Source organism: Paraeggerthella hominis, assembly GCF_021044775.1.
Lineage (GTDB): Bacteria > Actinomycetota > Coriobacteriia > Coriobacteriales > Eggerthellaceae > Paraeggerthella > Paraeggerthella hominis.
The window spans coordinates 57,672-115,342 of sequence record NZ_JAJNOQ010000008.1 but is presented as its reverse complement, the minus strand read 5'-3'; the positions used below and the strand labels follow the sequence as shown (position 1 = coordinate 115,342).

The 57,671-nt window shown below is 61.9% G+C and carries 46 protein-coding genes (2 of these 46 cut by a window edge); 8 read left to right on the top strand and 38 right to left on the bottom strand.

Annotated features, from left to right (window positions below; translation table 11 throughout):
- From LQE90_RS09575 to LQE90_RS09545, 7 genes are all read right to left on the bottom strand, one after another.
- Window positions 1-343 carry the beginning of a YhgE/Pip domain-containing protein gene (locus tag LQE90_RS09575; protein ID WP_216529557.1) on the bottom strand. The gene continues 1,844 nt to the left of window position 1, outside the view, so 343 of the gene's 2,187 nt are visible here — the first part of the coding sequence; it begins with the start codon at window positions 341-343; the stop codon falls past the left edge of the window.
- Window positions 336-2,927, bottom strand: a complete 2,592-nt coding sequence (locus tag LQE90_RS09570) for a YhgE/Pip domain-containing protein (RefSeq protein WP_216529556.1) — start codon at window positions 2,925-2,927, stop codon at window positions 336-338. Before LQE90_RS09570 ends, LQE90_RS09575 begins: the two co-directional genes overlap by 8 nt.
- A gap of 204 nt (window positions 2,928-3,131) precedes the next feature.
- The gene (locus tag LQE90_RS09565) at window positions 3,132-4,334 is read right to left on the bottom strand and encodes an NADP-dependent isocitrate dehydrogenase (protein ID WP_216529555.1); all 1,203 of its coding nucleotides are present in this window, start codon (window positions 4,332-4,334) and stop codon (window positions 3,132-3,134) included.
- A 516-nt stretch (window positions 4,335-4,850) separates the two neighbouring features.
- On the bottom strand, window positions 4,851-6,638 hold the full coding sequence (locus LQE90_RS09560) for an ABC transporter ATP-binding protein (RefSeq protein ID WP_216529554.1): 1,788 nt from the start codon (window positions 6,636-6,638) through the stop codon (window positions 4,851-4,853).
- 147 nt (window positions 6,639-6,785) lie between these two features.
- On the bottom strand, window positions 6,786-9,401 hold the full coding sequence (locus tag LQE90_RS09555; protein WP_216529553.1) for a DEAD/DEAH box helicase: 2,616 nt from the start codon (window positions 9,399-9,401) through the stop codon (window positions 6,786-6,788).
- A 453-nt stretch (window positions 9,402-9,854) separates the two neighbouring features.
- Window positions 9,855-11,123, bottom strand: a complete 1,269-nt coding sequence (locus LQE90_RS09550; protein ID WP_216529552.1) for an ABC transporter permease — start codon at window positions 11,121-11,123, stop codon at window positions 9,855-9,857.
- Window positions 11,116-11,907, bottom strand: a complete 792-nt coding sequence (locus LQE90_RS09545) for an ABC transporter ATP-binding protein (RefSeq protein ID WP_231088278.1) — start codon at window positions 11,905-11,907, stop codon at window positions 11,116-11,118. The genes LQE90_RS09550 and LQE90_RS09545 overlap by 8 nt, the downstream gene beginning before the upstream one ends.
- A gap of 196 nt (window positions 11,908-12,103) precedes the next feature.
- On the opposite strand from LQE90_RS09545, the gene LQE90_RS09540 reads away from it, so the two are divergent.
- Window positions 12,104-12,745: a TetR/AcrR family transcriptional regulator gene (locus LQE90_RS09540; RefSeq protein ID WP_216529550.1), complete on the top strand. Its 642-nt coding sequence runs from the start codon at window positions 12,104-12,106 to the stop codon at window positions 12,743-12,745.
- Window positions 12,746-12,904: 159 nt separating this feature from the next.
- Here the strand turns inward: LQE90_RS09540 and brnQ are convergent, their stop codons facing one another.
- The 10 genes from brnQ to LQE90_RS09490 all read right to left on the bottom strand — a co-directional run bounded on the left by brnQ (window position 12,905) and on the right by LQE90_RS09490 (window position 24,706).
- Window positions 12,905-14,056: a branched-chain amino acid transport system II carrier protein gene (brnQ, locus tag LQE90_RS09535; RefSeq protein ID WP_231088277.1), complete on the bottom strand. Its 1,152-nt coding sequence runs from the start codon at window positions 14,054-14,056 to the stop codon at window positions 12,905-12,907.
- A gap of 622 nt (window positions 14,057-14,678) precedes the next feature.
- Window positions 14,679-16,124 carry an RsmB/NOP family class I SAM-dependent RNA methyltransferase gene (locus tag LQE90_RS09530; protein WP_216529549.1) on the bottom strand — a complete coding sequence of 482 codons (1,446 nt, stop codon included), beginning with the start codon at window positions 16,122-16,124 and terminating at the stop codon, window positions 14,679-14,681.
- A complete protein-coding gene (gene fmt / locus LQE90_RS09525) occupies window positions 16,117-17,076 on the bottom strand; it encodes a methionyl-tRNA formyltransferase (protein ID WP_216529548.1) in 960 nt (319 codons plus the stop codon). Before fmt ends, LQE90_RS09530 begins: the two co-directional genes overlap by 8 nt.
- Window positions 17,077-17,078: 2 nt before the next feature.
- Window positions 17,079-17,627 carry a peptide deformylase gene (gene def / locus LQE90_RS09520; RefSeq protein WP_114566116.1) on the bottom strand — a complete coding sequence of 183 codons (549 nt, stop codon included), beginning with the start codon at window positions 17,625-17,627 and terminating at the stop codon, window positions 17,079-17,081.
- Between the two features lie 254 nt (window positions 17,628-17,881).
- Window positions 17,882-18,820: an SPFH domain-containing protein gene (locus LQE90_RS09515; protein WP_114565964.1), complete on the bottom strand. Its 939-nt coding sequence runs from the start codon at window positions 18,818-18,820 to the stop codon at window positions 17,882-17,884.
- Window positions 18,817-19,245 (bottom strand): NfeD family protein, encoded by a 429-nt coding sequence (locus LQE90_RS09510; protein WP_114565963.1) that lies wholly within the window; start codon window positions 19,243-19,245, stop codon window positions 18,817-18,819. The genes LQE90_RS09515 and LQE90_RS09510 overlap by 4 nt, the downstream gene beginning before the upstream one ends.
- An 89-nt stretch (window positions 19,246-19,334) precedes the next feature.
- Entirely contained in the window at window positions 19,335-21,191 is a 1,857-nt protein-coding gene (dnaG, locus tag LQE90_RS09505; RefSeq protein ID WP_216529547.1) for a DNA primase, read from the bottom strand.
- Between the two features lie 9 nt (window positions 21,192-21,200).
- A complete protein-coding gene (locus LQE90_RS09500; RefSeq protein WP_114565961.1) occupies window positions 21,201-21,392 on the bottom strand; it encodes a hypothetical protein in 192 nt (63 codons plus the stop codon).
- Between the two features lie 503 nt (window positions 21,393-21,895).
- Entirely contained in the window at window positions 21,896-23,272 is a 1,377-nt protein-coding gene (rimI, locus tag LQE90_RS09495) for a ribosomal protein S18-alanine N-acetyltransferase (protein WP_216529546.1), read from the bottom strand.
- 117 nt (window positions 23,273-23,389) lie between these two features.
- Complete coding sequence (locus LQE90_RS09490) at window positions 23,390-24,706, bottom strand: trigger factor (protein WP_216529545.1); 1,317 nt, start codon at window positions 24,704-24,706, stop codon at window positions 23,390-23,392.
- A 184-nt stretch (window positions 24,707-24,890) separates the two neighbouring features.
- Here LQE90_RS09490 and LQE90_RS09485 point away from each other — a divergent pair, with 184 nt between their 5' ends.
- Entirely contained in the window at window positions 24,891-26,156 is a 1,266-nt protein-coding gene (locus tag LQE90_RS09485; RefSeq protein ID WP_216529544.1) for an MFS transporter, read from the top strand.
- 113 nt (window positions 26,157-26,269) lie between these two features.
- Window positions 26,270-26,620 (top strand): hypothetical protein, encoded by a 351-nt coding sequence (locus tag LQE90_RS09480; RefSeq protein ID WP_114567989.1) that lies wholly within the window; start codon window positions 26,270-26,272, stop codon window positions 26,618-26,620.
- Window positions 26,621-26,869: 249 nt separating this feature from the next.
- Here the strand turns inward: LQE90_RS09480 and LQE90_RS09475 are convergent, their stop codons facing one another.
- From LQE90_RS09475 to LQE90_RS09430, 10 genes are all read right to left on the bottom strand, one after another.
- The gene (locus tag LQE90_RS09475; protein ID WP_216529543.1) at window positions 26,870-27,112 is read right to left on the bottom strand and encodes a hypothetical protein; all 243 of its coding nucleotides are present in this window, start codon (window positions 27,110-27,112) and stop codon (window positions 26,870-26,872) included.
- Between the two features lie 268 nt (window positions 27,113-27,380).
- Window positions 27,381-28,781 carry an MFS transporter gene (locus LQE90_RS09470; protein WP_216529542.1) on the bottom strand — a complete coding sequence of 467 codons (1,401 nt, stop codon included), beginning with the start codon at window positions 28,779-28,781 and terminating at the stop codon, window positions 27,381-27,383.
- A gap of 286 nt (window positions 28,782-29,067) precedes the next feature.
- Window positions 29,068-29,298: a zinc finger protein gene (locus LQE90_RS09465; protein ID WP_114567992.1), complete on the bottom strand. Its 231-nt coding sequence runs from the start codon at window positions 29,296-29,298 to the stop codon at window positions 29,068-29,070.
- Between the two features lie 21 nt (window positions 29,299-29,319).
- Window positions 29,320-29,673 (bottom strand): 4Fe-4S dicluster domain-containing protein, encoded by a 354-nt coding sequence (locus tag LQE90_RS09460; RefSeq protein ID WP_114567993.1) that lies wholly within the window; start codon window positions 29,671-29,673, stop codon window positions 29,320-29,322.
- Window positions 29,645-32,011 carry a molybdopterin-dependent oxidoreductase gene (locus tag LQE90_RS09455; protein WP_114567994.1) on the bottom strand — a complete coding sequence of 789 codons (2,367 nt, stop codon included), beginning with the start codon at window positions 32,009-32,011 and terminating at the stop codon, window positions 29,645-29,647. Before LQE90_RS09455 ends, LQE90_RS09460 begins: the two co-directional genes overlap by 29 nt.
- Before the next feature lie 234 nt (window positions 32,012-32,245).
- Window positions 32,246-32,476 (bottom strand): hypothetical protein, encoded by a 231-nt coding sequence (locus tag LQE90_RS09450; RefSeq protein ID WP_181792633.1) that lies wholly within the window; start codon window positions 32,474-32,476, stop codon window positions 32,246-32,248.
- A gap of 409 nt (window positions 32,477-32,885) precedes the next feature.
- On the bottom strand, window positions 32,886-33,596 hold the full coding sequence (locus LQE90_RS09445) for a trigger factor (RefSeq protein WP_216529541.1): 711 nt from the start codon (window positions 33,594-33,596) through the stop codon (window positions 32,886-32,888).
- Between the two features lie 87 nt (window positions 33,597-33,683).
- A complete protein-coding gene (locus tag LQE90_RS09440; RefSeq protein WP_181792631.1) occupies window positions 33,684-35,375 on the bottom strand; it encodes a response regulator transcription factor in 1,692 nt (563 codons plus the stop codon).
- Window positions 35,376-36,161: 786 nt separating this feature from the next.
- The gene (locus tag LQE90_RS09435; RefSeq protein WP_114567998.1) at window positions 36,162-36,860 is read right to left on the bottom strand and encodes a hypothetical protein; all 699 of its coding nucleotides are present in this window, start codon (window positions 36,858-36,860) and stop codon (window positions 36,162-36,164) included.
- 134 nt (window positions 36,861-36,994) lie between these two features.
- A complete protein-coding gene (locus tag LQE90_RS09430) occupies window positions 36,995-37,765 on the bottom strand; it encodes a class I SAM-dependent methyltransferase (RefSeq protein ID WP_216529540.1) in 771 nt (256 codons plus the stop codon).
- A gap of 807 nt (window positions 37,766-38,572) precedes the next feature.
- On the opposite strand from LQE90_RS09430, the gene LQE90_RS09425 reads away from it, so the two are divergent.
- Both LQE90_RS09425 and yfcE read left to right on the top strand, forming a co-directional pair.
- Window positions 38,573-39,802 carry a deoxyguanosinetriphosphate triphosphohydrolase family protein gene (locus LQE90_RS09425; protein ID WP_216529539.1) on the top strand — a complete coding sequence of 410 codons (1,230 nt, stop codon included), beginning with the start codon at window positions 38,573-38,575 and terminating at the stop codon, window positions 39,800-39,802.
- A gap of 15 nt (window positions 39,803-39,817) precedes the next feature.
- On the top strand, window positions 39,818-40,363 hold the full coding sequence (yfcE, locus tag LQE90_RS09420) for a phosphodiesterase (RefSeq protein ID WP_114566878.1): 546 nt from the start codon (window positions 39,818-39,820) through the stop codon (window positions 40,361-40,363).
- A 90-nt stretch (window positions 40,364-40,453) separates the two neighbouring features.
- Here yfcE and cydC read toward each other — a convergent pair whose 3' ends face one another.
- From cydC to LQE90_RS09400, 4 genes are all read right to left on the bottom strand, one after another.
- A complete protein-coding gene (cydC, locus tag LQE90_RS09415) occupies window positions 40,454-43,963 on the bottom strand; it encodes a thiol reductant ABC exporter subunit CydC (protein ID WP_216529538.1) in 3,510 nt (1,169 codons plus the stop codon).
- Between the two features lie 6 nt (window positions 43,964-43,969).
- On the bottom strand, window positions 43,970-44,413 hold the full coding sequence (locus LQE90_RS09410; RefSeq protein WP_216529537.1) for a YbaN family protein: 444 nt from the start codon (window positions 44,411-44,413) through the stop codon (window positions 43,970-43,972).
- Window positions 44,414-44,744: 331 nt separating this feature from the next.
- On the bottom strand, window positions 44,745-46,064 hold the full coding sequence (locus tag LQE90_RS09405) for a Na+/H+ antiporter NhaC family protein (RefSeq protein WP_216529536.1): 1,320 nt from the start codon (window positions 46,062-46,064) through the stop codon (window positions 44,745-44,747).
- Between the two features lie 42 nt (window positions 46,065-46,106).
- Window positions 46,107-46,916 (bottom strand): type III pantothenate kinase, encoded by an 810-nt coding sequence (locus LQE90_RS09400; protein WP_216529535.1) that lies wholly within the window; start codon window positions 46,914-46,916, stop codon window positions 46,107-46,109.
- A 146-nt stretch (window positions 46,917-47,062) separates the two neighbouring features.
- Between LQE90_RS09400 and LQE90_RS09395 the strand changes: the two genes are divergently transcribed.
- Window positions 47,063-48,775, top strand: coding sequence for an OPT/YSL family transporter (locus tag LQE90_RS09395; RefSeq protein ID WP_216529534.1), 1,713 nt, complete (start codon window positions 47,063-47,065; stop codon window positions 48,773-48,775).
- 277 nt (window positions 48,776-49,052) lie between these two features.
- On the top strand, window positions 49,053-50,120 hold the full coding sequence (locus LQE90_RS09390; protein WP_216529533.1) for a type IV toxin-antitoxin system AbiEi family antitoxin domain-containing protein: 1,068 nt from the start codon (window positions 49,053-49,055) through the stop codon (window positions 50,118-50,120).
- Window positions 50,121-50,294: 174 nt separating this feature from the next.
- Here the strand turns inward: LQE90_RS09390 and LQE90_RS09385 are convergent, their stop codons facing one another.
- A complete protein-coding gene (locus tag LQE90_RS09385; protein ID WP_114566884.1) occupies window positions 50,295-51,317 on the bottom strand; it encodes a glycosyltransferase family 2 protein in 1,023 nt (340 codons plus the stop codon).
- 65 nt (window positions 51,318-51,382) lie between these two features.
- Entirely contained in the window at window positions 51,383-52,597 is a 1,215-nt protein-coding gene (gene glf / locus LQE90_RS09380) for a UDP-galactopyranose mutase (RefSeq protein WP_216529532.1), read from the bottom strand.
- Between the two features lie 223 nt (window positions 52,598-52,820).
- On the opposite strand from glf, the gene pta reads away from it, so the two are divergent.
- Window positions 52,821-53,822 carry a phosphate acetyltransferase gene (gene pta, locus LQE90_RS09375; RefSeq protein WP_216529531.1) on the top strand — a complete coding sequence of 334 codons (1,002 nt, stop codon included), beginning with the start codon at window positions 52,821-52,823 and terminating at the stop codon, window positions 53,820-53,822.
- A gap of 82 nt (window positions 53,823-53,904) precedes the next feature.
- On the opposite strand, the gene LQE90_RS09370 is transcribed toward pta, so the two are convergent.
- The 5 genes from LQE90_RS09370 to LQE90_RS09350 all read right to left on the bottom strand — a co-directional run.
- Window positions 53,905-55,119, bottom strand: coding sequence for an acetate/propionate family kinase (locus LQE90_RS09370; protein ID WP_114566887.1), 1,215 nt, complete (start codon window positions 55,117-55,119; stop codon window positions 53,905-53,907).
- Window positions 55,120-55,338: 219 nt separating this feature from the next.
- Complete coding sequence (locus LQE90_RS09365; RefSeq protein WP_114566888.1) at window positions 55,339-55,692, bottom strand: histidine triad nucleotide-binding protein; 354 nt, start codon at window positions 55,690-55,692, stop codon at window positions 55,339-55,341.
- A 159-nt stretch (window positions 55,693-55,851) separates the two neighbouring features.
- The gene (xseB, locus tag LQE90_RS09360; RefSeq protein ID WP_114566889.1) at window positions 55,852-56,109 is read right to left on the bottom strand and encodes an exodeoxyribonuclease VII small subunit; all 258 of its coding nucleotides are present in this window, start codon (window positions 56,107-56,109) and stop codon (window positions 55,852-55,854) included.
- Entirely contained in the window at window positions 56,106-57,476 is a 1,371-nt protein-coding gene (gene xseA / locus LQE90_RS09355) for an exodeoxyribonuclease VII large subunit (RefSeq protein WP_216529530.1), read from the bottom strand. The genes xseB and xseA overlap by 4 nt, the downstream gene beginning before the upstream one ends.
- 9 nt (window positions 57,477-57,485) lie before the next feature.
- A protein-coding gene (locus LQE90_RS09350) for a zinc metallopeptidase (protein WP_216529529.1) crosses the window boundary here: on the bottom strand, window positions 57,486-57,671 show its 3' end. It continues 477 nt past the right edge of the window; the window shows 186 of its 663 coding nt (coding positions 478-663); its start codon lies beyond the right edge, outside the window — the gene reads right to left on this strand; its stop codon occupies window positions 57,486-57,488.

The following is a 57,671-nucleotide window of genomic DNA, read 5'->3' as shown; positions in this document are numbered from 1 at the left end:
GAATGACCACCGCCGCGTAGTAGCGTCCCGATTTCGCGCCGTCCACGGCGTCCTCTTCGGACGTGAAGGTCCAATCGATCTGGTCGTTGGCGCGCAGCGCGGAAACCACCTGCTCGCCCACGTTGACGTGCAAGGGAACCAAATCGCTTTCGTACCCCTCGTCGACATTGGCCACCGCCACGGTAAGGCTGCCGGTGTTGTCGAACACGTTCCAGCACGCAATGACGTTGTACCAGGCGAAGATGGAAGGCATGACCACCAAGCCCACGGCGATGATGATGCTCATCGCGTTCGCGAACAGGCTTTTGAAGTCGCTGCGAAGGATGCGCCACAGGTTACTCATGACCGCCGCCTCCCTTCAAGCCGCGAAGGGCATCCGAGGTTCGCGCCATGCTGTTGCGCGACGCGCCCAGTTCCAGCAAGCCTTCTTCGGACATGCCGTCAAGCTTCAGCTGCCGTTCGAAGCTGTCGCGCAGGCTCTCCAGCACCACCAAGAACACGAACACGGTAACCATCCATATCAGCCACGCGGTCAGCAACCACACCTTCTCGGTGGGCGTGAGCGCGAATATCACGGTCAACGCCACGGGCACCGCCAGGCCCAGCGCCACGGATCCGCGGATAAGCCGAGGATACCAGCGGGCAAAGCGCTCGTAGCGAAGCTGCAGCTCTTCGCGGTACTCGTCCTTGTCCGCAAGCGCGCGGAACAGCTGCGCGAACCGGTACGGGCGCTCGGGAACCTCCACGTCCTCGCCGTTGAACAGGCCGCTTTGGCTCACCTGCCCCGCAACCATGCGGTTCACGTTCGCCATGAGGGGCCGAACGATGATCCCCAAAGCCATGAACAGCACGAAAAACAACACGAGCATGCCCACGGCGTCGGTGTAATGGGAACCGTAGAACCCGCAGATGGCCTCGCGCATGGCGCCGATGCCGTAGGTGAACGGGAAGAAGGGGTACACCGCCTGGAAAAAGCCCGAGGTCATCTCGATGGGGTACAAGCCCGTCGCGCCCGGAATCTGCGCGAACACCAGCACCACGCAGATGCCCTTGCCAATGTGCTGCAACGTAACCGAAAGCGCGTAGATGATGCTCAGGTAGGAAAGCGACGCCACCGCTGCCGCAAAGAACAGCGCCGGGGCGTTCACGGCCTGGACCCCTATGACCAAAACGCCGGCGCAGCAGATGACCGCCTGCAGAACCGCCATGACGGCCAGCAGCAAGAACCTGCCTAGATAGCGCTGCGTGACGGTCAGGTTCCGTATGCCCTCCCCATCCACCTCTTGCTTCATGATGACCAGCAGCATGAAAGCGCCGATCCAAAACGTCAGGTTCATGAACAGCGGAGCCATGGCCGACCCGTAGGCGTTAAGCGGATAAAGCTGCTCGGTGACAAGCTTGGTGGGAGATCCCATGAATTCAGCGATCTTCGTGGCGTCCAGCCCGTCTTCTCCGAACAGCTTCGTCAAAACTCCCGACTCGCCCAACGACAGCACATCGGTCCTCACCGTATCAAGGCTTTCGCTCAAGCTTGCCAGAATGGCGTCGGTTTGGCCGAGCGCTTCTTTCGCCGTGGCAAGCGTCGAGGAAAGCTGGTCCAGGACAAGCGACGTCTGGTCGATCAGCAGCCGCTGGCTGGCAACGGCCGCGCCCAGCGTGGCCGAGGTTGCGCTCACCTGCGACAAGCTCTGGTTGACCAGGGGAATCGTGGTTCCGAACAGCCCGTTCGAATACGTGTTCGCATCGTTGACGGCAAGCTGCACCGCAGCATTGAGCGAATCGCCCGCCTGCGACACCGACTGGGACAGCTTGCCCGCTTCCCCGTTGAGGCTCGCAAGGCCGTCCAAGGTTTGCTGCGCATCAGCCGCGCGGCGATCCAGCTCGTCCGCCATGGCCGCAAGAGGCTCCTTGCCGGGGTCGCCGGCGGGAAGCCCGTCCGCCATCGTGCGCAGGTAGGCGGCCAGCGCCTTGCTCTCTTGGACGATCGCCTGTCCCTGGGACAACGAGGAGCCTATGCCCGCCTGAGCCTCCCCCGCAGCCGTCGTCAAATCCCCTATCGCGCCGTTCGCCTTGGAAGACGCCTGGGAAACGGCAAGCAGGCTTTGGCTCACGGCGGGCGCTGCGGTGGTCGATACGCTTGCCAGCCCGCTTTGCATCTGCCCGGCAAGGTTCGACACGTTTTGCAGCGCGCTGCTGGCGCTTGCAATCTCGGTGCGCGCACGATCGAGCGTGCCGCGCGAATTCCCAACCTTATTCTGAGCCTCGTCGGTGGCCGCCGAAATAGCGCCGAGCGATGCGCGGGCGTCGCTTACCAGCTGCGCCGTTTCGGATATCTCGGAAACCGCGCGAGACCGCGATGCGTCGATCGATCCGCGCGCGTCGGACACCGCCTGGTCTATGGCTTCGGCAGCAACGTCGCTTACGGTCGAGACGAACGTGGAGTTGATGGTTTCATCAAGCGTCGTGGCGCCCGTATCGGTGATCTTAGGCGAAACCGGCCCAAGCTTTTCGTTGACGTAGTATTGGATTTCCGGCTGCGTGAAATCGCCGGTCGTCAAAGAGAGCAAGTGCTCGGTGAAGTCCTTCGGTATGACGAAGGCCGCGTAGCTCTTGCCCGATTGAAGTTCGGACAAAGCGGTATCGTGATCGGTGAAAACCCAGTCCAGCTGCTTGTTTTCATGCAGTTCCTCAACGATCATGTCGCCAACGTGAAGCTCGCCGGTCAAATCGCTTGAGCCGCCGACATCCTCGTTCACCACGCACACGCGCAGATTCCCCGTATTGTCGTACGGGTTCCAAAAGCCCACCACGTTGTACCAGGTGTAGACCGATGGCAGAACCAGTAAGGCGACGACCACCACCAAGGCGGGCGGCACCTTCAACAGGCGCAAAAGGTCACGCTTGAACACGCGAAAAACGTTTCCCATCTTGCCGCAACCCTCCTTCATGAAGCTCGCCGAACGCATCCGGCCTATGATACTCCTCTTGCATGAAGGCGCCATGCCCGATTGACGTTTGAATCCCAAACGTCAATCGGGCATGGTTGGATCACGGTACCTGGCCAAAAAAACGGCCTCGGAGCGCAATGCGATCCGAGGCCGTGAACGCTGCGTTGGGCGCAGAAGCCGACTCTACGCCGCCAGGCGCTTGGCAACCGCCAAGATGAAGTCGCGCGTGCTGAGCTTCACCGGGTTCGGCAGCGTAGTGATGAGCGCCAGGTCGCCCGTCATCTCGCCGGCTTCGATGGTGTCGAGCGTGGCCTTTTCCAAGCGATTCGCGAAGTCCACCAGGTCGTCCAAGCCGTCAAGCTCGCCGCGCTTGCGCAGCGCGCCCGACCACGCGAAGATGGTGGCCACCGAGTTCGTGGACGTTTCCTCGCCCTTAAGGTGCTTGTAGTAGTGGCGTTGCACGGTGCCGTGCGCGGCTTCGTACTCGTAGTAGCCCTGGGAGCTGACCAGCACCGACGTCATCATGGCAAGCGAGCCGAACGCGCTTGACACCATGTCGCTCATCACATCGCCGTCATAGTTCTTGCAGGCCCAGATAAACCCGCCGTCGGCCTTCATCACGCGCGCCACCGCGTCGTCGATCAGCGTGTAGAAGTACTCGATGCCGGCTTCCTCGAAGCGCGCGGCGTACTCGGCGTCGTAGACTTCCTGGAACACGTCCTTGAAGCGATGGTCGTACTTCTTCGAGATGGTGTCCTTCGTGGCGAACCAGATATCCTGCTTGATGTCGAGCGCGTACTCGAAGCAGCTGCGCGCGAAGCTCTCGATGGAAGCGTCCAGGTTGTGCATTCCCTGCGCCACGCCCGGACCGTCGTACTCGTGCACGAGCTCGCGCGTCTCGGTGCCGTCGGCGGCGGTGTAGACGAGCTCCACCTTGCCGGGACCGGGTACGCGAATCTCGGCGTTCTTGTACACGTCGCCGTAAGCATGACGCGCGATGGTGATGGGCTTGACCCAGTTGCGCACGCACGGCTCGATGCCCGCCACCGTGATGGGCGTGCGGAACACGGTGCCGTCGAGCATGGCGCGGATGGTGCCGTTAGGGCTCTTCCACATCTGCTTCAGGTCGTACTCGTCCATGCGCGCGGCGTTCGGCGTGATGGTGGCGCACTTCACGGCAACGCCCAGGCGGCGGGTCGCCTCGGCGGAGTCGACGGTCACGTGGTCGTCGGTGGCGTTGCGATGCTCCAGCCCCAGGTCGTAGTACTCGGTCTTCAAGTCGATGTGCGGCGCGAGCAGTTCGTCCTTGATCATCTGCCAGATGATGCGCGTCATCTCGTCGCCGTCCATTTCCACAAGCGGCGTGGTCATTGCAATTTTCGCCATAGCTAGCCTTTCGTTCCTGCGGGCCTGCGCCCGTCGCGCGCATCGGCGCGCTTGTTCGCGTGCATGAAACCATGATAGCGCGGAATGCGCGCGGGCGGCCTCAAATCCGAGCGATTCCGATTTCCGGAGCCGCGTTTCCCTTGAAAGCCGCTGGTTTCGCCCGTCCTGTCAAAACGGACGAGTTTTGCTGGTCCTCAAACAAGGATAAAGGATGCTTGCAGCTTGTGAACTGGGGTGATGCAAAACGCGTTCGAGAAGAGACTCCTCTGAGGGCGAAAAACCGCCGCAAAACTCGTCCGTTTTGACAGCGAGGGGATCTTGCCGCTCGGAAACGCGCGCAGCAGTGGCGTTGCCCTCGCGGAAGCGGGCCCCGCGGAAACGGACGCGGCAGCGGCGTTCGCCCTTGCGGGAGCGCGCTCCGCGGAAGCGGCGACGCACGCCATCGCCCGCGCGACACCCACGCGCCGCCGCCAGGCGCTCGCACTCCTGGCGCCGCCCCGCCGCGGCGCGCGCGGCCTACTCCAGATACGCGCCCGTCTGGCACTCCCACAGGCGCGCATACGCTCCACCCGCCTCGATCAACTGCGCATGCGGGCCGTCCTCGACCACGCGGCCTCCGTCAAGCACCACGATGCGGTCCAAGCTGGCCACCGTGGACAAGCGATGCGCCACCACGATGGCCGTACGCCCGTGCATGAGGGTGGCCAGCGCGTCCTGCACCAGGTGCTCGCTTTCGGAATCGAGCGCGCTGGTAGCCTCGTCCAGCACGAGCACCGGGCAATCAGCCAGAAGCGCACGCGCTATGGCGATGCGCTGGCGCTGGCCGCCCGACAGCTTGACGCCGCGCTCGCCCGTAACGGTATCGAAACCCTGCGGCAAGCGCTCGATGAACTCGAGCGCGTTCGCACGGCGCGCCGCTTCGCGGATCTCGTCCATGGACGCGTCGGGCCGTCCGTACGCGATGTTCTCCGCAATGCTGCGATGGAACAGCAGCGCCTCCTGCGGCACGTAGGCGATCTGGCGGCGAAGCGACTGCTGCGCGGCGTCGGCGACGTCCTGGCCGTCCACCAGGATGCGGCCCTCCTGAATGTCGGAAAGCCGCAGCAACAGCTTCGTGAGCGTGGTTTTGCCCGCACCGCTCGCACCCACCAAGCCAACCCTCTGGCCTGCGGGTATGTGAAAATCAAGCCCGTCGAACACCGTCGTGCGCACGTCTCCGTCGGTATACCAGAATCCAATTCCCTCGAAATCGATGGACCCTTCGCGCACCTCAAGCGGAGCGGCGTCGGGCGCGTCGGCTACCAGACGCGGCTCGTCGAGGATGATCGTCATACCGCTGGCGTCGCCGAACGCGCGGTTGAAGCGCTGCAACCCGTTGTTGATGAAGTTGAACTGGTTCGTCACCGTGTAGGTGTAGGTGAACATGACCACCAGCGTGCCCGGCGTGATGCCGTACCACGCGTTGCCGCCCGCGATGAACACCGCCACCACGCTCATGATGGCAACGGTGATGCACGCCGTCACGATGCCGCGCGTAAGCGATGCCCACATGCGCTTGGAATCGCGCGCCACCACCTCGCGGTTCGCCTGGTCGAACAAGCCGCGCTCGTAATCCTCGCGACCGTAGGTCTTCACGGCAAGAATGTTCGCCACCGAATCCGACAACTCGCCCGAAAGCTGGTTCTGCGCGCCCGCCGCCTTCTCGTTCAGGGCCAGGATGCGCTTGTACATGTAATACGAAACCCCCGCGTACACCGCCAGCAGCAGCATGAGGATGGCCACGTACACCGGAACGCGAGGAGCAAGGATGGCGCACGTGAACACCACCGAGCAGATCACCGGCAGAAACGGAAACGTGATGGTTTCCAGCAGCAGTTGGTAAGCGCTCATGAACTTGGTGGTTTGGCTGACCAGCGTACCGCCGAAACGGTTCGAATGAAACGACATGGACTGGTTGCACAGCGCGTCGAACGACATGGTGGCCAAATCGTACGAGGCTGCGATTTGCAGACGGTACATGGTGTAGTCCTGCACCTTGCTGGCAACCTGACCTGCTACGTTGATTCCGATGAGCGCCAGAATGTACGGCCCGAACACCGCGAACACCTCGTCCGGCGACACCGACCCCGCGCTCACACGGTCCACCACCAGGCTCATCACGTACGGGTTGCCGTACGAAAGCAGCGCCACGAACAGAAACGTCGACGCCATAAGGGCCGTGAACAGCCCGAAGTGTTTGCGAGTGACCAACCAGAAATAATGCAACGTGCGACGCGTTGTGGACGCAGCGGTTTGACGCGACATGAGGATCCCTTCTTTTTGCTTCGACACGATTATGCCACAAGCGCGTCGACTCATGCCGCGCCGAGCGCCGCCGCACGTTTGCTCCAGCGAAGCGGCGCCGGGAGCAAGGCCGCGGGACGGGTTGCCCGCCCCGGCCAAACCCATCGGCTATTCGATTCCCAGTTCTTCGAAGAAGCCCACGCGGAAGTTCTTGAACACGACCTCGCCCTCTTCCTGTGTGGCGTCCAAATCGACATCGGCGGCAATGCCGAAATCGTGATCGTCGTCAGGGTCGCTGAAAATCTGGTGCACGTGCCACACGCGGGCCGATTTCTCGTCGGACTCGTCGATCTCCAGATAGGCCATCGACCGCGCATCGCCGTCGATGCGCACCTCGTCGTGCGCTTCGTAGTACGAATCCAAGGCGCGCTGCCAACGCGGCTCCCCGCAGCCCCAATCCTGGTCCAAGCGGCCCAACTCCGCCGCGCGCTCCTGCGCAGCCAGCCGCACGCGCAAAAACAGCGCGTTGCGAACGAGCACCGTCACGCCGCGCCGATCCGTCACCACCTCGTCAGCGTCCACCGGCGCAGCCGCGTCCAAGGCCGACCCCGCGTTCTCCCATTCATCCATCAAGCTGGAGTCCACCGACCTCACCACGAAGCCCAGCCATGCGATGACGTCCTCTAGCCGATCGTTGCGCTTGTCCACCGGCACCGTGCGCGCGATCACCCGGTACGCGTCGGCCAGGTAGCGCAGCAGCAGCCCCTCCGACCGGGCGATGCCGTAACGCTGCACGTAGCCCTTGAAGTCGCTGGCGGTTTCCAGCATGTCGCGCAGGACCGACTTCGGCTCCAGCTGGAAATCGCGCGCCCACGGCACCTCCTGGCAATAGCGTTCGAACGCCGCACCCAGCAGATCCTCGAGCGGCTTGGGATACGTGATCTCGGCGATGCGCTCCAAGCGTTCCTCGTAGTCCACCCCGTCGGCCTTCATGTCGGCCATGGCCCGATCCTTCGCCTGCCGTTCCTGCGCGCGCAGCACCTGACGCGGGTTTTCCAGCGTGGCCTCGGCCATGGAGATGACGTCGTGGGCGTACGTGTCGCTTTCCGGGTCCAGCAGCTCCAGCGCAGCCAGCAAAAACGGCGAAAGCGGCTGATCAAGCGCAAAATCCTCGGGAAGATCGACGGTGGTGACGTATTCCGTGCTTCCATCTTCGGCCTGCACGCGCTCCACCACGTCGGCGTTCACGAGCGTGGCGAATATGTCGTCCGCGCGCACGACCAGGGCGGCCTTCTCCTCGTCGGTTTGAGCGGAATCGGCGATGAGCTTGCGCACGCGCGCGTACGCGTCGCCGCCCTGCACCACTTCCGACAGCACCATCGAATGCGTGATCTTCATGCGCGGCTTCAGCGTTTCGGGCGTTGCCTCGATCAGGCGCTCGAACGTCTGCTTGTTCCAGGTGACGAATCCCTCAGGCGGCTGCTTCTTCTTGATCTTGCGCAGCTTCTTCGGGTCGCCGCCGGCCTTCTGCACCAGCTTCACGTTCTCGATGTCGTGCTCGGGAGCTTCAGCCAGCACCACGCCTTCGGTGTCGAAGCCGCTGCGGCCCGCGCGGCCCGCGATCTGATGGAACTCGCGGGCGCGCAGACGGCGCATCTTGTAGCCGTCGAACTTCGTGAGCGCCGTCAAAAGCACGGTGTGAATGGGCACGTTGATGCCCACGCCCAGCGTGTCCGTACCGCAGATGACGGGAAGAATCCCCTGTTGAGCAAGCTTTTCCACCAGCAAGCGATACCGGGGCAGCATGCCGGCGTGATGCACGCCGACGCCGCTTGAAAGCAGGCGCTTGAGCGTTTTGCCGAACGCCGTGGTGAAGCGCGTGCCGGCCATGGCGCGCTTGATGTCCTCGCGCTGCTCCTTCGACGCCACGCCGAAGCTCGAAAGCGATTGCGCCGTGGCAAGCGCCGCATCCTGCGAGAAATGCACGATGTAGAGCGGAGCCTCGCCGTTGCGCAGCGCCAGCTCCACGGTGCCTTCGAGCGGCATTTCCACGTATTCGTACGACAGCGGAACGGGGCGCGGGGCGTCGGCCACCACGTCGACGTCGACGCCCGTACGCTCCTTGAGCGAGCTCGCGATGTTCGAGACGTCGCCCAACGTTGCGCTCATCAGCAAGAACTGCGTTTTCGGCAGCGTGAGCAAGGGAACCTGCCACGCCCATCCGCGGTCGGCGTCGCCGTAGAAATGGAACTCGTCCATGGCAACGCAGCCCACGTCGGCGCGCTCGCCCTCGCGCAGCGCTTCGTTCGCCAGGATCTCGGCCGTACAGCACACGACCGGCGCCTGCGCGTTGATGTGCGTGTCGCCCGTGATCATGCCCACGTTCTCGCGCCCCAGCACGTCCACTAAATCGAAGAACTTCTCGCTGACCAGAGCTTTGATGGGAGCTGTGTAGTACGCGCGTCGACCCGTGGCAAGCGCCATGAAGTGCAGGCCCAGCGCGACCATCGACTTGCCGGAACCCGTGGGCGTGCCCAGGATAACGTGATCGCCCATCATGAGCGCCATGAGCGCTTCTTCCTGATGGGGCCACAAGTCGATGCCGCGCGACGCCACCCAATCGAGGAAGCGGTCGAGCGCTTCGTCGGGCGTGAGCCACGGTTCGGGGGCAGGCTCCCCCTCTTCAGGCTCCCACCAGCTTGGCGCGAGCAGCCCCAGCGACCCGTGCGCGAACGCCGCCCCTTCGGGCTTCTCCGTTGTTTCCTCTGTTGCGCGTTCGACCATGCGGGACGACCTCCGAACATACCAGCGATACTTTGCAAAGCATTTATTTTACCCGTTACCGCGTGCGCGCGGACGAGCAAGCGGTAAAGTCCTCGCGTTCTGCGCGCCAAAACGCGCGTGATGCGGGGGCGGGGGCAGGCTGGCGTGACAACACGCGGACTGGAGCTCCCAAGCCGATACGATAATCCGCACCCGCAAAGCACAACCGGACCACATGCGCCCAGTCGTGCAGCCGAAGCGTCCATTCAGGTTGGCGGCACCGCGCAGGGCCGCGTTTGCCGCACGGTTTTGCCCCCAATGTCGCGTATCGCGAGTTCCTTGAGCGCCCCGCCCTCGGGGACTTGCGTCACGCGATCGTTTTGCCAGGTCGTGCGAAGGCGAGGCCGAAGCATGCCGAGTCAAGCGCAACATTGAGGGCAAAACCGTGCAGCGCAAGGACCCCAACCCCGTCCGCTACCGCACCCGGGCGCGCTTCTTGCGAAAGCCCAGCGCCGCCAGCACGAAGAACGCTGCCACGAATCCCCACAGAACCGCAAGATCGGGCCAGACCGCCGCGAAATCGGCACCGCGCAGCATCACCGCGCGCAGGGCGTCCACCCCGTACGTCACCGGCATGCACTGGCCCAGCGCCTGAAGCCAGCCCGGCGCGCTCGACAGGTCGAACAAGCCGCACAGCAGTATCTGCGGCACCACGAACAAGAGCATGAGCTGGATAACCTGAAACGCGTTGCTGGCCAGGCCCGACACCAAAAGCCCCAACGTCACCGACACCAGCGCCATCGACACCGCCGTCACCACGACCAAGCCCAGGTTGCCTTCGTTGGGAAAACCGATCAGCCCCAACGCCACCGCCAGGATCACGCCCGATTGCGCAAGCACCAGCGCGCCGAATCCAATGGAGTAGCCGCCCAAGATCTGCGTCGGCTTGACCGGCGTCGCCAGAAAGCGCGCCATGGTTCCCGCGCCGCGCTCGTTCACCAGCGACATGCCGCTTGTGATGAACGTGAACGCGAACAGGAACACCCCGATGAACACCGGCCCGTAGAAGTCGAACATCTTCCAATCCTCGCTACCGTGCAAATACGAGGTCTCCACCTCTTTCACCGGCATGTACGACGAAGGGTCAAGGGCGAAATCCTCAGCCGAAACGGTGCTCGCAAGCGATCCGTCCAACATGTCGCGCACCGACTCCGGCATCTTCGCCAAAGCGCTCGGCGGAAGCGAGAGCGCCACCTCTTCGATAGCGCTGCGCAGTTCGACCTGCTTGGATTCAGCGTCCTCCCGAGCCTGCTCGATTTCGTCCTTCTTCGCCTCGATGTCCGCTTCCATCTGATCCGCCGCGTCTTTTTGCACGTCGGCCATGGCAGACGACGCGCACGCCATCACGGCAGCGGTCTTGGTGGAATCGCTGCCTTCGGCCCATATCTCCAGCGTCGCGTCGCCTTTCATGCGCAATACCGCATCCACGTTATTGGAGCGCAGCAGACGCTCGGCTTCGTCGACCCCCACGTCCGACACGCGCGCATCCTGCGCCTCGAGCGCATGCTGATATGAAGACGGAAGCGAAACCGTGGCGATGCGCGGCTGGTAGGAGTCGGCGCCCAGCAGCACCGACAGCAGCCACAGCACCACGATGGGCGCCACGAACAGAAGCGCGATGGTGCGCTTATCGTGCATGAACTGCGAGAGGATGCGGCGAGCAACCGCGAGCGTCTTACGCATGATCGGCCTCCTTCCCTTCAGACGAGCCCTCTAGGATAAGGAACGCATCCTCCAGATTGTCGGCTCCCGTTTGCACAAGGATATCGGCAGGCGATGCGTTCGCGATGATGCGGCCGCCGTGCAGCATGGCTATCTGGTCGCACCGAACCGCTTCGTCCATGACGTGCGTCGTCACGATGATGGTGGCCCCTTCGCCCGCCATCGCGGAAAACGCATCCCAGATGCGACGCCTATGATCGGGATCAAGCCCCACCGTTGGCTCGTCGAGCACCAGCAGCTCAGGCTCGTGCAGCATCGCCACGCCCAGGCTTAGCCTTCGCTTCATGCCGCCCGAAAACGCCGACACCAGCTTCTTGCGATCGTCTTCCAAGCGACCGAACTTCAGCATCTCGCCGATGCGCGCGTCCAGCCGCGCACCCGAAAGCCCGTTCATCGCGCCGAAGAACCGCAGGTTCTCCTCGGCGGTGATGTCGTCGTAGAGCGCATCCTCCTGCGGCATGTAGCCCACGCGGGCGCGCGCCGTAGGGTACGGAGCGCGCTCGCCCATGACCAGCACCTCGCCCGCCGCCGGCACCGTCACGCCCATAATAAGGTTGACCATGGTGGTTTTGCCGCACCCCGAAGGCCCCAGCAGGCAGAGAATGCTGCCCCGGTCGACGCGCAGGTTCACCCGATCCAGTACGGTGCGCCTGCCGTCCGCCAAAGGCGTTTTCCTGCCGAACCTCTGAACCGCGCCTTTGAATTCGACCATAGGCCGCCCATTCGCACGCGTCTGCGTTTCCATGGCATCACGTCCCCTCCCCGCGCGCTTGAGCGCGGCTTGCTTCGAAGAGCCCGCATGCGGGAACCGCGGTGCTTGACGACCCTTCGCCATCTGTTCTAGGATGATTTTATTGGCCTATGCGTCCAATAAAAATATGCAAATCACGGGAAAACGACCAATTACAAATGAGCAAAGCGCTCATAGCAAGGAGGAAACCGTGCCGCGACCGAAAAAAGGGCAGGACGTCCCCGCCGTCGACCGCATGAGGGACGCATTCTGGACGCTGCTGGCCGAAAAGCCTTACGCGGCGCTTTCGGTGGCGGATATCCTACGATCGACGGGCCTCAACAAAAACGCGTTCTACTACCACTACGGCAACCTTGGCGAGCTAGCGAAAGACGCCGTCGAGCAAATGCTGCCAACCGATCTTATGGTTGCGGTGTTCAGGGAGATCATCGACCCGAAAAGCAACCTGGACGCCTTGCTGTGCGACCCCAAATACCACGTGCACCTTGATCGCCTCAGCCTGATAGCCGGAAAACACGGATCCCCGCAGTTGCAGGGAACGCTCAAGCGCGCCATGAAGCAAGCTTGGATCGGCATGCTTGGCATTGACGAGGCGAATCTAGGATTCAACTCGTCGCTTGCCATCGAGTTCGCGCTTGGCGGAGTGTTTTCCCTGCTGGCCTATCGCGCCGAGCACCTGCCCGACATGACAACCGAGCAGCTCTTCGGATCCCGTTTCGGCCAGCGCATGCGAAGGACCGTTCCGCCCATGCTGCTGGAAACGTTTCTCGACGAGGGCGTGATCAGCGAATCAGCCTTGCTGGCAACGCGATTCGCGCCGACGTCGAGCTAGCGACCATGCAGCGCCCACGGCGGCGCCCGCAAAGGCTATGAGCACCCATCCCAGGCCGAAGTCCGCAAACGGCAGCGCATCGAGCGGCAGCCATGCGCCGGGCGCAAACGCGTCGCGCAGACCCACAACCACGCTGTACACGGCCGTCGACAGCACCGCTCACGGCCACATGAGCGGCAGCTTGTCGCAACGAGCGTGCACGAGGCCCATGATTACCAGCACGATAGCCGGCGGGTACAACGCGCCCAGAAGCGGCGCGGAAAACGCCAGGATCGCGTCCAGCCCCAAAAGCGAAACGGCGCAGCTGAACACGGCGAACGCAGCCGCCCAGGCAATCAACGGCACGCGCGGGACGGCCTCGAAGAAGTACTCGGAGCAGCACGAGATCAAGCCCGTGCATACGTTCAGGCACGCGATCAGGAAGATCGCAGCCACGATAACGGCCCCAGCCTCGCCGAAGTGCATGCTGGCCGATGCTGCCAGAATGGCCGCGCCATTGGTCGCGTCGGGCAGCGCGCCGCCCATGGTGGCGCCCACGAACCCCAAGCCGCAGTAGATGACCATCATGAGCACGCCGGCCACGACGCCCGCACTCGAAATGGCGCCGGCAACCTGCTTCGGATCGCGCGCGCCCAGCTGCTTCACGTTCGCCGCAACCACGATGCCAAAGCACAGCGCAGCCAGCAGGTCCATGGTCTGGTAGCCCGTCAAAAAGCCGTGCGTCGCCGCGTTCGCGCTGTACGGAGCCTGCGGCTCGAGAACTTCTCCCCCGCCTCCGATCACCGATGCGCCCACCACCAAGACGATGAGCACGATAAGCGCAGGCGCAGAGAACTTGCCCAGCACGCGCGAAAGCAACCCAGGCCGCAGCGCCAAAACGAAAGCCACGGCGAAAAACGCAACCGAGAACACGACCGCCGCCACGTTCGGATCGATCACGTCAGGTCCCGGCAACAAAGGCCGCAGCATCTCGTACGCCGTAGAGGACGTGCGCGGAATAGCCAGAAACGGGCCGATGGTCAGGTACACGAGCGCAATGAACACCGATGCGAACAAAGGACTCACGCGCCCCGCCAGCTCGCGCACGCCGCCGCACAGGGCCACGGCCACAATGCCCAGCACGGGTAGGCCGATGCCCGCAAGCAGAAAGCCCGCCATAGCCGGGACGGCTTCGGTGCCCGCCTGCAAGCCCAAAAGCGGCGGCAGGATCAGGTTCCCCGCTCCAAAGAACATAGAGAACAGCATGCCGCCCACCATCAGCATCTGACTGGGGCGCAGCCCGCCGCGCGCGTTTTGTTGCTGCTCTTCCACGAGGTTCCTCCTGAGTTCCGTATCGTACTGCCACGCCCTTGCGCGCCGCGAAACGACGGCGCGAACGATCCGCAATGATAGCACTGCCCTCGTTCGATCGCTATTCCATATTGTTTCACTATGAAATCGACGCAAACGAGCAAGGCGAAGGGGCGAAGCCGATGGCCTGCTTCGCGCTGTTCGCCGGAGAACGGGCCATCGACCCGCCCCTCCCCCGCCCGTTCGCCCGCCTAACGCGGTCCTGCGCACGTCCATCGACCTGCCCGTTCGCCCGCCCAGCACGATCCTGCGCACGAGCCATCGACCCGCCCCTGTTCGCCCGCCCAGCACGATCCCGCGAACAGGCCATCGACCCGCCCGTTCTCCTGCCCAGCACGGTCCTGCGCACGAAAAACCGCGTTCGCTGGCAGGTTTTGACGGTTTGAGGTTGTTGCAGAGTCCCTTGCTTGCGACCACAACCAGATGGCCCAGCATTACACCAGGTCAAAAAATCATAGAAAATTACTGGAAGATCGGATGCGGTTTGCGACACGTCCACGACGACCGCAAACCGTCAAAACCTACCACGGAACGCCTTTGCGCGTGCGCTGGACGGAGAAAAACGCACGACCCTTCGCGTCCTCTACGAAACGCGCGCGAACCTTACGGCGAAATGCGCGTCCGACGACCCCGGCGCAAGCCGCGTAGCCAAGCACGAGCGACCGGCAATGGGAGCCAGCTGAAAGCGCTGCCCCTCTTCGCTCGCGAGGAATGCCTTCACCGTCTGGTTGTCTTCCTCGCAGGTCACCGTACACGTCGCGTACGCCAGCGTTCCGCCCGGCGCCACATGCCCGGCGGCGGCGCGCAGCATGCCCAGCTGCGTCTTCGCGAACGCGGCCACGTCCTCGGGCTGCAAGCGCCAGCGAATCTCGGGATGGCGTCGCAGCGTTCCCAGCCCCGAGCACGGCGCGTCGATGAACACCACGTCGAACAGGCGATCGCGAACCACGTTGCCCAACGCCAGGGCGTCGCCCGTCAGCGCCTCCGACACGCACGAGCCGTACCGCGCGGCGCGCTCGAGCAGCAGCTTCGTCTTGAACCCGTGATTGTCCAGCGTCACGTACGACTCGATCTGCGACCCCCACGTGCGCTGCGCCGCGCTTTGCAGCAAGATGGTCTTCGTTGCGCGACCGGCGCCCACTTCCAGCATGGACGCGGGCTTGTCCTGCGGCAGGACGGACGCAGCCACCAGCTGGGACGCGGCATCGGAAACAAGGATCTTTCCCTGCACGAACAATTGCTTGACCTCGGGCAGCAACAACGCGCGGTTGTCCTTCACGCGCAGGCAGCCGGGCACGGGCACGCCGTCGATCTCAACCGGCTGCGTCGATTCTCCCGCCTTCGCGAACGCGGCGGCCACGGCGGCTTCGTCCGTCTTCGCCGCATTCGCCGCCACGAACAGCGGCGCCGGCTCGTTCGAGGCGCGCATGAAGTCCAACGCCGCCTGGGGTCCCAGATCGAGCACCAGCTTGCGCGCCAGCCAAACGGGAAAAGCATGCAGGCGAGCCAGCGCTTCCACGTCGCGCGTCGGATCGCCGAACGGGAAGGACGCGCGTGAAGCAACCACCTTGCGCAGCACCGCGTTCGCAAGGCCAGCCGCCCTGGGCGCGAACGAGCGCACCAGCTCGACTCCCTGGTCAACCGCTGCATGCGGCGTCTTGTTCAGGAAGATGATCTCGTACACGCTCAAACGCAGGGCGTCGCGCACGTCGGGCTGCACGTCCGTCGGCTTGCTGAGCGCCCGATCGAGCACATCGTCGAGCGTGCCCACGGAGCTGACCACGCCCAATGCGAGCAGCGTCGCGAACGAGCGGTCCTCAGGCGAAAGCGAGGAGCCGTCGATGCGCTTGCCGATAACGTCCTGAGCGAACGCCTCGCGCTCGCGCACGGTGCGCACCACGTCGAGCGCGGCAAGCCGAGCCGAGCTGGCTTTCGATCGCGAGGCGCGGCTCTCTCGCGGCTTCTCCACAGGTCCGGCGTATCCCTTCGGCGCGCGTCGATCCTGCGAGCCCTTATTACGATCAGGCATGAAGCCCCTTCCAGATAAGGCCGCCGTCCTTGATCCCTTGGATCCCGGCGGCAAACGATTTCGCATCCATGGCCTGCTTGCCCGCCGGCTTCAGAATCAGAAGCTCCACCGCGCCGTCGGCCGCGCCCAAGAACAAGCGCTTCGCCGCATAGCGAACATCGCCCGCAGCCATGCCCGCAACAAGATCGCGCGCCTGGCTATCGGCCGCCACGGGAGCAAGCGACAGCACCGTAACCGCGCGCCCCGCCACCTCGGCGCGCGCAGGGTGCGCGGCGCTCGAAGCCTGCACCTTGCGAACCATGAGCGCAGCGGAATCGCCAACGGACAAGTCCAGCTCGCCCTTGGCGATCTTATCGGCGTAGGTCACGCGCGATTCGTCCTGCTCGGTCCAATCGCACACGCCCCGCTCCACGCGCACCAGCGCGGTCAACAGGGCGTGAGATCCCAGAATAGCCAGCTCGTCGGTCAGTTCTTCAGCGTTCAAATCCCCGACGCTCGCCGTGCGGCACACGCAGTACGCGCCTGTATCCAGGCCCTCTTCCATGCGCATGATGCATACGCCGGCCTCTTCGTCGCCCGCCAGGATAGCGCGCTCGATAGGAGCGGCGCCGCGCCAGCGAGGCAGAAGCGACGCGTGCACGTTCAGGCAGCCGTACCGGGGAAGATCCAACACGGCCTTCGGCAGAATGGCCCCGTAAGCGGCCACGCAAATGACGTCGGGGCGAAACGAGGCCAGTTCGCGCTGGACGTCCTCGTCGCGCAGGGTGCGCGGCGTGCGCACGGGAATGTTCCAGCGCTCAGCCGTCGCCTTCACCGGCGAAGGCTCCAACTGCTTCCCGCGGGCGCGCACGGCATCAGGGCGCGTGTAAACGGCAACCACCTCATGCTGCTGCACCAATTCATCGAGGATCGTAGCCGAGAACTCCGGCGTGCCCATGAACACGACGCGCATGGTTATCGAACCCGTGGATCAAGCGAGGTCTCTCCCGGCTTCGCGCCGGAAGCAACCGCCTGGTCGTAATCGCGAAGCGCCTGGATGCGCGCGAGGGGATCGCAGCGCTCGAACATGGTCACGCCGTCCAGGTGGTCCAGCTCATGCTGCAGGCAGCGGCCCAGAAGGCCGTCGCCTTCGATCTCCCATTCCTCGCCGTCCAGGTCGAAGAAGCGCACGCGCGCCCACGACGGCCGGGCGATGGGCACGGAGATGCCGGGGATGGACAGGCAGCCCTCCCCTTCGACGACGACCTCGCCCTTCGTCTCCACCAGCACCGGGTTCACCAGTACCATGGGGTTCTGCTCGTCGGACTCGTCGCAGTCGATGACCACCAGGCGCTTGGTCACGCCCACCTGCGGCGCGGCAAGGCCGCAGCCGGAATTCTTGTACATGGTCTTCACCATCTGCTTGGCCAAGCGCTTCAGGCTTTTGTCCCCAAGATCGCACGGCTCGCACGGCTGGTTCAAAATGGGATTGGGAGATTGCACGATAGTAATCACGGTCAGCACGTCCTTTTGGTATCCACGCGCGCGACGCTCGAGGCGCCGCGAAACAAAATTCTGGCAAGCATTGTCCGCAATCGCTTCGCCCTTGTCCAGCGGCTTGCCGAAAGATCCATAAAACGCGAGGTGAGAAGCGCAAGAGACCGAACTTGGCGACCGTTCACCGCACGCGGGAGGCAGCCGACGAAAAGCGCCGTTCGACACGCGCCGCATCGCAGCGCGCTCGAACGGCGCCTCAAGCACCTCGAGCGTTCGGGCCGCTACTCCGTACGAGCGGAATCCTCGCTGTCCACGACGATCTCTTTGAGCGACGCCGCCAACCCGGCAAGGCCCTGGATGTCGGAGGGGATGATGAGCTTCGTGGAGCGACCGTCCGCCACTTTCTTGAGCGCTTCGAAGGCTTGCAGGGTCAAAACGGCGTTGTCGGCGCCCGCTTCCCGCACTGCGCGGATGCCGTCGGCCGTCGCCTGCTGCACGTTCTTGATAGCCTCCGCTTCGCCCTCGGCCTCGCGGATCTGCTTCTCCTTCTCGGCCTCGGCAGCCAAGATGATGGTCTGCTTCTCGGCTTCGGCGGAAAGAATCTGCGCCTGCTTCTTTCCCTCGGCGATGGTGATGGCGGCCTGTTTCTCGCCCTCGGCCAAAAGCACCGCCTCGCGCTTCTCGCGCTCGGCCTTCATCTGCTTTTCCATAGCCTGCTGAATGGCTGCCGGCGGCGTGATGTTCTTGACCTCTACGCGGTTGACCTTGATGCCCCAGGCGTCGGTGGCCTCGTCAAGGATGGAGCGCATCTTCGCGTTGATGGTATCGCGCGAGGTGAGCGTGGTGTCCAGGTCAAGATCGCCGATGATGTTGCGCAGCGTGGTGGCCGACAGGTTCTCGATGGCCACGATGGGATTCTCCACGCCGTAACAGTACAGCTTCGGGTCCATGATCTTGAAGAACACCACGGTGTCGATGGACATGGTCACGTTATCCTTCGTGATGACGGGCTGCGGCGGGAAGTCGAACACCTGCTCTTTGAGCGACACGTAGGGACGCACGCGGTCGATGAAGGGAATCTTCACGTGCAGCCCGTTGTTCCAGGTGGTCAGATACGAGCCCAGGCGCTCCACGATGGCGGCTTCGGCCTGCGGCACGATTTTGATGCACGTGACCGAGAACAGAACCAGGATCACGACGAGCACGATAAGGAAGATCATGGGAGTTTCCTTTCAACGATGAGCTTGACGCTTTCTTGCCCGACCACGACGACGTTCTGGCCAACGGGCAGGGGCTCTCCGCTGGCAGAGCAGGCGGCCCAGGTCATGTGATCGGACGTTTCAACGCGCCCGACCAGGCGATCGTTGTCGATAGCCTCGCACACGACGGCAACCTGGCCGACCAGCGTCGGTTCCTTGGAATCACCGCGATTGCGGTACTTCATGAACACGGGGCGAAGGGCCACAAGGCACACGACGGAAACGACCAGAAAGACGATCACCTGCACGGCAGGATCGACGCCGAGCAGGTTCGCGGCGAACGCTACCAGCGCGCCGACAACGAACCACAGGGTGATGAGGCCCAGCGAAACGACCTCGACAAGGGCCATCGCCGCGGCGACGCCCAACCATACGAAGGGGCTCATACGGTAGCTCCTTTCTCCTTGTTCGAGTATACACTATCCGTCTGCACGACAGCATGACGCGCAGCGGACTCGAAACCGAACGGTTGCGCCTACACGTGCGCGGCGCGGCGGCGCGTCAGATCCTGCTGCATGGCGGCCACGGCTTCGAACAGCATCTCGTACTCGTCGGCCGGAAGACGCGACGGATCGGAAAGCTGGGCCTTGAGCGCTGCCACGGCATCTTCCGCGTCGCCTATGGACAGCTCTTCCACCAGGAAAGATGCCAAGCGGCCCTCGTCCTCCACAGCGCTTTCGGCACCGGCGGTCAACATGCCGGCCGCAGCGGGCAGCACGCGCGCGACCTCGCCGACCAGCCGCGCGGGCTGAGCTGCAGGGTCTTCGGCCAGCGTGTCCAGCATGCTCTGCGCGATCGTAGCGTGCGCGGGCTCGTGCCACTGCGTTTGCGCGAGCGCGTCAGCGTGCAGCAGGCCCAGGTCGGGTCGGGACGCGATCAGGGCGAGCAACTGGCGCTCGAAGCGGCGCCGGTTGACCTCCGATTGGGGAAGCCGCTCGCGCCGCGGCTGCGGAGCCCGCCGAGGCTCGTCGTCTGCCGCAGCGTCCGCTCCTTCGGCGTCCGCAGCGCGCGGCGGCTTCAGCTTGCCCAGCTGATCGAGCACGTCCTCCTCGCGCGCACGGCATCTGCTGGCGATCTGCACGGCGTAATCGCGCGCCAACATGGAGTCCTTGATGGGCGCGAGCACCGAGAGCGCATCGGCCAAGGCGGCCGAGCGGCCTTCGGCACGACTGAGGTCATGGCGCGCCAATCGACGATCGATACCGTACTTGAGCAGGGGCTGCGCATGTTCGACCAGCTCTTGCAGCGCCGCGCCCCCGCGATCCGACACGAAATCGGCCGGGTCCAGGTTGTCCGGCAGCGTGACGGCCGCCAGCTCGATCTTGGTGCGACCCGCCTCCGGCGTCATGCTGTCGTCGATGAACGCCAGCGCGCGGTCGGCCGCACGCTGCCCCGCTTCGTCGCCATCGAACAGGTACACGATGCGATGCTGCGCATGGCGCGCGAGCAGACGAATGTGGCGCATGGTGAGCGCCGTGCCCAAGGTGGCCACCGCGTTCTCGATCCCCGCTTCGTGCAGCGCGATCACGTCGGTGTAGCCCTCGCACACGATGGCGGTGCCCGTTGACGCCATGGACGCCTTCGCCTTCTCCATGCCGTACAGCACCTGCGACTTATGGAACAGCGGCGTTTCCTGGGAGTTCAGGTACTTCGGCTCGCCTTTGCCCACCACGCGCCCGCCGAAGGCGATGCACTCGCCCTGCGGGTCGTTGATGGGAAACATCACGCGGTTGTAGAACCGATCGCGCAGCCTGCCGCCGTCGCCCGAAAGCGCGACGTTGGCCTGCACCATCTCGTCGGGCTTGAACCCCTTTGCCGCCAGATGGCGCACCAGCTGCCCGCGACCCGGCGCGAAGCCCAACCGCCACGTTTTGGGAACGTCGCCGCCAAGCCCGCGCGCGCCCAGGTAGCTGCGCGCGGCGCTCGCCTCGGGGCCGGGATTGCGCATAAGCTGCGTATGGTAGAAGTCCGCCGTTTCCTCGCACACGGCCTTGAGTCGCGCTTTCTTGCTAGAACCAACGCTGCGCGGCCCGCCGGCGTCCGATATCTCGATATGCGCGCGCTCCGCCAAGCGGCGCACGGCCTCGGGAAAGTTCAAATCCTCGGTTTTCATGATGAAGGAGAACACGTCGCCGCCCTCGCCGCAGCCGAAGCAATGCCACAGCTGCGTGGCGGGATCGATCTTGAAAGAGGGGGTTTTCTCGTTGTGCAGCGGACAGCAGCACCAGAAATCGCGCCCGCGCTGCTTCACAGGCGTGCGCTCGCTGATAACGGCCACCAGGTCGTTCGCCTCGCGTACCTTCTGAATGTCTTCTTCGCTGATGCCGGCCATGCGCGAACCCTACCTCTGCTTGTTCTGTTTGGCCAGAACGACGTTCACCAAAAACAGCAGGCCAAGCGCAAGGGACGGACCCAGGTCCAGCAAACCGACCTCGCCCTCGCCCGCGTTCATGTACGTCATCACCAAGCTGCCCGTCATCAAGACGAAGCTCAGCACCGCGATGCCTGCGTAGATTCGCTCCCGATTCCTCATGCGCCGCCCTTCCGAGTTTTGTTTCGGACAGTATAGCGCAAGCGTGCAACCGCCGCGCGCCAGCACCTGGCACGGAGCCGGTGTTCTCGCAGGACCGGGACGCTTGCGGGACCGGGGGGCCTTGCGGAACCGGGGGGCCTTGCGGGACCGGCGACCTTGCGGGACCAGTACCCTTCTGTCAAAACGGACGAGTTTTGCGGCGGTTTTTCGCCTTGTCGGGGCTATGCCGCTACAAGTGTTTTGCATCACACCTGATCAGAGGACTGTCACCTTGCATTATCCTAGTTTGAGGACCAGCAAAACTCGCCCGTTTTGACACGGGCGCGCAAGGACGTACGGGGGGTCGGCACTACCGGCAACAGCGGGCGCGCGAGAACGTGTGGGCGGCTCGGCGCGAGCACACGCGAAGGTGCGCGGCGAAAGCAGGAAAACCCACCGAGCACGCGAGCAACGCAGCCAGCGCAAACCCGCCGGACGCGCGAACCCGCCGCGCAGCGCGAAGCCTACGACTCAAGCTCCTTCGCCATCACCACTGCGTCGTCAGCCGGGAAATCGTAGAACCCCTCCCGAACGAAAACGTCCCTGAATCCAAGCCGCCGGTAAAACGCGCGCGCGGATTCGTTGGAAGCACGCACCTCCAACTGCATGGAACGGCACCCCCGCGCCGCCGCCTGCTGGCACGCGCGCTTCACCAACTTCGTCCCGCATCCGCCCCGTCGGGCGCAAGGATCTACCGCCACCCTTACGATCGCTGCAGTATCGCCCGCCTCCCACCAGCCAAGATACCCCGTCACATCGCAAGCGACAGGAGAACCGCCCCCCGACAAGGCGCACACCACCTCGTAATGCGCACAGGGATTGTGCCGAAGCTCAAGAGCGTAGGCAAGCGGCGTCCACGGATCTTGGAAAGCCTTCGCCTCGATGGCCATGACGCCCGCAAGATCGTCTTCCACCATGGGGCGAATCAGCAGCGCATCGCCCTCCGCGTCCATCGTCCCCTGCAACTCCGAGAATTGCGCGCACCCGGCACGACCGTCGCCGAACGCATCGCCAGCGAACGTCCAAGGCCGCCGGTCGACGTCGGGCTTTTGTCCAATAGCCACGAACGACTCCGACGAAAAGTAGTACTCGTCGCTCTCGAAAAGAGCCTTCCATTCGTCAAGAAGCGCGTGGATCTCGTTCGCTATCGCCGTATCGACGCAGCTCGGCACGTTTCGCCTGAAGTACGCGAAACGCTCGAACAGCTCAAGACGCTCCTCGCGCGCTTTCCCAACCGTGTCTACGGAAAACGTTTTCACCCGTATCGGCGAAAAACCCGCGCGAACCAGGTAGGTGTAACATTTCTGCCCATTGCAACGGTCGGTGCACGCCGTCCAGGCCGTATTCGGTCGCACATGCTCGTCGTACAGCGCGAAAAGCCTTTTCATCGATTGGCTCGGGTCGGGATACGACAGCTTCACCGAGTCGTCCGTGGTCTTCACGACGACGAACCCTCCCGGCGCCAGCAACCGATAAGCCTTGGCCAAAGCCGCCTGCGGGTCCCGCACATGCTGCAACACATGGGAGAAGTACACCACGTCGAAAGCCGCGCCGTCTTCGGGTTCGAAGTCTTCAAAGGCGGCATGCACGAATAGAAAGCGAGCGTCATCCGTCTGCGCAACGGCACGCGCGATATCGTCAGCCGACGGGTCGATGCCCACGACGCGCGCGATCGAGTCGTAAGGCGCGAACTTCAGCCGGGTGTTGAAGCCGTCGAAACATCCGACGTCCAACACGCGAACGTTCTCTCGCCCCGCCAAATTGATCGCCTCGAACGCGGCGTAGTCCTCAGGCGCAGTGCGAAACGCCTGTTTCGTAATGTGCTCTCTTCCCCACGCCACAGCCGTCCTCCCATGCTCCGCTCGCAAGTTCGGTACGCAAAGCGCGCGAGCCCGACCGGAACACGCGCATCCGGCCGAGCAGCCGCTTGCTCCACGCGCTTTCCAGAATGCAGGCGCTCAGCCGACCCGGTGCGCAGCAGCATCGTGCACGACAGCTTGCTCCGCCAGCAGGCGATTCGCCTTCAAGCGCAGCGCGGCTCCCTTGGCGGCGAACAGCTTGCCCGATCGCTCGAAATCCTTCCGCGCCGCAACGGCGTTGTTGGGCGAAATCGCATCGAAGAACGAATCGATGTCCGCATCCTCCACGGAAAGCCCCTCATGTCGAGCGAACGCGTCAAGCGAGAACTGCCGCACCAGCTGCTCGCGCACCTGCATCATCACCGACATCGTCAGCTGCTGCTCCTCCATCCCCTGCTGCTTCAGGAAGTCCTCCAGCGTTTGCCCCTGCTCTTTCAGCGACTTGTGAAGCGTCTTACGAGCTTCGGACATGGCGGCGTCGTATACCGCATCGGGAATCTTGCTGTTGAAGCGCTTGGCCAGCTCGGCGGCGCACAGCTGCTCCTTTTGCTTCTGGTGCTCTTTCGCTTGCTGCTGAAGCAAGCGCGAGCGGATATGCTCGCGCAGCTGCGCGACGGTCGAGCAGTTCGGCATGACGCGAGCCGCCCACGCATCTGTCACTTCGGGTTCAACCGTCGACAGAATGCGCTTGACCGTGACCGTCGAGCGATACGACTCCATAACCGGCTGCCCGCTCGCGTCAAGCTCGAAGCTGGGGCCTTCGAACTCGAAGGATTTCGTTTCCCCGACGTCCATCCCCACGATCGCCTCGTCGAAATCGTCCGGCATGGACAAAGAGCCGGTGTTGTAAACGCGCGCTTTCGAGCACAGCGCACGGACCGGCTTTCCGTCCTGGATCGTCTCCAGCTCCAGTTCCACGGAGTCGCCTTTCTCCACCGTGCTATGGCTATCGTCGGTTCCCCGGTCGGCGGAAGCCTTCACCAAAGCCTGGATCTGCTCTTCAACCTGATCGTCCGAAACGGCAAGGGCGGGCATGGTTATCTCGACGGGATCGTACGAGGACAGCTCGAACTTCGGAACGGGAACGCACGTCATCTGAAACTCGAACGTATGGCCCTCGCGCACATGCTGGGCGCATGCGTACTTCGGCTCGCCCACGATATCGACCTCGCGGTCGGCCAAAGCGAACGGCGCGCAGCGCGCCATAACGGCCTCGTCGAACAAGAACGCCGCCTCGTCCTTTCCGAGCACCTCGCGCACCACGTCCACCGGCTGCCGCTTGGGATCAGGTTCGACCTTATGCTCGTACGCCACCAGGATCGCCGCGCGTTTGAGCCCGTCTTTCACCTCTTCGGTCGAAAGCAACACCGTAAGCTCAACGGTATCGACGCTTTTCTGCCTCATAGCCACCTGCATGACGTACCCCTTTCCCCGTGATAGATGCAATGGGGAAAATCTAGCACTCGCCCCCGTTCGCGTAGTCCCTTCGGGAGTATGAAAACGCCAAATCTAGTACGGGCAACTATAGGGGGGCGTCCCCCTTGGTGACTATCCTTGAGGTACACGAGCTTTCCCGGAAAATCCAAAGGAGAGGGGTTTTATGTCTGATCTCACCATCGGACAGATTAAGAGTAAGCGGGTGCTTTACCTCATTCTGTCAACGCTCACGCTTTTGTTCCTGGGCCTGATTTACGCATTCTCGATGTTCGCAGCGCCCATGTGCTCCTCATTCGGACTGGAGAAGGGCGCCGTCGCGCTCACCTTCAACATCATGATGATCACGTTCTGCATAGGAGCGGTCATCGGCTCCCAGATCGAGAAGAAGATCGGCGTGAAAGGAACGCTGCTTGTCGCAGCCGTTCTGTTCTTCATCGGCTTCGCCGGAACCGGCATCTTCGGCAACGGGAGCATCGCGGTCGTGTACCTATGCTACGGCACGTTCGGCGGCCTTGGCGTGGGCGTGGGGTACAACTCGGTCGTCGCCACCACCAACGTGTGGTTCCCCGACAAGGTAGGGTTCTCGTCGGGCGTTCTCATGATGGGCTTCGGACTGGGATCCCTTATACTGGGCACGCTGTCCGTCAACCTGATTCCCCTGTTCGGCCTGGGAACCGTGTTCACGGCCATCGGCGTGATCACGGCAGTGATCGTGATTGCCCTGGCCCTGTTCCTGCAGCGGCCGCCCACGAACATCGTGGAGCTTCTGGCGCCCGAAAAGGCCACGGGAGACAGCTACGATCCCGGCGACGAGGATAGCGCACTGAAAACGGGGACGTTCTACGTGTACTGGACCTGGGCGATCATCGTGATCGCCATAGGGCTGGCGACCATCGGCAATTGCGCTTCGGACGCGCAGATCGTCGGACTCGACGCCGGCTTCGCCACCCTGCTCGTTGGCTTGGTATCAACCTGCAACGGCCTGGCGCGCGTGGTCATCGGCCTCATCTACGACAAGACCAACGTGAAGATCACCATGCTGATCGACGGGCTCATCGCCGTGGCCGCCACCGCGTGCATCGTCAGCGCGTTCATGACCGGCATCTCGGCGCTCTACATCATAGGCGCCCTGTGCTGCGGCTTCTGCTACGGCGGCGTGCCCGTTGTGGCCTCCGCGTTTGCTCGCCAGCGATTCGGCTCGAAGAACTACCCGTTGAACCTGTCCTTGGCGAACTTCGCCATCACGTTCGGCTCCATCTTGAACATCGTCGTCGGCATCGCCGTCGGCGGAGCGGCCAACCGACTTCCCATATTCATCGTCATGACCGTGCTTTCCGTCATTGCAACGATCACCGTGCTTCCCTTCTCGCGGAAATGGGACAAGGACATGAAGATGCTCGAGAATCGCAGGGCTGCAAGAAGAGGATAGTATCCCGGTTGAACGCCGAAAAGCTGAGTCCTTCGCTTCGCGGACTCAGCTTTTCGGTATAGTAGAGCGCACGCCGTTCGCAAGAAGCTTCGTCAAGAACCAAGGGGGCAATCATGGCTCGATACAGCAAGCGCCAGCAAAAGGCCTACGAGGAGATTCTTCGATTGCAGGCGAATCGACGCAAAGACATCATCAAGTGCTCGGCCTCCCTGGCCGCCATTCTGGTTCTGGTATGGGGAAAGCTGGCGCTCGAGCTGAACGGCATCATCGAGGCAGGCAACCTCGTTGCCGGGGCCGTCATGATGGTCTCGTCAGTTGGCCTTGCGATCTTCGCCGGCTCGGCAAGCATCGACTTCACGAAAAGCGGGCAGTACATCAACTCTATCTACGCGCGTACCGGGCTTTCCAAAAAAGACGTGAAGGATCGCGCAAAACAGCAGTCGCGCCAGAACGCGCAGTCGTAACCCGCGATCTGCTCGGCCTGCGTCCGCAGCCCTGCCCACGCAGGTTGCGGACGCCTTGCTTTACCGCCTGCAAACCAGTCCGCAAACCAAGGCAAGGCGCTGTACGCATGCGCACAGCGCCTTTTCAATACCTACGTCCCGCATACAAAAGCCCTTGCTCGTCCCTGATGGATCCATGTGGCACGATCCATCAGGGACGAGCAAGGGCTTCTATAGGAGCGCAAAGCCGAAGAGCGGATCGCCTGCCCGTCAGTGCCCGGACAAGCCGTTTCCGGTAAGCTCCGTGGCCGCTACGAAGGCAACAATCAGCAACCCCATGATAGTCCACGCCAGAATCTTGGCTTGCTTCGAGGTGAACGGCCCGATCATGTCGCTTCTCGGGTCGTTTTCGGAGTCGTACGCAATCCTGCGCACCTCTTTGTTGAAGAGGGCGTAGCACTTCGTGCAATGCTCCTCCGACTGCGATTCCCTTCCGCAAAATGGACAGATCATGTCAAATCCCCCTTCGTTAACGGCCTTTGGCAATGCGCGTAGAAACCACGCATTCGCCAGAGGAATCAAAAGAACGACGGCCACGCGCACCGTCGCCCGCCGCTTGCGAGCCCGCGCAAACCAAAGCGCGGCATCCCTTCCCCTCCAAGTCGAAACCCCCTTCACAACCCGTCAGGGCTTCCGATTTTACTCGGAAGCCCGTTCGAGGTTGCCCAACCATCCCCTTATCAAGAGACGGAAAGCACATGATGCGAAGGTTCGCCTTGTGCTAGGACTCCACGGCTTCGGCGATATCGTCGATGTTCATGCCCTTTGCTCCCTTGGGAAGCAAGAAGCATGCGGCGAAGCCGAACGCCATGGGAACCGCAAGCAAAGCAATCAGCGGAGAGAACGCCCAGCCAGCAGCCTTCAAGCCGCCCAAAACAACAGGCGAAAGGATACCGGCCGATTTTCCGAGCGCCACGATGGTGGCCACGCCCGAGTTGCGGAACTCGGTAGGATACGACTCGGACATCATCGGCTGAGCAGCCGTGATAGCGTAGTTCAAGGCAAAGCCCATGAAAACGAATGCGATGAGGTACGGCCAGAAACTCGTTTCCGCAGGCAGCTTGACAACCTGAGAGACTATCAAGCACGCCACAACAGCCAACCCGTAACCGAATGTCAGGTTGCGCTTACGACCCATTGCCTCGGATACGAAGCCCGTCGTGCAGTTCGCGACAACCGATGCCGCGTTCTGAGCCATAGCCAGCATGTACGAAGCGGTAACCGCGCCGCCCGTAGCTTCGAGCATCAAAGCCGGCAGCCAGGCGTTTACGCCGTAGATGCTGAAGTTACCGGCAAAGTAGATGATAACCAGAGCAATCGTGGTCTTAAGGTACCTGCCCTTCCAAACCTCAGCAGGGCTTGCCTTGCCGGCAACGGGCGGAACAAGAATGTTCGCAGCATCAATTTCGAATCCCGTGTCCTTGCCAGAGCGCTTCTGAATGCACTTCAAGGTAGATACCGCTAGATCCATCTTGCCGTGAACCGCCGCCCAGTGGGCGGATTCCGGTGTGAACTTGCCGAAAATGAACGCGTAGACAACCGGGAACGCACCGATAGCGTAGCACCAATGCCACGTTGCAACCTGGACCATGATGGTGCCGATCAAGGCAGCGAACACCCAGCCGACAATCATCCAAGCCATGCCGAACGTGATGAAGAACGAACGCTGCTTCGTCGGCGTGAACTCGGTGAACAGCGTGGTAACGATAGGCGTGCACACGCCCAAGAACAGACCGGCGATAACGCGGAACACCGAGAAAAGCTCGTAAGACGGGGCGAAAATGCACGGAATGGTGAACAAACCGTACATGAACGTGCCAAACGTCAGAATCTTACGGCGACCGAACTTATCGGACAGCGGGCCTGCGGCGAACGAGCCGACCACGATGCCGATAGTGGACCAAGATGACAGAGCGCCCTTCAGTGCATCGTTTCCTGCGGGACCGAAAAACTCCTGCATGATCTGCGTGTTCGTATAGCTGATGATCATGTAGTCATAGCCATCGAACATCATTGCGATGCCCACGAGGAAAAAGATAGAGATCGTAAACTTACTAACTCCGAACGAATCGATAAACTGGGAAATGGTGAATTTCCTAGCCGCTTTGGAATCTGCACTCATAAACCGCTCCTTGTAACGTTCCACTTAAGCCTCAATCCCCTAGCTTCAGTGGAATCTTATAAGCGCGTCGCTTTGACGAAACGGTGCCGTCCGACGGCCTCCTGAAAACAACTGGAAAACGAGAGGCCGTCTCGCCATGCGCATCGATAAAAGTGCCGTGCGCTTCAATCCGTAGAACCCTCTTATTCCCTTGGATCGAATTGCGCACCGCCTTGACGAGCGACATTGGAAAGGAAAAAGGGTCTCGGCCCCCTGGAGCCTGAGACCCTTTTCTGAAACAAGGCTACTAACCCTCGAGCTCCTTCAAGATCTTCTGATCCTGATTCAGGCGCTCAGACTCCGAAATGGGTTTGAACGTAGCGTTCTCGATGGACTCGTCGAGTGCTTTCTCCTTCTCGGCACCGCACTTCTTGCATACCGTTGCATCTGCGGCGTTAAAGGTGTTGCACTCGGTGCACTTCCACAAGATCTTCCCCAACGGAGGCGGACGGAATCCGCCTTTTTCCTGACGAGCCATAGCTCTCCTCCTTCAGTCCGGTTATTTCGTGAAAAGCACCATCTTGGGCTTTTCAGCCGCCTTAGCAGCCAGCTCTTCCACCGTGCCGTAGTACATTACGCCAGCCTGGCAGTGATGTACGCAGTTGGGAAGGCGGCCTTCGGCCACACGGTCGGCGCACAGATCGCAAAGATCGGTCGGCAGGGGAAGATACGTCCACTCCCACTTGCCCGTCAGATTCTTCACGGGACCATACTCGAGCGTCTTGATACCGTACTGGCCAATCGGAAGATCATGCGTCTTCTTGCAGGCAACCTCACAGGTGTGACAGTTGGTGCAGAATTCGTAGTCGATCAACAGACCGTACTTAGTCTCCTTCGAATCGGGTGTAGTCATAGCCCCCGAAACCTCCTCCCTTGGTGACGATTGCGCTCGGCGAGCAATCGTTTTCAGGCGTTACCTTGTAGCACTTGCACAGCGTGCTCTTGTACGGAGCGCCGTAGTGCGTCGGACCGTAAACGCCCATCGTGGTCAGGTTATTGCCGTTGCAGTCGAACACGCCGTACAGGTTGGGCTCGGCAGCCTCCTGCTCGGGGAACCACCAGCCATGGCGAGCACGCACGAGGTTCGGCATCAGGCCAGGAGCGATATGCGCCTGCTGCTTGCACTTGCCTCGCTTGTTCTCGAACCATACCCAGTCGCCCTCTTTGATGCCCTGCTCCTTCGCGATCTCCGGAGAGATGTCGGCGATAGCGGTGGGATGAACCTCGCGCATCGTCGGCAGCTGGCGATGCTCGGAGTGGAACAGGCCGATGTGACGGTGCCCGGAGGTGTAGATGTACGGGTACTCCTTGTACAGCTCGGGAGTACGGTACGGGCTCTCGTACGGCTCCATGTGATGCGGCAGAGGATCGAAGCCCCACACGTCGAACAGCGGAGAAGACACCTCGTACAGACCGGTCGCGGTAACGAAGCCCGGCTGACCGTCCTCGCGAAGCAGACCCTTCTTGTACTTCTCGTACGTCTCGTTCCAATCCCAGTAGTCGTAAACCTTGTGGGTAAGGTCCTCGAACGTGTAGTCAACGCCAAGGCCGTCGTCCTGAATCATCCACGTCAAGAAGTCGCGGGTGGTCTCGAACTGGTTGAAGAACTCAGGGTTGAAGCGCTTGCCAAGGTCGAGCACAAGCTCTTCGTCCATCTTGCACTCGAAGTAGCGGCCAGCCGAAGCAGTCAACGTACGCAGCGGCTGCCACCAAGAGCGGAAGGAGTCGCGCTCAACCGACATGGCGACCGGAAGAACAAGGTCGGCGAACGCCACGGCGGTCGGGGTCAGGTAGTAGTCCACCACGACCGTATAAGGAACGTTCTTCCACGCACGGTACAGACGCGGGGCATCGCCGGACATGTTGGCGATGGGGTTGGTGCCGTGCACCCACATCATCTGAGGCGGATATGGAACGCCGGTCTCCATGGCTTCGAGCAGCAGATCGGGCGGAATGAACGGCGTGTAGCCAGCCTTGTGAATCGGGGACTGGTCGGTGCCGATACGGCGATCAAGCATCTCCTGCGAGATGAACTCAAGGCCGCAGCCGTACTTCTTGGAGCTGTTGTAAGCGTAGCGAACGAGCACGTTGCCGCCGGGAACGTCGAGGTTGCCGCACAGCGCCGTGATGTCGGAGATGGCGAACGAAGCCTCCATAGCGGAGATCTGCATGTCGATGGCAAGACCCCACTGGATTGCGCCGGGGCTTGCAGCAGCGAACATACGGGCTGCGTCGATAAGATCCTGCTCGTCGATCCAGCAGATCTCGGCGCACTTGTCGGTCGGGTAGTCCTGCAGACGCTCGACCAGGTCGTCGAAGCCGTAGCACCAGTTCTCAACGAACTCGTGATCGTACAGGTCCTCGTCGACGATGACGCGCAGCATGCCCATGGCAAGAGCGCAGTCGGTGCCGGGACGAACCTGCAACCAGATGTCGGCCTTCGAGGCAAGCCACGTCAGAGCAGGGTCGACAACGATGAACTTCGTGCCCATGCGCATGAGGTCGATCAGCCAGTGGCCGACGAAACCGTCAGGGTTGGACGCCAGAGGCTCGTTGCCCCAAACGATAACCACTTCAGGCTGCTTCCAATCAGGGTTGTCGTAGCGATCCGGGTGAAGCTGGGAAGCGTCGAGGATCCAGCAATCGCCGTCCTTCATGAGGTTGGCAGTCATACGAGGCTGATAGCAGGAGTCGGCAGAGAGGAAGCCGAACGACATGTTCGGGCTGCCGAAAACCGCACGCAGGCACATGGCGCCGTGCCACATGGCGTTACGACCCGTACCGGAAAGAGCCACGATGCCCTCGGGCCCGATACCGTTGTAGTCGTCGTGAATCGTCTTGCAAATCTTCTTGTACGTATCTTCCAACCAGTCGAACGCTTCTTCCCAAGTGATGCGCTTCCACTTGTTCTCGCCCTTTTCTCCGTCGCGGAGAAGAGGCCATTTCAGTCGGTCGTTGTTGTAGATAGCCTCAACCATGTCCAGGCAGCGCAGGCACAGACGTCCCTGGTTGTACCCGAAGTTGGGGTCACCTTCGATCTTCTCAAGCTTGCCATCCTTGACGTACGTAAGCACGCCGCAGCCGTTGTGACACCCAGGTCCGGTCCAGACCGAGGTGCGGGTCACTTCATAACCATTCTCAAACCAGCGCCAGTCTGTTTTGTACAGATCATGGTTGTATTCGTTGATCATGAAAATCCCCCTTTCATTAAGAGATGCCAACTGATAGATGAAACCCTTATTCTTCAGAAGCTCCTTTTGCCCTTCCCGCCCGTCCCGTCGATAGCCTCGTTCTATCTTGGAACGCGCATAAAGCCTTGTACGATTCTCCTCTTCACTCGTCATCGGAGCTTCTTAAAGACGATCAACGCTTCCCCTGCAAACCTGCGTTCTTGCAAGCAGCGGAAACCTTCAAGCCCGCTGCAACTACGCAGTAGGAGGCTTGGGAGCGCCAGGGGCCGCAGGGGCACCGGGAGCCTTCGGAGCGCCGGGGGCCGCAGGGGCGCCACCGGGAGCCGCGGGAGCGCCGGGAGCGGGCGCCTCGGTCGGAAGATCATTCCCGCACTTTTTGCACTTGTCATTCTCGGGCGGGTTGAACGTGCCGCACGACGGGCACTTCTTCATCATGTCATCGAACGATGGTGGTCTGAAACACATGGTCGTTCCTTCCTTTAGCGACTTCTTTTCTTTGGTTCTCAACGAAGCATTTCGCAAGTCCAAGTGAATGGCATGGGGTGCATCCACGAGACGAAATTTAGCAGCCCGAAGTTGCGGCTCCCTACCCAAATCGGTATGAAAAAGGGGCATCTAGTACCATGGGTTATACGTTCTAGTACAAAGATATTGATACTTTGACCTGGCGTTTCGTCTTTACATCACCAAAGACCCCATCACGCTTCGTGCAGCAGGGAAAGAAAAGCCCGGCAGCAAGGACCATCGCTTTGACGCGTAAAAAAGGCGCCGGCGGCTCTCAGACCACCGACGCCTTTTCTGCTTGGCGCCAACCTTGGCAATCAGCTCGAGCGTCGCTTGGGCAGACTCCAGGGGAACGGACGGATCGAAAGGACTAGCCTTCGTCGACGATGGCGGTATCGACGATCTGGCGCATAGCCTTCACGCGCGCGGCAGCTTGGCACGCTTCGTCGACCTTCCCGTTCCTCTCGATCTCCGCAAGGAACGCTTCGGGGTTGTCGGCGGAAAGGTACTCGGTCAAATCCTCTTTGGCAACGGCAAGCCCTTGCCGTTCAATCAGCTTGTCAAGAACGACGTTGAGCGACAGGTTGTACGCCACGTCGGCGCGAATCTTTTGCTCGTACTCCTCTTCGGTCAGCTTCTCTTGGCGAAGATACTGGACCTTGGTCATGCCGCTTGCGAGCAGACGATCGTCGTACATGGATCGAGATGCCTCCATCGCCTCCGTCACAACGGCTTCGGGCACCTCTCCTTCCAGACGGGCGATCAGCGCATCGTTGCAGCATTGCAGCTTGTAGTTTTCAAGGCCCATGCGGGACGTTTTCTCAAGATCCTGCTTGATGGACGCCTTCAGGTCCTCCATGGTGGACATTCCCTCGAAATGATCCCGCACCCATGCGTCATCCAAATTGGCAAGCGACTTGATGCTAGACCCCTTATGAGCCGAAGCGACAACGAACGAAAACAGCTGGGCTTCAATATCCTCTTCCGTCACCGCGGGGATGGAGGGCAAGGAGATGCGAACCGGACCGTAGTCCGACAGTTCGAAATCCGCGGGATCAAGTTGAAACGTAGTGCTAGCCATCGTGTTCTCCTATCAATCGAGTGCAAGTTGCTTTACAAAAGCCGGCGCAGACGTACGGGATTTCCCTATGCCGCCTTCGCGTTCTTCTCAGTCTTTGACAGCTTTCCTTTCTCCGAGCTTCGCCCCCTGCTTTTCGATGTCTTCCCTTCGAAACGTCTCGATAAGCGTGAGCATTTCTTGCGACGAATGCACCCCGAGTTTGTGATAGATGTTCGCGATGTGGGTTTTAGCCGTATGCATGGATATGACCAGCTCCTGCTGAACGTATTCCGCATTGCGGCCCTTTGCGATAAAGAAGAATATTTCTGTTTCCCGCGGCGAGAGCTTGTACAGTTCAGCAATCCGCTGGCATGTGCGTCGCCAGGGGGAATCGACGTATCCGCCCTCGGGTTTGGCCGATTTGCCGCGCGAGGCCGGCTCGCCGTCTTCCGAGGACGCGGCTTTAACAGCCGGCGCCTGAGGCTTTTGAGACGAAGATGCACGAGCTGCGTCGTCGGCAGAGGTCGGCTCAGGCTGCGAAGCAGGCGCGGCAGCCTGCGCATCCGCTCCGTCGGAGGCAAGCTCCTCCCATTCATGGAAGGGCGTGAGCACGGTAGCCACCAGCATTGCGATCGCGACGCCGCCCACGCCGATGAGAACCAGCCATCCGTGCTGGTCCATGAAAAGCATCATCAGCTGATCGCCCACGATGCAGCCTACCGCCAAGCACAGGTAAGCCACCACGCGGCCGCCGTCGACAAGCAGCAGGGAATCGGAGCGCAGGCGCTGGGCGATCCCGATGCCGATGATCACGCCGCCGAAGTCGAACAAGTTGAAGCCCGCCAAGATGACGCATTCCGCGGTTAGGGCGCCGAAGCCTTCCCGGAAAAACGGCAGCAGCACGATGCCTACGACGAACAGCAAAAGGGAGTAGCGATGGATGGCGTCGATGGACCGGCTTTGCTTCGAATGGAGCGAGGAGGCTATGATGCACGCGCCCGCCAACGCGATGCCGACAAGAATCAGGGGGTCGTTGGCCATGAGCAGCAACGTGCCGTCGACAAGATACGCGCCTTGCAACAACCCGAACGCAAACGCATAGACCATCGTCGGAACCGATGTAAGCGCGAATTCCCGAATTGCTTTGCGCGAAAGAGGGGCAAACGCATCGGAGAAGCCAGTTGGCGGCAACGGTTCCGCCGTCCTCCAATTGGCCATCAGCGACGTAATGGCCACCAGAGGCAGCAGCACCGCTGCGATCAGGCCGATAGGTTCTTGCAGGCTGCAGACGAGCAGGGCCACCAATCCGCCGAAGATCATGTCGACGGCAAACGAGCGGGTCAGGTAGTTTGCAGCAGCTCGCACGTAATAATGCAGCCACAGGAACATCAACAGGGCTTCCGAGACGCCAAGCAGCACGACCGTGCCCAAACGAAGGGGCACGGGGAAATCCATTGTCGTGGCGGAGACGATAGTGGCAAGGGTGGCCAACGCGCCCGCAGACACCAAGAGGATCTTCGAAGGAGCGGTTCTGTTCTTGCGAAGCATGCGCTTTCCAACCAGAACCAAGATGCCGAACGTAACGGCTAGAGTCAGATACAACGTAACCTGTCGCTGAAAAAAGAGGGATGGCGCGTTGATTGCGGCGGTCCCAATGAAAAGAGGCGTGAACAAAACAAGATAGTGCCAACCGAGCAGAGCTTTGAAACCGATCATCTTGAGCGTTTTGGTATACGCCTCGTTCGCTTCCTCAACCATCTCAACTTGCTGCGAGCATGCTACACGATTATCCAACCCCATAAGCGCCCTCTTTCCCCGTGAAGCCAGCGACCCGAACCACCGGCCCATGTCATACACTTTATCCACCTACCCCTGAGGGATATATAGCCAGAAGTACTAAAACCCTCGTTTTAGTACCCTCGTCAGTACAAATGCGCCTATTCTGAGTGATACGTTTATTCGTGCGAAGCGGTGCGGTGACCGTATAGGAAAACCAATTTAGTCAATGATACCCCCCCCCCCCGCACGCACAAGGCCTATTCCAACGCGTTTCCTTGCTCGCGCGCGTGCGCACCAAAAAAATCAACAAGCACGGCGTTGTTGGATGGAGCCGTCTTCATCAGGTCTCGTCGATAGGAGAACGCACATGCCGGGAGGATGCTGGATATGCAATCCAATGTGCGGGAAATGCCAACCTGCACCCAAAAAGTCCGGAACGTCCCCGGATTGCGGCACATGCACCATCTTCGACAGGGTCGACATCGTCAACGGCGTCGATCTGCACTGCAAAAAGTGCGGCAAGGACATGAACGATCTTGTTCGGCCCCAGCCGGTTCGCTGCAACTACAGCGGCTTGATCTGCGCGTATCCCTGCGGCAAAAGCTCTTCGCCACGGCACGACCACGGCAACCAACCATGCAAGCGAAACACTCCGCCCAGCAAAGAATGGCTTGATGCGCACCCCGCCTAGCCAGCAGCATCGAGAATCGTGCGACGGCGCCGGTAAGCTCCATCGCACAGCGTCGAACGAAAAGGAAGCCGCCCTCACGGACGGCTTCCTTTTCGTTCGACGTACCGGGAAACGCGCTAGTCTTTCGCAAGCGCCTCTACGACGAAATCGCGAGACAACTCGGCGCCCGGCGTACCGGAATACTCCGTCATCAGATAGAACAGGGCTTTGCGAATCATGCTGGGAGGCTCCCCCAAACCGTGCGCAACGTAATCGATCGCTTCCTCGGAAAGCACGGGGCTTTTCCCTTCTTCGTAGTACATGGCAAGAAGGGTCCTCACGTAATCAACCAGGCCGGCACCATCGAGGGCTTCGATGCGGATTTCTTCGAAATCGTCCAAAACGCCTTCGAACTGGCTTAAATCGAATTCAGAAAGCGGTTTGTCAGACGAGATGACGGTATCCAAACCATGACGCTCGCGCTCCTGGAGCAACAACCTGCACAACATGGGTCCCACTTCTTCGTCCTCGAAGAAGCCCTCGAAGTCATCCAAGAACAAGACTTCGTGTTTTCCCAAGTCATCGAAGTAACCGTCATAGACATTTGCCCTCATGGCCTCCGGCAGTTCTTGACAGGGACGATATAGAACGCGCTTCGTGGAAAGAAGGTCCTTGTCCAGCTGCCGTGCGCGCAGCACCGTGGTCTTGCCCGATTCTTTCGGACCTACAAGGAAGAGCTTTTCCGGCTTCCCATGCGTTTGCGTGATATCGATGATCCGCTGAAAAGATTCGCGGTTACCATCTGAGAAGATAAGTTCGTCTAAGGGCGTTAACATGGGAGATCCTCTCTCAATCGCAGAATATGAAATGTAGCATCCCCATGCCAGCCGCATCGCGGTTGCTTACATACTAGCACAGAAACCGAAGGTGGGAAGAGCCGGGAGCAAGGGCCCGAGCTCATCACGGGCGATCAAGAGCCCAGAACACGCAGCGGAGAATAGGCAAGCGGAGCGGTTGCCGCTCGAGATTTCCTGGCAACGAAGCGCAGGCGCCGGTAATCCGCCACCCAACACCCACTGCTCTCATTCCACGACCGCTCCTCGCACGCTTTCTCGTAGTCCTCCAAAACAAGCTCTCTGTCTTCGGGGCGATACAAGGCCAGGCTCTTCGCGAAGCGGGACTCAGCCCACAAGCGCAAGCCGTCGCGACCGTTCTCCAAAGGCGTTGCTTTGTCGAAAGCGCTCATTGCCACAACCTCGAATCCGGCGATCTCCAAAGCACGTCGGTACGCTTTTTCTTTTGGAAAGCAGAACTGGCAAACGTAATCGCCGCTGTGCTTGCGTATCGCCTGAGCATAGCCGTCTTCAAGAGATTCCGCATTGCCGAACGCTCCCATCTCCCCCACCAGCAAACCGCCGGAAGGCAAGCAGCAAGCCACGTTCTTCAGAAGGGAAATCTGGTCGGTCACAAGGTCGAACGCTCCGTCCGAATAAACGACGTCCGCCAACTCCGGGCGCCGATCGCCCGAAGCGCGCGCAACCGTCGAAATACTCGCGACGGCAACGCAGCCGTACCGCTCCAACTCGGTCGAGCCCAAGCTCTCGTCGCATGCAACGTTCAGGATTCGAAGGGCTTCCGCCTTTTTCGCGGACAGGTTCGCAACGGCTTCCAAGACATCGATGAGGGGGCTTCCCTTCATATAGGGCGCCACCGCTTCAGCAAGATTCCCGTTCCAGTCCATCTGCCCGCTCCTTACCGTCTTGCCTCGACCTCCCCTTTCAGCAAGGAGCATAGCGAAGCCCCGACAACGCCGCAAGGCAAATGGCGCAACGCAGCTCAAAGTGGTACCCCGAGTATGACCTCATTTTGAGAAAATACCCTGATTAGCCCATGCGTCATCGCGAGATGTTCTCTATAGTCAAATCAAGCCGCACGCTGCAGCCCGCGTCTCGCATGAAGAGCACGACCCTCTGATCATCCCCGTGGTCACCCGAGCATGCTCACCCCCATCGAGTTCGAGATCCCTGCATCGTGCGGCTCTCGTTTTACGGCGGCTCGATGCAGCCGATCCCGGACGAGCCGTGCTGTCACGATTGGGACTGGCGGGACGAGACCTCGCAGCCTTGCGTTCGCACTGGCTTCGAGGGGCCGGGGGCCTGCGGGGGCGGGGGCCTGCGAAGCCGACGACCTTGCGGGGTCGGGGGCCTTGCGGGGCCGGCAACCTTGCGGGACCGACGCCCTTCTGTCAAAACGGACGAGTTTTGCGGCGATTTTTCGCCTTGTCGGGGCTATGCCGCTACAAGTGTTTTACATCGTGCCTGATCAATGGGCTGTCACCTTGCATTATCCTTATCTGAGGACCAGCAAAACTCGTCCGTTTTGACACGGGCGCGCGAGGACGTGCGGAGGGTCGGCGCTACCGGCAGCAACAGGCGCGCGAGAGCGCCGCCGTATGCTTCGCGTGAATTTCCAGGCGAGCATCAGGAAATGATACAATCAGACTCTACTATCGATGCGATCTTCAACCTCGAATCTCAAAGGAGGACGCATGAACGAACCAGCCTCCATCCCCTACCTTGCCCTCGACAAGGACGTCGAGGAGATCATCCTGTCCGATCGAGCCGCCGGAAGGCGGAACCCGCATGCGTTCGACGACGCGGCCATCGCGCGCCGCGAGCCGAATCCGCATGACGAGGCAACCCTTACGCGCCCCGCCTTCGCGCGCGATATCGAGAAGATCATCAACGTGCCCGCCTACAACCGCTACGCGGACAAGACGCAGGTATTCTCGTTCATCGAAAACGACGACATCTGCCGGCGCGGTCTGCACGTGCAGCTTGTCAGCCGCATCGCGCGAAACATCGGCAGCCTGCTGGGCCTGAACTGCGACCTCATCGAGGCCATCGCGCTCGGCCACGACGTCGGGCACACGCCGTTCGGCCATGCAGGCGAGCATTTCCTCAACAAGTGCTACCACGCGCGAACCGGTCGCTACTTCAACCACAACGTCCATTCCGTGCGCGTGCTCGACCAACTGTACCGGCGAAACGTCAGCTTGCAGACGCTCGACGGCGTGCTCTGCCACAATGGGGAATTCGCTCAGCAGGTGCTGCGCATGGGCGATACTGCTACGTTTTCCCAGTTAGACGAACTGGTGGAAGCCTGCAACGCCGACGAGTCCACCATCAAGACGCTGCGACCGTCCACGCTGGAAGGATGTGTCGTGCGCGTGAGCGACATGATCGCCTACGTGGGAAAGGATCGCGCGGATGCCATCGACATGGGCGTGATCGATTCCCTCGACGTATTCGACAGCACGGTCATCGGCCGCGACAACGCGCGCATCATCAACAACCTGACCGTAGACATCGTGAACAACAGCTACGGATCCGACCGCATCGCCATGAGCGAAAACGTGTTCGCCGACCTCAAACGCGCAAAGCGCCAGAATTACGAGATCATCTACGAACGCGAGGGCATGGTGCTCGGAGCGGGAAACGTGGTGGAGGAAATGTTCGCGGAGCTGTACGAGCGCCTGCTGAGCGACCTTAAGGCGGGCGACGAATCGTCGCCTGTGTTCAAGCATCACGTATCGAACCTTGTAGCGAAATCCCGCACGGTGTCGGCCGAGGAATACCTGGCCACGGAGCCCAATCAAATTGTCGTAGACTACATGGCCTCGATGACCGACAGCTATTTCACGGCTTTGCATGCGCACCTGTTCCCCAAAAGCAACAAGCAAGTCTTCGGACGCGGCTACTGCGCCGATTTGAGCTGAACCGAAAGGACGCCCATGAAACTTGTCATCGCATCCGATCTGCACGGCTCGGCCGCCGCCGTGCGAACGCTTGCCAGGCGCATTGAAGAAGAGGCGCCGGACCGCATCGTCTTGCTGGGAGACCTTCTCTACCACGGGCCCCGCAACGACCTGCCGCAAGGCTACGCGCCCAAAGAGGCGCTTGCCGTACTGAACCAGATGGCGGATTTCATCGTGGCCGTGCGCGGGAACTGCGATGCGGAAGTCGACCAGATGGTGCTTGATTTTCCCTGCATGGCCGATTACGCGCTGGTCGAAGCAGATGGACGCCTGCTGTATTGCACGCACGGCCACCTGCCCGGAAAATCCCCCGATGACGCTCCGGCGCTGCCGAAGGGGTCGGCGTTCCTATCGGGCCACACGCACGTCAAAACCCTTGAGGAGCGCAACGGCGTGCTGTTCGTCAATCCCGGCAGCGCCTCGATCCCCAAAGACGGAAGCGCCAGCTACGCCGTATACAACCAGGGGACGTTCACGCTCAAGAGCCTCGAAGGGGAAACGATCCGCGAGCAACGCTGGTAAACCGGCAAGACGCGAGGCGAAGCGAGAGGCGGCGCGGGGCGCAACCCCGGCAGCGCCCGCATCCCGCTTCACCCCGAGCCCCGCCCCGCGCTACGACACCCGACCTCGATCCACCGTGTACGTCGCGTCGGCCACCGACGCCGTCGACGCACGGTGGCTCACCAGCACGATGGTCTTTCCCTCGCGGCCGTCAAGCAGCGCCTTGAGCACGGCCGCTTCGTTCAAGCTGTCGAGGTTCGACGTCGGCTCGTCCAACAGCACGAACGGCGCATCGTGCAAAAACACGCGCGCCAGACCGATGCGCTGGCGCTCGCCTCCTGACAGCGTATCGCCCAATTCGCCTACCGGTGTGTCCAAACCCCGGGGAAGCCGCTCAACCAGGCTGGTCAACGACGCCTTGTCGCATGCCGCTTGCAGTTCGTCTTCCGTCGCATCCGGCTTCGCAAGCATGATGTTGTCCCGCACGGAGCCTGCGAACAGGTGGGTTTCCTGGGTCATGTAACCCTGCAGCGCGCGCAGGCTTTCCGTGTTCACGCGGCGCACGTCGGTGCCAGACACCTCCACTACGCCGCGAGTTGCATCCCAGAAGCGCATGAACAGCTTGCACAGGGTCGACTTGCCCGATCCGCTCCTGCCGGCCAAGTGCACGATCGATCCCGGCTCGATGCGCACGTCCACGTTGTCGAGCACCGCGACGTCTCCGTAGGAAAAGTCCACGCCACGCGCGCTTGCGCCCAAGAACTCCGACACGTCCGCACCGTCGAGCACGTCATCGGTCTGAGGACGCTCGTCCAGAAGATCGAGAACCCGCGCGCCGCTGGCCAGCGTCTGCTGCAGCGTCGAGCCCAGGTTCGCCACCGCGATCACCGGCCCGAACGACGACATGAGCGCCGACGAGGCGACGATGGCGGCACCTGGAGAGAGCTGGCCCTTCGCCACCAGCGTACCCGCAGCCAGCACCATGACAACGTCGAGCGCCAGCACAAGCGCGTTCACGCCCGCCAAAGCGACCGAAGCGCGCCCCTTGAGACGAACCTCGTCGCACTCCAACAGCTTCGTGCGCTCAGCCAACTCGCGCACGCGATCGCCCGCCCGCCCGAACTGGAGCGTTTCACGCAGTCCGCGCAGGCTGTCCAGCACGAACGCGTTCATCGACCCCAGCCCCTCGCGCACCGCCTGACCGCTTTCTCCGGCAGCCAGCGACGACACGAACGGAGCCACGACGCCCACCAGCGCATACGAAGCCAAAGCCAAAACGCCCAGCAACGGCGAGAACCAGCCGATGAACGCCGCCATGCCCAAGGACACCAGCAGCGCGATCAGCGCAGGCGACAGCGTATGCGCGTAGAAAACCTCCAGGAGCTCGATGTCCGACGTGACAAGCGACACAAGATCGCCTTTGTCGCGGCCCTCGAGCTTCGCCGGCGCCAGACGTCGCAGCGCAGCGAACACCTTGTCGCGCACGAGCGCAAGCAGCTTGAAAGCAAGATAATGGTTGCACAACTGCTCGCCGTAGCGCAAAGGGCCGCGCGCAACACCGCACACCGCCACCAGGACCAACGCCGTCCCAAGCCCCACGCCCTGCGGCAGCCCCGCCGCATCGGCCAGCGCGAACGCAGCCAGAACCGTAAGGAAAATGGCAGCGCCGAAACCCAGCACGCCCAGCACCGCCGCCAGCACCATCCACGGAAGCAGCGGTTTCACCAGGCCCACAAGCCGCATCATCACGGCCAGGTGAGAGCGGCGCGGCGCAGTTGCGAACGAAGAAGCGGCCGATGGCGGCGCATCTTCCGCACTCGAGGGCGTTGCTTCCCCGCCTTCGGCATCGCCCGCACCGTCATCCCCGTTCGCACGCGAAGCTTCGCCTTCGCTCGCGCTGGCGAACCGCTCCAATGAAGCCTGCTGGCGCCACAAACGTGCGAACGCGCCGTCACGCGCCAACAGTTCGTCGCATGCGCCCGATTCGGCCACGCGGCCATCGTCGAGGACGTAGATGCGGTCGGCCGACGCCACGGCGGACAGCCGGTGCGTGATCATGATGACGGTTTTTTCGCGCGCAAGGGCATGCACCACGCGCACGATGGCGCGCTCGCTTTCGGCATCGACGTTCGACGTCGCCTCGTCGAACACGTACACGGGCGTATCGTGCAGAAGGGCGCGCGCCAAAGCCAAGCGCTGCCGCTGTCCGCCGGAGAGGTTCGATCCCTGCTCGGCTACAGGAGCATCGAGCCCGCCCGCCACACGCACGAACCCGTCCGCTCGACAGCGCTCGAGCACCGCCCACATTTCGGCATCGCTTGCCTGCGGGTCGGCCATGAGCAGGTTCGATCGCACGGATCCTTTGAACAGGTAGCTTGCATACGAAACCACGGTCACGGTGCGCGCCGCCGATGCTTGCGATACGCAGCCAAGCGGCACCCCGGCCAGTTCGACCTCCCCGGTGAATCCCGCGTTGCGTCCGCACAGAACGCCCGCGAGCGTCGACTTGCCCGATCCGCTTTCGCCCACGATGCCCGTGAACGACCCTGCCGGAGCGTCGAAATCCACGTCCGAGAGAACCGTTCGCTCGCCGTCGTACGAATACCCCACGCCACGGCACGTCACGCCGGCCTGCTCCGATTCGACGACCCGCGACCCTCGCGCCGTCTCCGGCGCGTCCAGAATCGAGAACATCTTGTCCGCGGCGGCCATGCCGTTCATCGCCGTATGGAAGAACGACCCCAAGGTGCGCAGCGGAATGAAGAACTCGGCCGACAGGAAGATCACCGCGAACGCCGCGAACAGGGGAATCTCCCCGTTCGCGAACTGCACGAGCGCAACCACGATGCCCACCGCCGCGCCGCCGTACGCGAACACGTCCATCACCGTAACCGAATTGAGCTGCATGCGCAGAAGGCGCATGGTAGCGCGGCGAAACGTCTCGGCTTCGTCATTCATCAAGCGATGACGCTCCTCATCGGCCCGGTATATCTTGAGCGTGGTCAGCCCCTGCAAGTTCTCCAAGAACGATTCGCCCAAATCGGTGTACGCGCCCCAGTACTGACGCATGGCGCGCTTGGCGATCTTCTGCACCGCGACGATGGAAAGCGGGATCAGCGGCACGCACGCAAGCAAGGCCGATGCAGCGGGAAGGCTCAACGGCGCCAGGCAGGCGAACAGCGTGAGCGGCGCCAGCACGGCGTAGACCAGCTGGGGAACGTACTGCCCGAAATAGCTTTCAAGCTGCTCGCAGCCCTCCACGCTCACCTGGACCGCTTCGGCAGTGGACACGCGCTCGGAGTACGCAGGCCCCATGCGCACCAGCTTCTCGTACACCTGCTGGCGCACCTCGCGCTTGGCGGCCTGCGCAGCGGCAAGCCCGCAACGCTGCGCGCCGGCCAAACACGCCATCCGCACCGCGATGGCGGCGGCTCCCGCGCATCCCAGGCCGATCAGCCAAGAACCCAGATCCTTCACACCCTCGAACCACGCTTGCACGAACAAGCCGATAAACACCATAAGCGCCACGTTCGCGGCGAGAGCCGCCCACTGCAGCGCGACGTTGACAACAATGGGCCCGCGCGCGGCGGGCACCATACGCAAAAGACGCATGCTGAACACGAACATCTACCTTTCAGTCGACTCGACGGGTCGCGACGGCGCATCGACGTTCGACGGCGCCGCAGGGGACGGCCGGTCGGTCTTGACCACAAACCCGAAATACACAATGTGCGCGATCCACACCCCGGCCACCACGATGCGGCCGACCGGCACGTTGGCCATGAGCGCGAACGAAACCCCCAGCACGACGGTAAGCGGGCCGAGCAGCAGGAGCTTCGCCTTGACGGTCATCGTGCGCTTGGTGGCGTACCCTTCGACAACCGAGCGGTAAAGCCTGGTCGAGCGGAACCACGCATTCACCCGCTCGGAGCTGCGAGCGAAGCAAAACGCCGCCAGAAGCAAAAACGGCGTCGTCGGCAGAATCGGGACCACGGCTCCAAGCGCGCCCAAGCCAAAGCTTGCAAGCCCCCCGAAAGCCCATAACCGTTGTCCGATCCTGCGTTTCTTCATAGACGAGCATCCTTCGCGTCGTACCGACCACGTCGTCCGAAGCCGGACGACCCTTTGTTATCCAAAACTAACATAGATAGGATACGAGACAACCGCCATATTGTAAACCTTGGCTAATTTCCTCAACGCGAAGGACCGTGCACCGGGCGACGTTGCCAGCCGGTCGGAGAAGGCGGAGCGAGGGAAAGCGACGGCTGCGCATGTTATTGCGCAGCCGTCAAGCTCGTCAGAACAAGCCCGGCAGGGCGCGCGCCCACGAGTCCGAAACACAGAAAACGCCGCGCCTTCCGAAGAAGGCGCGGCGTCAGGCACGTTTCACGAAGGTGAATCTTTACACGTTGTCGACCTTTTTCTCAGGCACGAAAAAGATGAACACGAGCGAGCTGATCAGCAGCAGGAACGGGTAGAACAGAAACGGAATGATCTGGAACGCCGACAGCGCATATCCCAGCTCAGCCGTAGCCGAAACGGCCACGAGCATCTGCGCGCCGTACGGGATGACCCCCTGGAACACGCAGGAGAACGTGTCCAAAATGGACGCGGTCTTGCGCGGCGTGATGTCGTACGTCTTCGCCATGTCGGCCGCGATGGGGTTCGCCATAACGATGGCGACCGTGTTGTTCGCCGTGGCGATGTCCATAGCGCCTACCAGCAAGCCCATGCCCAGCTGACCGCCCTTCTTGCTCTTGAACAGGCTCTTGATGCCGTTCAGCAAAGCGGTGAAGCCGCCGTACTCGCGAATGAGGGCGCAAATCGCGCTTACCAGCACGGCCACCATGGTGGTCTCGAACATGCCGGCGGCGCCCGAGCCCATGTTGGCCAGCAGGTCGGTGGGAGCGGTCGCCCCGGTTGCCATCATGATAAGGGAGCCGGACACAATGCCCAGCAGCAGCACGATGAACACGTTGATGCCCACGATGCCGCCGATCAGCACGATCAGGTACGGGACAAGCTGGATCAGATCGTACTCATGATGCACGGTCCCGCTGATGTCGGCGCCCAGCGACAGCACCAAGATGATGACCAGCGTTGCAATGGCAGCCGGCAGGGCGATCTTGAAGTTCTCGCGAAACTTGTCCTTCATCTGGCAGCCCTGGCCCTGGCACGCCGCGATGGTCGTATCGGAAATGAACGAGAGGTTGTCGCCGAACATCGCGCCGCCCATGACGCTGGCCACGCACAGCGGCATGTCGAACCCCGACGCAGCGGACACGGCCACGGCGATGGGCGTGATAAGCGTGATGGTACCCACCGACGTTCCCATGGACAGCGACACGAAGCAGCTGACCACGAACAGAACAACCACCGAATACTCAGCAGGGATAACGGAAAGCAGCAGGTAGGCGACGCTTTCCGCGCTATCGCGCCCGACGGTGCCCACGAATATGCCGGCAGCCATGAAGATGAGGATCATGGTGACGATCGTCTTGTCCCCGATGCCGCGGCCCATGATGACAAGCTTGTCGTCGAAGGGAAGCTTGCGGTTTTGGAAGCAAGCCACCATCAGCGCGATCAGAAAGATCACCACGATGGGAATGTTGTAGAACCCCATGGATATGCCCAAAACGTACTCGAACAGCACGCCTAGGCCCAGATACAGCACGAGGAACACCCCGATGGGCAGAAGCGCCTTCACGTTCCCCTTTTCCATGCACGAACCCCTTTCCAATTGGAACAATCCGCTTATTGTACCCTAGCAACGCCGATTCAGGTCGTGCAATATCCCCAAACCGCGCAAGGTCAAGTGCTCGTCGACGCAGGTCACGCGCTGCGAAAGCGCCGCCATCGTCTGCGCGTCCTCGCCCGTGGCAACAACGGTCGTCTGGTACCCCAGCTCGCGCCACACGGCGTCCACCAATCCGTCGATGCGAGCCACCTCTCCTATCACGACGCCCGACTGCATGGCTTCGCGCGTGTTCTTCCCGATCACCGACGCCGGCGTGCGAAGATCCACGACCGCCAGCTGAGCAGCCGCATCCGATACCGCCCGTGCAGAAAGCTTCAGACCCGGAGCGATGATGCCGCCCACGAACACGCCCTCGGCGTCGACCACCTCGAAGTTGGTCGTCGTGCCCAAATCGACCACCAGAAACGGCGGCTCGTACGCAGCCTTCGCGGCGGCAAGGTCGGCTACGCGGTCGGCCCCCAGCTCGCCCGGATCGTTGTAGCGCATCTTGACCCCCGTCTTCAAACCGGGGCCCACCACAACCGGACGCCTTCCCGTCAGGCTCTTCACGGCGGCAGTCCACGCGTCCGTCAAACCGGGAACCACCGACGCCACGATGCCGTCGTCAACGGAAACGGGATTGTCGAGCGTCGCCAGAAACGAGGAAATGCGAACGCGGACCTCGTCGGCCGTCATGCGCTCGTACGTTGTAGCCGTCCAGGTAGCCGTCAGCTCGCCCGCTTCGAACAAGCCCAGATTGGTCACCGAATTCCCCACGTCAACAGCCAACACCGACTGAGGCGCGCGCGTACGCTGCCCGGCTCGACCCTCGCCCATAGAAGCCGCCTTCCTTCATGAATTACACAATCACGCGAATTTAACGATACTCGTCGCGCGCCGCACCGATTATACTGTACGCGTCCGATCAGTAACCCGACTTCCTAAAACGCAAGGGGAAGCGGATATACGAAAAGGAGAAGGATATGGACTCTGTCAAAGGGCAGCTGACGCTGCGCGGCGTTCTCATAGGCTGCGTAGGCTGCGCCATCATCACCGCGGCATCGGTGTACACGGCCCTCAAAATGGGGGCGCTCCCCTGGCCCATCGTGTTCGCGGCCATCATCTCGCTGTTTTTCCTGAAAGGCCTCGGCCGCGGAAAAGCCAGCCTCAACGAAGCGAACGTCACGCATACGGTTATGTCGGCCGGCGCCATGGTAGCGGGCGGCCTCGCGTTCACCATCCCCGGCATCTGGATGCTGGGCTATGCCGACGAAGTGGGATGGTTCGAAATGCTCCTGGTTGCGCTGTCCGGCGTGATCCTGGGCCTCATCTGCACCGTTATGCTGCGGCGGCACTTCATCGAAGACGCCGAGCTGGAATACCCCATCGGAGAAGCGGCTGCGCAAACGCTCATCGCCGGCAACGCGGGAGGCAAGGTGGGCCTCAAGCTGTTCGGCTCCATGGGCCTTGCCAGCGTCTACACCGCGCTGCGCGATTTCTTCGGCGTGATTCCGGCCATGCTGTTCGGCAACGTAGCCGTTCCCGGCGTTGCGTTCGGCATCTACAACTCGCCCATGCTCTTGGCCGTAGGCTTTTTGGTGGGCACGGGCGCGGTGATCGTATGGTTCGCCGGCGCGCTGTTCGCGAACTTCGGCATCATCGTAGGCGGATCGGCAGCCGGACTGTGGGACGTCGCGTCCGGGCAGGGCATCGTGTCCAGCTTGGGCATGGGCGTGATGATGGGCGCCGGCCTGGGCGTCATCTTCAAGAACATCCTGCCCAAGGCATGGCAAATGATCAAGAACACGAAAGGCTCGCTCACCGTGGCCGCCAGCCCCGCGCCCTCGAACCTTTCAAGCGACGACCCGGCGGCACGGCGCCGCATCCGCCTAAGCGCGGGCATTGCCGCATGCGGCGTGGCGGCCGTGGCACTGCTCATCTGCTTCGGGCTGCAGCTCGGCCCCGTGCCCGCCGTCATCGTAGTGGCGCTTGCCTGGGTGGCTACGGCCATGAGCGCGCAAAGCGTCGGCCAAACGGGCATCGATCCCATGGAGATCTTCGGACTTATCGTGCTTCTGGCCGTGGCGGCCGTATCGAGCGTGCCGCAGGTTCAGCTGTTCTTCGTCGCGGGCATCGTAGCCGTCGCATGCGGCCTGGCCGGCGACGTGATGAACGATTTCCATGCCGGCCACGTGCTGGGAACCTCGCCGAAAGCGCAGTGGATCGGCCAGGCGATCGGCGCCGTGCTGGGCGCGATCGTGGCCGTGGCCGTCATGGCCGTGCTGGTGAGCGCCTACGGGCCGGAGTCGTTCGGGCCCACCGGATCGTTCGTGTCGGCGCAGGCTTCGGTCGTGGCCACCATGGTGTCGGGCATCCCGTCCGTACCGGCGTTCGCCCTTGGGCTTGCGGCGGGATTCGCGCTTTACCTGCTGAACTTCCCCGCCATGATGCTGGGCTTGGGCATCTACCTGCCTTTCTACATGTCGCTTACGGCGTTCATCGGCGCCATGGTCAAGGTGGTCTACGACGCCGTCTGCAAGCGTCGCCGCGCCAAGCTCTCCCCTGACGAGCGCGCCGCGAAAGAGAAGGAGCAGCAGGAGACCGGTCTTGTGGTGTCGAGCGGCGTTCTGGGCGGCGAGTCCATCGTAGGCGTGCTGGTGGCATTCGCCGCCGTGTTCGCCGGAATAGGCGCGTAACGCCGAGCACACAGCAACGACGCGACCTGCGGCATCGACATCGCCGCAGGTCGCGAACCACCGGCTGCGGCTGCGACCCGCAACCGCAGCCGGTGGTCGCGGGTCGCGCTCGCGGGTCGCAGCCCGCATTGTCGCCCGAAACGTACGGTTTTCTCGCCGAAACCGTACGTTTCGGGCGACAATGTTCGTCTTGCGAACCGAATGTCCACCATCCGCCCGCGCTGATTCTGTGAGATGATAGGTCAAGGTCTCATAGGGCGAATGGTGGTGAGATGCGATGAAAGCCAATGATGCAGAACTTGCCGGGCTGCTCTCGCAAGCCGAGCGTGCAGGAAAATGCCTGGTTCCCTCTTGCGATCGCGTTCGGGCGATCTTGCGGAGGCGCGCCGAATGCGGCGCGGTCGTTCGTCCGATGCGAGGCGTGTATGCAAGCTCGGCGTGCTGGAATGGGCTTTCGAGGTTCGATCAGGCGCTCTACGTGCTTCGCACCGTGCAGGAGCTGCATCCGGATTGGGTTTTTTGCCACGAATCGGCTGCCGTTGCATTCGGCCTGTCCGTTTCGTACAGCAGCCTGGACGTGGTTCACGTTGCAACGTCCCGGTCGAGGCGCAACGTCAGCTCGACGAGCGTTCGATGGCATGTGATTTCGGGCGACGAGCCCGTGGTCGTTCGCGGGCTTCGGGTAACGTCGCTTTCACGAACCGTTTTCGACTGCATGCGCACTTCCGGCTTCGAGCAAGCGCTTGCCGTTGCCGATAGCGCGCTGCGCATGAGCGGAAAACCATCGAGCTGGTTCGTTTCCCGCTTCAAGCGCTTGGGAAGCGGCCATGCGCATGTTGCCGATGCCGTTCGCACGATGTACCACGCCGACCCTTTGAGCGAAAGCGGGGGCGAATCCATTGCGCGCGCCGTGATGATCAGGCAGGGCTTCGCGCTTCCCGAGCTTCAGGTCGCTCTGCCGCAGCCCTTGCATGCGGGACGGTTCTATCGCGTCGATTTCCTTTGGACTCGCCTGGATGGAGGCAGGGTCCTCGGAGAGTTCGATGGGATGCAGAAATACGAGGATGCGGAGTTGCTCGGCGGCCGGCCTTCGTTGCGGGCGCTTGCCGATGAGCGTCATAGAGAAGCCCAGATTACGCTGTACGGCATGCCCATCGTCCGATTTTCGTACAAGGACGTGATGGACCAGGCACTTTTCGTGAAGCTGCTCGAAAGGTACGGGATTCCTCGCAGCACCGAAACCGCTCTTGCCGAGCGGAAGCTCGAACGCTCTCGCTCGGATTCGGCGCAGGTTTTCACGGTGCGCAGCTTCGAGGACGGCCCTTTCGAGCCTTTTGGCGCCTAGCTCAGGAAATTGTCGCCCGAAACGTACGGTTTCGGCGAGAAAACCGTACGTTTCGGGCGACAATAGGTCACGAGGATCGGGAGCAGGGACCGACGGACGCGGAACGGGAAGACGCCGATCTCGGGACGAGAACCGAACCAGAAAGCAGAAAGCGGGCCGAAGCCCGCTTTCACGTTAGTTGAACTTGAAGATCTTCTGGGCCATGCGATAGCCGGTGATGCCGATCTTGCGGCCCAAGCCGGTAGGCAGGTTCGTGCCCATATTGAGCGCGCTGCGGCGGATGCGGCGGTACACGTCCGAATCCTGGCGTTTCAGGTAATCCCAGATGGCCTCGCGCTTGTCCTCCGCCTCATCGGTGTCGATCATGCGCAAGAAGATGGAGCAGATGCACATCATCATGGACAGGTAGTTCTCCATGTAGCGCTCAAGACGCTTCTCGGGCACATCGTCGGGCAGGCGCACGGCGTCTATCATGGTGCGCGTCACGCGCAGCTGCTGATCGATGCGCCCGATCATGACGCTTTCGTTCACGCTCTGGTCTTCGCGACCGATAAAGTACCGATACATGTCCAGATCGCGATAGTAGATGGTCTTGACATGCGGCAGCGGAACGTACACGAAGATGTTGTCCACGTAGAACGTGTGCTTCGGCAGCTCCAACCCGATATCCTTCAAAAGCTGGGTGCGGTAGATGACCGAATGCATGAGCAGGTACTGGCTGGGCAGGAAGTGACCCACGTCGGCCCAACCGAACACGCGCCCCTCGGGAAACACGTTGCGGTAGTGCATGACGGTGCGCGACCCCTCGTGCACCTTCTCGTACACGTAGTTGCCGATTACCAGGTCAACGGCGTTTTCCAGCTCGCACTGGAAGCGCAGGTAGCCCATGATCTCCGACATGGCGTGCTCGTCGAGCCAGTCGTCGGAATCAACCACCTTGAAGTAGCGCCCCGTCGCGTTCGCAAGCCCCGTGTTCACCGCCTGGCCATGGCCGCCGTTCTCCTGATGCACGGCACGGATGATATCCGGATACTTCGCCGCCCAGGCGTCGGCCTTGGCGGGCGTCTCGTCCTTGGTCGAGCCGTCGTCCACGATGATGATCTCGATATCGTCGCCGCACTTCAGAATGGATTCTATGCACTTGTCCATATACGCCGCCGAGTTATAGCACGGAATGGCGAATGAAATGGTCTTCATGGTTCCTATCCCCGTCGTCTTGGTAGAGCGCGGCGGGAGCGTACCCGCCGCGCAATCGATGCCTGTTACCCCGCCAGCTGATCGGCCAGCGCAAGCGCGCGGCCGATGATGACGTCCATATTGTAGTAACGATACTCGGCCAAACGACCCAGCGGGTAGAAGTTCGCAAGCGGCTTGGTCAGCGCAAGATAGCGCTCGTAGTGAGCGTTGTTCTGGTCGTTGATGATGGCGTAGTACGGAATCTGCTTCTTCGGATCATCGTAGGAGTGGCTGTACTCCTTCATGATGGTGGTCTTGGGAGCCGTCTGGCCCGTCAGATGCTTGAACTCGGTGATGCGCGTGTAGTCCTCGGTCACGGTGAAGTTCACCGTTCCGCACGGAAGGACCTGCTCTTTGTCGTGCGTTTCGTACACGAAGTCCAAGCTGCGGTACGGCAAGCGCCCGAAGCGCGAGAGGAACAGCTCGTCAAGCGGCCCCGTATAGACGATGGGACCCTCGAACGCCTGATCCTTGACGTTAATAGCCGTGAGCGGAGCGTTCTCGTCGCCGCTCTCGAACTCCAGGTCGAACACGCTTTCCGCTTCGGTGTTCAGGCATACCACGATGTTCTCGTGGTCGAGCATGCGCTCGAACAGCGGCGTATAGCCGTCTGCGGGCATGCCCTGGTACGCATCCTGGAAATAGCGGTTGTCGCGCGACACGAACACGGGCACGCGCGCGGTCACGCTGGGATCGACCTCTTCGGGCGTGAGGCCCCACTGCTTCTGCGTGTAGTAGAGGAAGACGTTCTTGTAGATGAAGTCGGCGATCTCGGTAAGCTCGGGATCGTCCTGCGCGCGCAGCTCGTTGATGGTGACCTTGCGCTCGTCGCCGAACGTCTCGATCAGCTTTTCGGTCAGCTTGGCAGCCTTCTCCTGGCCGAACGCGATTTCCATCGAGTTCTTGTTGAACGGCACCGGCATGTACGTGCCGTACCAGTCCGCCAGAACCTCGTGCTGGTAATCGCGCCAATCGGTGAAGCGGCGCACGTAGTCGAAGGCGCGCTTGTCGTTGGTGTGGAAGATATGCGGCCCGTAGCGATGCACCAGGATGCCCGCTTCGTCCGCCTCGTCGTACATATTGCCGCCTATGTGGCCGCGCTTCTCGATGATGAGGACGCGCTTGCCGGCGCGCTCCGCCAACTCGCGCGCCACCACGCTGCCGGCAAAACCGCTGCCCACAACGATGACGTCGAAATCAAACCTGTCCAGATCAGTGAACTTCCGGTACTGCACACCCATGAAGCTGCCTTCCTTGTCCTTCCCGCCGGCTCATCTGCGCCTGCGAGGGAATCCTATGGTTGAGACGCGCGCTTTGCCGCGCCAAATATGCCGCACGTTATTTTACCGGGAAGGGTCGGGGCTGCGTGGATTATCATATAAAGTGGATAAATTCGGAAACGAATGCGAGCGCGGCCGCAGCGCTGGAAGCGGCAATTTGATACTTGATCGTAAGGACGGTGCCATGAGTTCATTTCTCGATTCCATGCTCGCCCGAGCCACGGAGAACAAGCAAACCATCGTGCTCCCTGAAGGCGACGACGAGCGTACGCTGGCGGCTGCGGAGCGCATCCTGGCCGACGGCGTGGCCGACCTCGTCATCCTTGGCGACGCGGCCGCCATCGAAGCCTCCGCATACCGACTCGACGGTGCGCGGATCGTGGACCCGCGCACGTCCGAGCTGCGCGCCGAGCTTGCAAGCCAATTCTACGAGCTGCGCAAAGCGAAGGGCATGACCCCCGAAGCCGCCGACGAGAAGCTGAACGACGTGCTGTACTTCGGCGTCATGATGGTGAAGGCCGGCCTTGCCGACGGCATGGTGGCCGGCGCTTGCCACTCCACGGGCGACGTGCTGCGCCCCAGCCTGCAGATTCTCAAGACCGCACCGGGCGTGAAGCTGGTCAGCTCGTTCTTCATCATGGTGGTTCCCAACTGCGATTTGGGCCAGGAAGGAACCTTCCTGTTCAGCGACTGCGGCCTGGAAGTGCAGCCCGACGCCGAAAAGCTGGCGCATATCGCAGTGAACTCCGCAAAGTCGTGGAAAACGATCATCGGCACCGAGCCCACCGTGGCGATGCTCTCGCATTCGTCGTACGGCTCGGCGAAGAACGACGACGCCGCCAAGGTGGTCGAAGCTACGGCCATCGCCAAGGAGCTGGCACCGGAATTGGCGCTTGACGGCGAGCTTCAGCTTGATGCTGCCATCGTTCCCTCCGTGGGCGCATCGAAGGCTCCGGACTCCCCCGTTGCGGGCCGCGCCAACGTGCTGATCTTCCCCGACCTGGACGCCGGCAACATCGGATACAAGCTGGTGCAGCGCCTGGCGCGCGCCGAGGCGTACGGCCCGGTGACGCAGGGCATCGCAGCCCCGGTGAACGACCTGTCGCGCGGATGCACCGCCGACGACATCGTGGGCGTCATCGCCATCACCTGCGTGCAGGCCCAGGCGAAGAAAGCCGCCGAATAACCTACCGGAACGGCACCTGCAATCGACGGTAAAAAAGGCGACCCGTAGGTCGCCTTTTTTACCGTCGATTGCACCGAACGCGCTAGATCAGCGGCTCGTTCGCCTTCTCGTGCACGATGTCGAAGGTGTCGCGAGCGATCATGTACTCCTCGTTCGTGGGAATGATGATGATCTTCACCAGCGAGCTGTCCGTCGAAATCTCGCGCTCGAAGCCGCGCTGGCGGTTGCGCTCCTCGTCCAGGACGATGCCAAGGGGCTGCAAGCCCGAGAAGATCATGCGGCGCATCTTCTCGCAGTTCTCGCCCACGCCCGCCGTCAACACGATGGCGTCCACGCCGCCCATGACGGCGATGTACTGGCCAATGTACTTTTTCACCGAGTTCGAGTACATGTCGTAAGCAAGCTGCGCGCGCTCGTCGCCCTGTTCGGAGGCGTCGCGCACGCTGCGCAGATCGTTCGAGATGCCGGAGATGCCCAGAAGACCCGACTTCTTGTTCATCAAGTCGTTCATCTCGGCGCCGGTCAGGTTCTCATGCTCCATGACGAACGGCACGATGGCAGGGTCGATCGCTCCGCAACGCGTGCCCATCATGAGGCCGTCGAGCGGCGTGAGCCCCATGGACGTGTCCACGGCCACGCCGTGGTCGATGGCGCTGATGGAGCAGCCGTTGCCCAGGTGGCACGTGATCAGCTTGAGGTCCTCGATCGGCTCGTCGAGCACCACTGCCGCGCGCTCGGAGATGTAACGATGGGAAGTGCCGTGCGCACCGTACTTGCGGATGGCGTACTTCTCGTACAGCTCGTAAGGCAAGGGGTACATGAACGCCTTCGGCGGCAGCGTCTGGAAGAACGACGTGTCGAACACAGCCACCATGGGCACGTTCGGCATGTGCTTTATGCACGCATGAATGCCCATGAGCGCGGCGCCGTTGTGCAAAGGAGCAAGCTCCGCCAACTCGTCGATCTTCGCGATCACCTCGTCGTCAATGAGGACGGACCGGTCGAAGTACTTCCCGCCCTGCACGATGCGATGCCCAACGGCGTCGATTTCCGAAAGGGAATCGATGGCCTTGGTAGGTCCCTCGGTCAAAGATTCGAGCACCAACGCCATCGCGTCGTCATGATCGGCCATTTTCGCATCGATGACCTGCTCGTTCTCGTCAAGACCATGCTTGTGAAAAGCCTCGGCGGAACCCACGCGCTCGCAGATGCCCTTCGCCAAAAGCTCATGCTGCTCAACGTTGACCAGCTGGTACTTCAAGGAAGATGATCCCGCATTGATAACTAGGACGTTCAACGATCTGCCTCCTTATTTACTATTCCCAAGGGATATATTTTAGGCGCATGCGCAAAAGGCCGTATTCAAAGGAGGCGTCCTATCGGCAAGCGGCGCGCCGTTCACCGAAAACAAAGCCGGACCTTTATGCCGGATACAGCAAGAGCCGGCAAGGCAGAAGGGCATCCCCCACCTTACCGGCTCCGTCTTGTCAGCCCTGCGCCCTTGTGGGCGAAGATGCTACTTTTGCGAAGGATCGCCCGAATTCATGGGCGCGCCGCCCAAAACGTGCACGTGAACATGGTGCACGGACTGCTGCGCGTCGTCGTTCGTGTTCACGATCACGCGGTAGCCGCTCTCGGCGATGCCCTTGAGCTCGGCTACTTTCTTGACCGTGTTGAACAGGTACCCCATCTCATCCTCGGGAATGTTGTCGCCGATGTTGTCGTAGTGGTTCTTCGGCACGATGAGCGTGTGCACGGGCATCTGCGGATTGACGTCCTCGAACGCCAACACGCGATCGTCCTCGTACACCTTAGTCGACGGGATCTCCCCCGCCACGATCTTGCAGAACAGGCAATCCTCTTTGATCATGCTGATCCCTCTTTCCGGTTCGAGCGTATCTTGGGAACGCCGCCGACGACGGCGCGCCCCGAAACCTATCGGCTTCGCCAAGCGTTCGGGATGGGGCCTCGCAAGATCCTTGGAACAAAGCGACGGTCTTGCGGACCCCACCCCGAGCGCAGGAACGCATCAGGACAGGCTGGTGTCGCGCGCGCCGTCGTCGGTGTCGGCCACGAGCTCGCCCATGAGCACGTCCACCTTTTGCTGCGCCTCGGTCAAACGGCCCTGCAAAGCGCGCAGAAGCGACACGCCGCGCTCGTAGCTTCGCAGGCTGTCCTCCAGCTCGAGCGAATTGCTCTCCAAAACGCCTACGATGCCGTCCAACTCCGCCATGGCCTCGCGAAACGACAGCTCCTCGATGGGCTTCGGTTCGGTATTCTCCATCATGACACGTCCTCCCAAACTACGACTTCGGTATCGATTCGATGCGTGTTCTCCACGCGGCAAGCAAGCACGCCGTCGAACACCGACACGTCCACCAGCGAGCCGACGGGCGCAGCTTCCACGCTTTTCACCACGCCGCCCTCGGCGGTGCGCGCGATGGCGTAGCCGCGACCCAGCACGGCAAGCGGCGAAAGGTCGTTCAAGCGGGCAGCGGCAAGACCGGCCTGCTGCTCGAACCGCGCAACAACCGCATTGCCCGCAAGGGCAAGCCGATCGCGTTCGCGCGCAAGGTGTTCGCGATCGCGCGCCACGTTCTGCGGAAGGACGCGCGCAAGGCGTTCGCGCTGACGCTCCAATCGCTCTTGATCGCGCTCGAGGTTCGCGGGGATGGCGCGGAACAAGCGCTCCGCAGCCATGTCAAGCCCTTGCGCCTCGGCCGCGAACAGCAGGTTCGCATCGCGCAGCACGGGCCGGGTCGCAATGCGTCGCACCTCGGCCGTCGCTCGCTCCACGGCGCGCCCGGCGCTCGCGGCAAGCGATCGCGAACGAGCCTCGAGCACATGCTCCAAGCTTTCGCGCGCCGGGCTTACCGCTTCCGCGGCAGCCGTGGGCGTAGAGGCGCGCACGTCGGCGACCATGTCCGCAATGGACGTGTCGGGCTCGTGCCCGATGCCGGTCACCACGGGCACGGGGCATTTCGAGATCGCCCGCGCAAGCCCTTCGTCGTTGAACGGCATGAGGTCTTCGAACGACCCGCCGCCGCGCACCACGAGGATCACCTCGGCGCCCGCGCGCAGCACGCAGCGCATGCCCTCGACGATATCCTCCGGCGCGCGCGGACCTTCCACCGGAACACCCGCCAAAACGACGCGCGCTACGGGAAAGCGGCGCCGCAGCGTGCGCAGCACGTCATGGACGGCCGCGCCGCGCGGTGAGGTTACCAGGCCGATCGTCAGGGGAAACGCCGGAACAGGCTGCTTGCGCTCCGGCCGCATGAGCCCTTCGGCCTCCAGCTTGCGCGCCAGGTTCGCCACCTGCAAGCGCAGGTTGCCCTCGCCCGCCAGCGCCACGGAGAACACGTCGAAGTTCATGCGCCCCTTCGCTGCGTACAGCGTGAAGCGACCGGTCAACTCCACCAGCTGCCCCACGCTCAACTGCACGCCGGACGCCTGGTAGCGATTGACCCACATCATGCAGGGCAGAGCGGCGCTCTTGTCCTTGACGGTGAAGTACACCGCCTTGTAGCCCGGCTTGTTGGAAAGCTCGGACACTTCGCCCACAAGCCGCACCGTCACGCCTTCGAGCGCGCTTTTCGCAAGCGACATCGCGGCGGAAACGGAAAGCGCCGCCGATTTTTCCTGTTCGTCCATGGATCGACGCTATTCCTGGCGCTGGCTCAGCAGCCACAGAAGCTGCAGGACGGAGGTGAGGGCGGCCGCCACGTAGGTGAGCGCGCATGCGCGCAGCACGCTGAACGAGCCCGCCTGTTCGGACTGCGGCAGCGCAGCGGTGTTCATGTACACCATGGCCCGCTTGGAGGCATCGAACTCAACCGGCAGCGTGAC

Excerpts from the sequence above, each read along its gene's own strand:
- LQE90_RS09570 (WP_216529556.1), bottom strand. The coding sequence starts at position 2,927 with ATGGGAAACGTTTTTCGCGTGTTCAAGCGTGACCTTTTGCGCCTGTTG.
- LQE90_RS09565 (WP_216529555.1), bottom strand. The coding sequence starts at position 4,334 with ATGGCGAAAATTGCAATGACCACGCCGCTTGTGGAAATGGACGGCGAC.
- LQE90_RS09560 (WP_216529554.1), bottom strand. The coding sequence starts at position 6,638 with ATGTCGCGTCAAACCGCTGCGTCCACAACGCGTCGCACGTTGCATTAT.
- LQE90_RS09555 (WP_216529553.1), bottom strand. The coding sequence starts at position 9,401 with ATGGTCGAACGCGCAACAGAGGAAACAACGGAGAAGCCCGAAGGGGCG.
- LQE90_RS09550 (WP_216529552.1), bottom strand. The coding sequence starts at position 11,123 with ATGCGTAAGACGCTCGCGGTTGCTCGCCGCATCCTCTCGCAGTTCATG.
- LQE90_RS09545 (WP_231088278.1), bottom strand. The coding sequence starts at position 11,907 with ATGGAAACGCAGACGCGTGCGAATGGGCGGCCTATGGTCGAATTCAAA.
- LQE90_RS09530 (WP_216529549.1), bottom strand. The coding sequence starts at position 16,124 with ATGCCTGATCGTAATAAGGGCTCGCAGGATCGACGCGCGCCGAAGGGA.
- fmt (WP_216529548.1), bottom strand. The coding sequence starts at position 17,076 with ATGCGCGTCGTGTTCATGGGCACGCCGGAGTTCTCGGCTACGATCCTC.
- LQE90_RS09515 (WP_114565964.1), bottom strand. The coding sequence starts at position 18,820 with ATGATCTTCCTTATCGTGCTCGTCGTGATCCTGGTTCTGTTCTCGGTC.
- LQE90_RS09510 (WP_114565963.1), bottom strand. The coding sequence starts at position 19,245 with ATGAGCCCCTTCGTATGGTTGGGCGTCGCCGCGGCGATGGCCCTTGTC.
- dnaG (WP_216529547.1), bottom strand. The coding sequence starts at position 21,191 with ATGGCCGGCATCAGCGAAGAAGACATTCAGAAGGTACGCGAGGCGAAC.
- LQE90_RS09500 (WP_114565961.1), bottom strand. The coding sequence starts at position 21,392 with ATGAGGAATCGGGAGCGAATCTACGCAGGCATCGCGGTGCTGAGCTTC.
- LQE90_RS09490 (WP_216529545.1), bottom strand. The coding sequence starts at position 24,706 with ATGCAGGTGGCTATGAGGCAGAAAAGCGTCGATACCGTTGAGCTTACG.
- LQE90_RS09485 (WP_216529544.1), top strand. The coding sequence starts at position 24,891 with ATGTCTGATCTCACCATCGGACAGATTAAGAGTAAGCGGGTGCTTTAC.
- LQE90_RS09480 (WP_114567989.1), top strand. The coding sequence starts at position 26,270 with ATGGCTCGATACAGCAAGCGCCAGCAAAAGGCCTACGAGGAGATTCTT.
- LQE90_RS09475 (WP_216529543.1), bottom strand. The coding sequence starts at position 27,112 with ATGATCTGTCCATTTTGCGGAAGGGAATCGCAGTCGGAGGAGCATTGC.
- LQE90_RS09470 (WP_216529542.1), bottom strand. The coding sequence starts at position 28,781 with ATGAGTGCAGATTCCAAAGCGGCTAGGAAATTCACCATTTCCCAGTTT.
- LQE90_RS09465 (WP_114567992.1), bottom strand. The coding sequence starts at position 29,298 with ATGGCTCGTCAGGAAAAAGGCGGATTCCGTCCGCCTCCGTTGGGGAAG.
- LQE90_RS09460 (WP_114567993.1), bottom strand. The coding sequence starts at position 29,673 with ATGACTACACCCGATTCGAAGGAGACTAAGTACGGTCTGTTGATCGAC.
- LQE90_RS09455 (WP_114567994.1), bottom strand. The coding sequence starts at position 32,011 with ATGATCAACGAATACAACCATGATCTGTACAAAACAGACTGGCGCTGG.
- LQE90_RS09450 (WP_181792633.1), bottom strand. The coding sequence starts at position 32,476 with ATGTGTTTCAGACCACCATCGTTCGATGACATGATGAAGAAGTGCCCG.
- LQE90_RS09445 (WP_216529541.1), bottom strand. The coding sequence starts at position 33,596 with ATGGCTAGCACTACGTTTCAACTTGATCCCGCGGATTTCGAACTGTCG.
- LQE90_RS09440 (WP_181792631.1), bottom strand. The coding sequence starts at position 35,375 with ATGGGGTTGGATAATCGTGTAGCATGCTCGCAGCAAGTTGAGATGGTT.
- LQE90_RS09435 (WP_114567998.1), bottom strand. The coding sequence starts at position 36,860 with ATGTTAACGCCCTTAGACGAACTTATCTTCTCAGATGGTAACCGCGAA.
- LQE90_RS09430 (WP_216529540.1), bottom strand. The coding sequence starts at position 37,765 with ATGGACTGGAACGGGAATCTTGCTGAAGCGGTGGCGCCCTATATGAAG.
- LQE90_RS09425 (WP_216529539.1), top strand. The coding sequence starts at position 38,573 with ATGAACGAACCAGCCTCCATCCCCTACCTTGCCCTCGACAAGGACGTC.
- yfcE (WP_114566878.1), top strand. The coding sequence starts at position 39,818 with ATGAAACTTGTCATCGCATCCGATCTGCACGGCTCGGCCGCCGCCGTG.
- LQE90_RS09410 (WP_216529537.1), bottom strand. The coding sequence starts at position 44,413 with ATGAAGAAACGCAGGATCGGACAACGGTTATGGGCTTTCGGGGGGCTT.
- LQE90_RS09405 (WP_216529536.1), bottom strand. The coding sequence starts at position 46,064 with ATGGAAAAGGGGAACGTGAAGGCGCTTCTGCCCATCGGGGTGTTCCTC.
- LQE90_RS09400 (WP_216529535.1), bottom strand. The coding sequence starts at position 46,916 with ATGGGCGAGGGTCGAGCCGGGCAGCGTACGCGCGCGCCTCAGTCGGTG.
- LQE90_RS09395 (WP_216529534.1), top strand. The coding sequence starts at position 47,063 with ATGGACTCTGTCAAAGGGCAGCTGACGCTGCGCGGCGTTCTCATAGGC.
- LQE90_RS09390 (WP_216529533.1), top strand. The coding sequence starts at position 49,053 with ATGAAAGCCAATGATGCAGAACTTGCCGGGCTGCTCTCGCAAGCCGAG.
- LQE90_RS09385 (WP_114566884.1), bottom strand. The coding sequence starts at position 51,317 with ATGAAGACCATTTCATTCGCCATTCCGTGCTATAACTCGGCGGCGTAT.
- glf (WP_216529532.1), bottom strand. The coding sequence starts at position 52,597 with ATGGGTGTGCAGTACCGGAAGTTCACTGATCTGGACAGGTTTGATTTC.
- pta (WP_216529531.1), top strand. The coding sequence starts at position 52,821 with ATGAGTTCATTTCTCGATTCCATGCTCGCCCGAGCCACGGAGAACAAG.
- LQE90_RS09365 (WP_114566888.1), bottom strand. The coding sequence starts at position 55,692 with ATGATCAAAGAGGATTGCCTGTTCTGCAAGATCGTGGCGGGGGAGATC.
- xseB (WP_114566889.1), bottom strand. The coding sequence starts at position 56,109 with ATGATGGAGAATACCGAACCGAAGCCCATCGAGGAGCTGTCGTTTCGC.
- xseA (WP_216529530.1), bottom strand. The coding sequence starts at position 57,476 with ATGGACGAACAGGAAAAATCGGCGGCGCTTTCCGTTTCCGCCGCGATG.